The sequence below is a fragment of the Kitasatospora sp. NPDC004272 genome, from assembly GCF_053603035.1.
This window is the reverse complement of the sequence record NZ_JBSGET010000048.1, coordinates 1-50,875: the sequence shown is the minus strand read 5'-3', so window position 1 is coordinate 50,875 and position 50,875 is coordinate 1. Positions and strand designations below refer to the sequence as shown.

The 50,875-nt window shown below is 75.6% G+C and carries 46 protein-coding genes and 1 rRNA gene; 33 read left to right on the top strand and 14 right to left on the bottom strand.

Translation table 11 applies throughout. The annotated features are described in order from the left end of the window. The 3 genes from rrf to ACWEO5_RS17040 all read left to right on the top strand — a co-directional run. Positions 1-92 (top strand): 5S ribosomal RNA (rrf, locus tag ACWEO5_RS17050); the annotation flags it as partial. A gap of 347 nt (positions 93-439) precedes the next feature. Continuing rightward, positions 440-1,771 carry a hypothetical protein gene (locus ACWEO5_RS17045; protein ID WP_452163118.1) on the top strand — a complete coding sequence of 444 codons (1,332 nt, stop codon included), beginning with the start codon at positions 440-442 and terminating at the stop codon, positions 1,769-1,771. Continuing rightward, positions 1,768-2,658, top strand: coding sequence for a tetratricopeptide repeat protein (locus ACWEO5_RS17040; protein WP_344557978.1), 891 nt, complete (start codon positions 1,768-1,770; stop codon positions 2,656-2,658). The genes ACWEO5_RS17045 and ACWEO5_RS17040 overlap by 4 nt, the downstream gene beginning before the upstream one ends. Positions 2,659-2,745: 87 nt before the next feature. Here ACWEO5_RS17040 and ACWEO5_RS17035 read toward each other — a convergent pair whose 3' ends face one another. Next, complete coding sequence (locus ACWEO5_RS17035; RefSeq protein ID WP_452163117.1) at positions 2,746-3,159, bottom strand: (R)-mandelonitrile lyase; 414 nt, start codon at positions 3,157-3,159, stop codon at positions 2,746-2,748. A gap of 44 nt (positions 3,160-3,203) precedes the next feature. After that, complete coding sequence (locus ACWEO5_RS17030) at positions 3,204-4,220, bottom strand: zinc-dependent alcohol dehydrogenase family protein (protein ID WP_452163116.1); 1,017 nt, start codon at positions 4,218-4,220, stop codon at positions 3,204-3,206. Positions 4,221-4,386: 166 nt separating this feature from the next. On the opposite strand from ACWEO5_RS17030, the gene ACWEO5_RS17025 reads away from it, so the two are divergent. Next, a complete protein-coding gene (locus ACWEO5_RS17025) occupies positions 4,387-5,277 on the top strand; it encodes a helix-turn-helix transcriptional regulator (RefSeq protein ID WP_452163115.1) in 891 nt (296 codons plus the stop codon). A 28-nt stretch (positions 5,278-5,305) separates the two neighbouring features. Here ACWEO5_RS17025 and ACWEO5_RS17020 read toward each other — a convergent pair whose 3' ends face one another. Next, a complete protein-coding gene (locus tag ACWEO5_RS17020) occupies positions 5,306-6,661 on the bottom strand; it encodes a DUF1015 family protein (RefSeq protein WP_452163114.1) in 1,356 nt (451 codons plus the stop codon). A 106-nt stretch (positions 6,662-6,767) separates the two neighbouring features. Here ACWEO5_RS17020 and ACWEO5_RS17015 point away from each other — a divergent pair, with 106 nt between their 5' ends. From ACWEO5_RS17015 to ACWEO5_RS17000, 4 genes are all read left to right on the top strand, one after another. After that, positions 6,768-7,259 (top strand): tetratricopeptide repeat protein, encoded by a 492-nt coding sequence (locus tag ACWEO5_RS17015; protein ID WP_452163113.1) that lies wholly within the window; start codon positions 6,768-6,770, stop codon positions 7,257-7,259. Positions 7,260-7,306: 47 nt separating this feature from the next. Continuing rightward, the gene (locus ACWEO5_RS17010) at positions 7,307-8,350 is read left to right on the top strand and encodes an HAD-IIA family hydrolase (RefSeq protein WP_344557936.1); all 1,044 of its coding nucleotides are present in this window, start codon (positions 7,307-7,309) and stop codon (positions 8,348-8,350) included. A gap of 90 nt (positions 8,351-8,440) precedes the next feature. Continuing rightward, the gene (locus tag ACWEO5_RS17005; RefSeq protein ID WP_452163112.1) at positions 8,441-8,995 is read left to right on the top strand and encodes a hypothetical protein; all 555 of its coding nucleotides are present in this window, start codon (positions 8,441-8,443) and stop codon (positions 8,993-8,995) included. A 110-nt stretch (positions 8,996-9,105) separates the two neighbouring features. Continuing rightward, on the top strand, positions 9,106-9,759 hold the full coding sequence (locus tag ACWEO5_RS17000) for a hypothetical protein (RefSeq protein WP_452163111.1): 654 nt from the start codon (positions 9,106-9,108) through the stop codon (positions 9,757-9,759). Between the two features lie 14 nt (positions 9,760-9,773). On the opposite strand, the gene ACWEO5_RS16995 is transcribed toward ACWEO5_RS17000, so the two are convergent. After that, a complete protein-coding gene (locus ACWEO5_RS16995) occupies positions 9,774-10,121 on the bottom strand; it encodes an SCP2 sterol-binding domain-containing protein (protein ID WP_452163110.1) in 348 nt (115 codons plus the stop codon). Between the two features lie 130 nt (positions 10,122-10,251). On the opposite strand from ACWEO5_RS16995, the gene ACWEO5_RS16990 reads away from it, so the two are divergent. From ACWEO5_RS16990 to ACWEO5_RS16975, 4 genes are all read left to right on the top strand, one after another. Next, complete coding sequence (locus ACWEO5_RS16990) at positions 10,252-11,487, top strand: hypothetical protein (protein WP_452163109.1); 1,236 nt, start codon at positions 10,252-10,254, stop codon at positions 11,485-11,487. Beyond that, complete coding sequence (locus ACWEO5_RS16985; protein WP_452163108.1) at positions 11,480-11,638, top strand: hypothetical protein; 159 nt, start codon at positions 11,480-11,482, stop codon at positions 11,636-11,638. Before ACWEO5_RS16990 ends, ACWEO5_RS16985 begins: the two co-directional genes overlap by 8 nt. A 36-nt stretch (positions 11,639-11,674) precedes the next feature. Further along, positions 11,675-12,481, top strand: a complete 807-nt coding sequence (locus tag ACWEO5_RS16980; protein WP_452163107.1) for a TlyA family RNA methyltransferase — start codon at positions 11,675-11,677, stop codon at positions 12,479-12,481. Between the two features lie 91 nt (positions 12,482-12,572). Beyond that, the gene (locus tag ACWEO5_RS16975) at positions 12,573-13,475 is read left to right on the top strand and encodes an NAD kinase (protein WP_452163106.1); all 903 of its coding nucleotides are present in this window, start codon (positions 12,573-12,575) and stop codon (positions 13,473-13,475) included. A 57-nt stretch (positions 13,476-13,532) separates the two neighbouring features. Here ACWEO5_RS16975 and yczR read toward each other — a convergent pair whose 3' ends face one another. Further along, positions 13,533-15,005, bottom strand: a complete 1,473-nt coding sequence (gene yczR, locus ACWEO5_RS16970) for a MocR-like transcription factor YczR (protein WP_452163105.1) — start codon at positions 15,003-15,005, stop codon at positions 13,533-13,535. A gap of 114 nt (positions 15,006-15,119) precedes the next feature. On the opposite strand from yczR, the gene yczE reads away from it, so the two are divergent. From yczE to ACWEO5_RS16955, 3 genes are all read left to right on the top strand, one after another. Further along, entirely contained in the window at positions 15,120-15,740 is a 621-nt protein-coding gene (gene yczE, locus ACWEO5_RS16965) for a membrane protein YczE (RefSeq protein ID WP_452163104.1), read from the top strand. A 258-nt stretch (positions 15,741-15,998) separates the two neighbouring features. Further along, positions 15,999-17,732, top strand: coding sequence for a DNA repair protein RecN (gene recN, locus ACWEO5_RS16960; protein WP_452163121.1), 1,734 nt, complete (start codon positions 15,999-16,001; stop codon positions 17,730-17,732). 126 nt (positions 17,733-17,858) lie between these two features. Next, a complete protein-coding gene (locus tag ACWEO5_RS16955) occupies positions 17,859-19,019 on the top strand; it encodes a glycosyltransferase family 4 protein (RefSeq protein ID WP_452163103.1) in 1,161 nt (386 codons plus the stop codon). Between the two features lie 7 nt (positions 19,020-19,026). Here ACWEO5_RS16955 and ACWEO5_RS16950 read toward each other — a convergent pair whose 3' ends face one another. Beyond that, positions 19,027-20,967 carry a glycoside hydrolase family 15 protein gene (locus ACWEO5_RS16950; RefSeq protein WP_452163102.1) on the bottom strand — a complete coding sequence of 647 codons (1,941 nt, stop codon included), beginning with the start codon at positions 20,965-20,967 and terminating at the stop codon, positions 19,027-19,029. Positions 20,968-21,333: 366 nt separating this feature from the next. Between ACWEO5_RS16950 and ACWEO5_RS16945 the strand changes: the two genes are divergently transcribed. The 10 genes from ACWEO5_RS16945 to ACWEO5_RS16900 all read left to right on the top strand — a co-directional run bounded on the left by ACWEO5_RS16945 (position 21,334) and on the right by ACWEO5_RS16900 (position 33,342). After that, positions 21,334-23,004 (top strand): CTP synthase, encoded by a 1,671-nt coding sequence (locus ACWEO5_RS16945; RefSeq protein ID WP_452163101.1) that lies wholly within the window; start codon positions 21,334-21,336, stop codon positions 23,002-23,004. A 115-nt stretch (positions 23,005-23,119) separates the two neighbouring features. Then, complete coding sequence (locus ACWEO5_RS16940) at positions 23,120-23,737, top strand: NUDIX domain-containing protein (protein WP_452163100.1); 618 nt, start codon at positions 23,120-23,122, stop codon at positions 23,735-23,737. A gap of 197 nt (positions 23,738-23,934) precedes the next feature. Then, the gene (locus ACWEO5_RS16935; protein ID WP_452163099.1) at positions 23,935-25,830 is read left to right on the top strand and encodes a tetratricopeptide repeat protein; all 1,896 of its coding nucleotides are present in this window, start codon (positions 23,935-23,937) and stop codon (positions 25,828-25,830) included. A gap of 238 nt (positions 25,831-26,068) precedes the next feature. After that, a complete protein-coding gene (gene ald / locus ACWEO5_RS16930) occupies positions 26,069-27,184 on the top strand; it encodes an alanine dehydrogenase (RefSeq protein ID WP_452163098.1) in 1,116 nt (371 codons plus the stop codon). Positions 27,185-27,633: 449 nt separating this feature from the next. Next, positions 27,634-28,695 carry a ParA family protein gene (locus ACWEO5_RS16925; RefSeq protein WP_380276494.1) on the top strand — a complete coding sequence of 354 codons (1,062 nt, stop codon included), beginning with the start codon at positions 27,634-27,636 and terminating at the stop codon, positions 28,693-28,695. A gap of 41 nt (positions 28,696-28,736) precedes the next feature. Then, complete coding sequence (locus ACWEO5_RS16920) at positions 28,737-29,201, top strand: hypothetical protein (RefSeq protein ID WP_452163097.1); 465 nt, start codon at positions 28,737-28,739, stop codon at positions 29,199-29,201. A 26-nt stretch (positions 29,202-29,227) separates the two neighbouring features. Continuing rightward, positions 29,228-30,028, top strand: coding sequence for a segregation and condensation protein A (locus ACWEO5_RS16915; protein ID WP_452163096.1), 801 nt, complete (start codon positions 29,228-29,230; stop codon positions 30,026-30,028). 194 nt (positions 30,029-30,222) lie between these two features. After that, entirely contained in the window at positions 30,223-30,819 is a 597-nt protein-coding gene (gene scpB, locus ACWEO5_RS16910; protein ID WP_380276496.1) for an SMC-Scp complex subunit ScpB, read from the top strand. Then, positions 30,819-32,150, top strand: coding sequence for a pseudouridine synthase (locus ACWEO5_RS16905; protein ID WP_452163095.1), 1,332 nt, complete (start codon positions 30,819-30,821; stop codon positions 32,148-32,150). The genes scpB and ACWEO5_RS16905 overlap by 1 nt, the downstream gene beginning before the upstream one ends. A gap of 214 nt (positions 32,151-32,364) precedes the next feature. Next, positions 32,365-33,342, top strand: a complete 978-nt coding sequence (locus tag ACWEO5_RS16900) for a helix-turn-helix domain-containing protein (RefSeq protein WP_344557973.1) — start codon at positions 32,365-32,367, stop codon at positions 33,340-33,342. Between the two features lie 77 nt (positions 33,343-33,419). Here ACWEO5_RS16900 and ACWEO5_RS16895 read toward each other — a convergent pair whose 3' ends face one another. The 3 genes from ACWEO5_RS16895 to ACWEO5_RS16885 are packed head-to-tail and all read right to left on the bottom strand — an operon-like array spanning position 33,420 to position 37,505. Further along, a complete protein-coding gene (locus ACWEO5_RS16895) occupies positions 33,420-33,782 on the bottom strand; it encodes a DUF952 domain-containing protein (protein ID WP_452163094.1) in 363 nt (120 codons plus the stop codon). A 49-nt stretch (positions 33,783-33,831) separates the two neighbouring features. Next, the gene (locus ACWEO5_RS16890) at positions 33,832-35,409 is read right to left on the bottom strand and encodes a mucoidy inhibitor MuiA family protein (protein WP_452163120.1); all 1,578 of its coding nucleotides are present in this window, start codon (positions 35,407-35,409) and stop codon (positions 33,832-33,834) included. Beyond that, positions 35,406-37,505, bottom strand: coding sequence for a DUF4139 domain-containing protein (locus ACWEO5_RS16885; RefSeq protein WP_452163093.1), 2,100 nt, complete (start codon positions 37,503-37,505; stop codon positions 35,406-35,408). The genes ACWEO5_RS16890 and ACWEO5_RS16885 overlap by 4 nt, the downstream gene beginning before the upstream one ends. A gap of 214 nt (positions 37,506-37,719) precedes the next feature. Between ACWEO5_RS16885 and ACWEO5_RS16880 the strand changes: the two genes are divergently transcribed. From ACWEO5_RS16880 to der, 3 genes are all read left to right on the top strand, one after another. Beyond that, on the top strand, positions 37,720-38,805 hold the full coding sequence (locus tag ACWEO5_RS16880; protein ID WP_452163092.1) for a prephenate dehydrogenase: 1,086 nt from the start codon (positions 37,720-37,722) through the stop codon (positions 38,803-38,805). Positions 38,806-39,229: 424 nt separating this feature from the next. Then, a complete protein-coding gene (gene cmk / locus ACWEO5_RS16875) occupies positions 39,230-39,946 on the top strand; it encodes a (d)CMP kinase (protein ID WP_344558157.1) in 717 nt (238 codons plus the stop codon). A gap of 127 nt (positions 39,947-40,073) precedes the next feature. After that, positions 40,074-41,528 carry a ribosome biogenesis GTPase Der gene (der, locus tag ACWEO5_RS16870; protein ID WP_452163091.1) on the top strand — a complete coding sequence of 485 codons (1,455 nt, stop codon included), beginning with the start codon at positions 40,074-40,076 and terminating at the stop codon, positions 41,526-41,528. Positions 41,529-41,599: 71 nt separating this feature from the next. On the opposite strand, the gene ACWEO5_RS16865 is transcribed toward der, so the two are convergent. Both ACWEO5_RS16865 and ACWEO5_RS16860 read right to left on the bottom strand, forming a co-directional pair. Then, the gene (locus ACWEO5_RS16865) at positions 41,600-42,256 is read right to left on the bottom strand and encodes a hypothetical protein (RefSeq protein WP_452163090.1); all 657 of its coding nucleotides are present in this window, start codon (positions 42,254-42,256) and stop codon (positions 41,600-41,602) included. A 14-nt stretch (positions 42,257-42,270) separates the two neighbouring features. After that, positions 42,271-43,131, bottom strand: a complete 861-nt coding sequence (locus ACWEO5_RS16860; protein ID WP_452163119.1) for a hypothetical protein — start codon at positions 43,129-43,131, stop codon at positions 42,271-42,273. 646 nt (positions 43,132-43,777) lie between these two features. Between ACWEO5_RS16860 and ACWEO5_RS16855 the strand changes: the two genes are divergently transcribed. Then, complete coding sequence (locus ACWEO5_RS16855) at positions 43,778-44,554, top strand: transglycosylase family protein (RefSeq protein ID WP_452163089.1); 777 nt, start codon at positions 43,778-43,780, stop codon at positions 44,552-44,554. A gap of 205 nt (positions 44,555-44,759) precedes the next feature. After that, on the top strand, positions 44,760-45,119 hold the full coding sequence (locus ACWEO5_RS16850) for a transglycosylase family protein (RefSeq protein WP_452163088.1): 360 nt from the start codon (positions 44,760-44,762) through the stop codon (positions 45,117-45,119). 27 nt (positions 45,120-45,146) lie between these two features. Here the strand turns inward: ACWEO5_RS16850 and ACWEO5_RS16845 are convergent, their stop codons facing one another. The 3 genes from ACWEO5_RS16845 to ACWEO5_RS16835 all read right to left on the bottom strand — a co-directional run bounded on the left by ACWEO5_RS16845 (position 45,147) and on the right by ACWEO5_RS16835 (position 47,343). After that, entirely contained in the window at positions 45,147-45,788 is a 642-nt protein-coding gene (locus tag ACWEO5_RS16845; RefSeq protein ID WP_452163087.1) for a DUF4865 family protein, read from the bottom strand. 34 nt (positions 45,789-45,822) lie between these two features. Beyond that, positions 45,823-46,446, bottom strand: coding sequence for a TetR/AcrR family transcriptional regulator (locus tag ACWEO5_RS16840; RefSeq protein WP_452163086.1), 624 nt, complete (start codon positions 46,444-46,446; stop codon positions 45,823-45,825). 81 nt (positions 46,447-46,527) lie between these two features. Next, on the bottom strand, positions 46,528-47,343 hold the full coding sequence (locus tag ACWEO5_RS16835; protein WP_452163085.1) for an MBL fold metallo-hydrolase: 816 nt from the start codon (positions 47,341-47,343) through the stop codon (positions 46,528-46,530). A 453-nt stretch (positions 47,344-47,796) separates the two neighbouring features. Between ACWEO5_RS16835 and ACWEO5_RS16830 the strand changes: the two genes are divergently transcribed. The 3 genes from ACWEO5_RS16830 (at position 47,797) to ACWEO5_RS16820 (ending at position 50,710) form a co-directional block, all read left to right on the top strand. Beyond that, on the top strand, positions 47,797-48,657 hold the full coding sequence (locus ACWEO5_RS16830; protein WP_344558147.1) for an acyl-CoA thioesterase: 861 nt from the start codon (positions 47,797-47,799) through the stop codon (positions 48,655-48,657). 61 nt (positions 48,658-48,718) lie between these two features. Continuing rightward, a complete protein-coding gene (locus ACWEO5_RS16825; protein ID WP_344558145.1) occupies positions 48,719-49,516 on the top strand; it encodes a DUF1684 domain-containing protein in 798 nt (265 codons plus the stop codon). A 153-nt stretch (positions 49,517-49,669) separates the two neighbouring features. Beyond that, positions 49,670-50,710 (top strand): LacI family DNA-binding transcriptional regulator, encoded by a 1,041-nt coding sequence (locus tag ACWEO5_RS16820; protein WP_452163084.1) that lies wholly within the window; start codon positions 49,670-49,672, stop codon positions 50,708-50,710. Positions 50,711-50,875 lie beyond the last annotated feature (165 nt).

Here is a 50,875-nt window from a genome sequence, read left to right as displayed (position 1 = left end):
CGCCCGGTTACATTCCGAACCCGGAAGCTAAGCCTCACAGCGCCGATGGTACTGCAGGGGGGACCCTGTGGGAGAGTAGGACGCCGCCGAACAATTCTTCAATAGGCCGAGGCCCCAGCGATTCGCTGGGGCCTCGGCCTTTTTTGTTGGGCATCAACCGGACATCCGTACGGCCGGCGGACGGTGCGACGGGGTCACCCGGACGCGGTGTCCTGCCGGATGCCGGACAATGGACAAGGCGGACGTTCCGGACCCCGGTGGGGCTGGAGGTGTCCGGATCTCGCGCTGGTGTCGTGGAACGGCAGTGGCGCCTCTCGAACTCGCAGTGTGCAGACAGGAGTCACCAGCATGTCGAACCCGCCCCAGGACCGGCCCGAGCGCCGTAACGACGGCGGCCGGGGGTACGAGCCCAGGTCGAGCGGGGGCTGGTCGAACGACCGTGGCCCTCGTCGTGACGACCGTGGCGAAGGCGGCGGCTACCGGGGTCGTGACGACCGCGGTGACCGCGGCGGCGACCGCGGGGGCTTCCGCTCGCGTGACGACCGCCCGTCGTACGGCGGCGGTGGCGGCGGTGGGTACCGCGGCAACCGTGACGACCGTCCGCAGGGCGGCGGTGGCGGTGGCTACCGTCCGCGCGAGGACCGTCCGTCGTACGGCGGTGGCGGCGGCGGCGGTTACCGCTCGCGTGACGACCGCCCGCAGGGCGGGGACCGCGGTGGCTTCCGTCGGGACGACCGTCCGCAGGGCGGTGGTTACCGGGGCAACCGGGACGACCGTCCGCAGGGCGGTGGTTACCGGGGCAACCGGGATGACCGTCCGCAGGGTGGCGGGTTCCGGGGTCGGGACGACCGTCCGCAGGGTGGTGGCTACCGTCCGCGTGAGGAGCGTTCGTTCGACGACCGGCCGCAGCGCAGTGGTGGCTTCGAGCGCCGGGATGACCGTCCGCAGGGTGGTGGCTACCGGGGCAACCGGGACGACCGTCCGCAGGGTGGCGACCGTGGTGGGTTCCGTCCGCGCGAGGACCGTCCGTCGTACGGGCGTGACCGCGACGACCGTCCGCAGCGCAGTGGCGGCTTCGAGCGCCGCGACGACCGTCCGCAGGGTGGTGGCTACCGGGGCAACCGGGACGACCGTCCGCAGGGCGGCGACCGTGGTGGGTTCCGTCCGCGCGAGGACCGCCCGCAGGGTGGGTTCGAGCGTCGGGACGACCGGGGTGGTTACCGGGGCAACCGGGATGACCGTCCGCAGGGTGGCGGGTTCCGGGGCCGTGACGACCGTCCGCAGGGTGGTGGCTACCGTCCGCGTGAGGAGCGTTCGTTCGACGACCGGCCGCAGCGCAGTGGTGGCTTCGAGCGCCGTGACGACCGTCCGCAGGGTGGTGGCTACCGGGGCAACCGGGACGACCGTCCGCAGGGTGGCGACCGTGGTGGGTTCCGTCCGCGCGAGGACCGCCCGTCGTACGGGCGTGACCGCGACGACCGTCCGCAGCGCAGTGGCGGCTTCGAGCGCCGCGACGACCGTCCGCAGGGTGGTGGCTACCGGGGCAACCGGGACGACCGTCCGCAGGGCGGCGGGTTCCGGGGCCGGGACGACCGTCCGCAGCGCAGTGGCGGGTTCGAGCGCCGTGACGACCGGGGCGGCTACCGCGGTGGGCGGGACGACCGGGGCGACCGTGGTGGCTTCCGGGGCGGGCGGGACGACCGGCCGCGCGGGGGCGGGTACGACCGCGGTGACCGCGGCGGGTACGACGAGCGGCGTCAGGAGCCGGTGAAGCGGCTGCCGATCCCGGACGACGTGACCGGCTTCGAGATCGACGCGGACGTCAAGCAGGACCTGAAGAGCCTGCCGAAGACGCTGGCGGACGACGTGGCGCGCAACCTGGTGATGGTGGCGCGGCTGCTCGACAGCGAGCCGGAGGAGGCCTACAACTACTCGCGGGTCGCGCTGCGGCTGGCGTCGCGGGTGGCGAGCGTGCGCGAGGCGGCCGGGTTCGCCTCGTACATGACGCAGCGGTACTCCGAGGCGCTGACCGAGTTCCGGGCGGCGAAGCGGATGACCGGGCGGGTCGACCTGTGGCCGGTGATGGCGGACTGCGAGCGCGGTCTGGGCCGGCCGGAGCGGGCGCTGGCGATGGCCGGCGAGCCCGAGGTGAAGCAGCTGGACAAGGCCGGTCAGGTCGAGATGCGGCTGGTCGCGGCGGGTGCCCGGGCCGACCTGGAGCAGTTCGACGCCGCCGTGGTGACGCTGCAGAGCCCCGAGCTGGCGTCCTCGGCGATCCACCCCTGGACGGCGCGGCTGCGCTACGGGTACGCGGACGCGCTGATCGCGGCGGGTCGGGCGGACGAGGCCCGGGAGTGGTTCGTGAAGGCCGTGGAGGCGGACACGGACGGCTCGACCAACGCGGCCGAGCGGCTGGCGGAGATCGACGGCGTGGAGTTCACCGACGCGCTGGACGAGGACGCCGAGGTCGAGGACGAGGGCGCGGAGGCCGTGGAGCCGGTGCGCCGTCAGATCGACAAGGACGACGTCGGCGACGACCGGATGATCTTCGAGGACGAAGAGGACGTCGAGGAGTTCTACGACGAGGACGACCTGGAGATCGACGAGGACTACGACGAGGACTCGTTCAAGGAGCAGGAGCAGCCGAAGCAGGGCTGACGCGCGCCGGTAGGAAGTGACGCGGGAGGGCCCCTCCGCCAGTGCGGCGGAGGGGCCCTCCCGCGTTCCGGGTCGGGGTGCGGCGCGCTACGGGCGGCGGGTGCGCGGGCCGCCGTACTGCTCGTCGGTGACGGGCTCCGCCCAGGTGGTCTCGGGGGTGCCGTCGTCGGTGGTCTCCCACAGGGCGACGTGTTCCATGAAGCGGTCGGGGGCGGCGCCGTGCCAGTGCTCCTCCCCGGGCGGGCAGCTGACCGTCTCGCCGGGGCGGGCCTCGAAGAGGGTGCCGTCCCGGGTGCCGATCAGGGCGGTGCCGGAGACGACGTGGAGGGTCTGGCCGACGGCGTGGGCGTGCCAGTGGGTACGGGCGCCGGGGGCGAAGCGGACCAGGTTGGCGCGCAGGCGGGAGGGGGCCCGGCCGGCGGCGATGACGTCCCACCAGACGTCGCCGGTGAACCAGTCGCCGGGGGCCTTGTCGGTGGGCCGGGGCTGGACGAATTCCATGGGTGCGGTCTCCTTCGGGGGCTCCGGGGGCGGGTGCGCGGCGGTCAGGGGGTGAGGAGGGTCTTGATCGCGCGGCGTTCGTCCATCGCCCGGTAGCCCTCGGCGACCCGGTCGAGGGGCAGGGCGAGGTCGAAGACCCGGCCGGGGTCGATCCGGCCGGACAGGACGCGCTCGATCAGGTCGGGCAGGTAGCGGCGGACGGGGGCGGGGCCGCCGCGCAGGCCGACGTGGGAGAAGAACAGCTCCTGGCCGTCCACGGTGACGCCGTGCGGGACGCCGACGAAGCCGACGCTGCCGCCGGGGCGGGCGGAGTGCAGGGCCTGGGCCATGGACTGGGCGGTGCCGACGCACTCCAGGACGCTGTCGGCGCCGATGCCGCCGGTCAGCTCCTTGATCCGGGCGACGCCGTCCTCGCCGCGCTCGGCGACGACGTCGGTGGCGCCGAAGGCCCGGGCGAGCTCCTGCCGGGACGCGTGGCGGGACATCGCGATGATCCGCTCGGCGCCCAGCTCCTTGGCGGCGATCACCGCGCACAGGCCGACCGCGCCGTCCCCGACGACGACGGCGGTGGAGCCGGGGCGGACCCGGGCGGCGTCGGCGGCCCACCAGCCGGTGCCCATCACGTCCGAGTTCGCCAGCAGGCCCGGCCAGAGCGACTCGTCCGGCACCTCGTCGAGGGCGACCAGGGTGCCGGCGGCGTTGGGGACGCGCACGTACTCGGCCTGGCAGGTGGACATGAACTCGCGGTGCAGGCAGTTCGACTGGAAGCCGTTCAGGCAGTTCGGGCAGGTGTTGTCGGAGGTGGCGAACGAGCCGACCACGAACTGGCCCGGTCGCAGGCCGGTGACCGCGGAGCCGACCTCCTCGACGAAGCCGACGTACTCGTGGCCCATCGGGTGCGGGTCGCCGATCGGCTCCGCGCCCCGGTAGGGCCACAGGTCGGAGCCGCACACGCAGGTCACGGCGGTGCGGATGACCGCGTCGGTGGGGTGGAGGACCTTCGGGTCGTCCAGGGTCTCGAACCGGACGTCGCCGGGGGCGTGGATCACTGCGCCGCGCATCAGAGGGCTTCCTTCGCGTTCCGGGAGGGGAGGGGGTGGCGGACCGCGGGTCGCGGGGCGCCACGTGATCCAGGGAACCCGCTCCCGGACCCGGCAGCGAGTCACCGGTGAGGGGTGTACCGCGGGTGCACCCCTCCCGGGCCCGCCGACCCGTACCGTCGGAGGCGTGGACAACAGCCAGGAGGTCCGCGAGTTCCTCACCTCGCGGCGCGCGAAGATCACCCCCGAGCGGGCGGGCATGCCCGCCGGCCCCCGCCGCCGGGTGCCCGGCCTGCGCCGCAGCGAGGTCGCCGCGCTCGCGGACCTGAGCGTCGAGTACTACGCCAAGCTGGAGCGCGGCAACCTGGCCGGCGCCTCGCCCGCCGTCCTGGAGGCCCTCGCCCGGGCCCTGCAGCTCGACGACGCCGAACGCGCCCACCTGCTGAACCTCGCCCGGGCCGCCGACGGCTCCGACGCGCTCGCCCGCCCGCGCCGCCGGGCCGCCCGGCCGTGGACGGCGCACCCCGCCCTGCAGTGGACGCTGGACGCCGTCACCGGCGGGCCCGCGTTCGTCCGCAACGGCCGGATGGACCTGCTCGCCGCCAACCAGCTCGCCCGCGGCTTCTACGCCGGGGTGTACGACGACCCGGGCCACCGCGGCAACCTCGCCCGCTACCAGTTCCTCGACCCCGGATCCCGGAGCTTCTACCCGGACTGGGAGCGGGCCGCCGACATCACCGTCGCGATGCTGCGCACCGAGGCCGGCCGCGACCCGCACGACAAGGACCTGCACGACCTGGTCGGTGAACTCTCCACCCGCAGCGACGAGTTCCGCACCCGCTGGGGCGCCCACGACGTCCGCCACCACGGCACCGGCACCAAGCGCTTCCACCACCCGGTGGTGGGCGACCTCACCCTCGCCTACGAGGGCATGGAGCTGACCGCCGCGCCCGGCCTGGCCCTCACCGTCTACACCGCCGAACCCGGCTCCCCCTCCGAACAGGCCCTGCGCCTGCTCGCGAGCTGGGCCGCCACCCGGGAGGCCGCGGACCGCCCGCAGGAGCCCGCGGCGGGCTGACCGCGGCCCGCGCCCCCGGCGGGGCGGGTCAGCCGAGTTCGAGGGAGCGCAGGACCAGCCCGGTGGCCGGTTTGGGGCCGAAGGAGGTCGACTTGCGGGGCATGGTGACGCCCTGCTCGGCGAGCCGGCGCACCACGCGCTCCTCGACGGGGTGCAGCAGGACGGCGGTGCCGCCGGTGCGGGCGGCCTCGCGGACGGCGGCCTCGGCGGAGTGCAGGTAGCCGATGTGCTCGGGGCTGTCGGGGACGTGCCAGGTGCGGTCGAGCAGGACGGCGTGCAGGACGGTGGCGTCCAGGCGGCGCCACTCCTCGGGGCGGTCGGTGCGGACGGCGGCGGCGAGGGTGGCCTCGTCAGGGCCGGTGAGCAGGTGGAAACGGCCGTCGCCGGCGGTGAGGACGAAGGAGTTGCCGGGGGAGCGGTGCGCCTCGGCGAGGGCGTGCAGGGCGTCGGGGAGGGTGCCGGGCAGGGCGGTGAGCCGCCAGGCGGCGGGGTCGAGGGCGGTGAGCGCGGCGTCGAGCGGGAGGCGCTGCAGGACGCGGTGGATGGCGCGGACCCGCAGCGGGTAGCGGTCGGTGTCGACCAGCAGGACCAGGCCGCGGTCCCACGGGCTGCGGGGCAGGTGGCGGTGCTCGCGCTGCAGCCGCAGGTACATCTCCCAGCGGTGGTGGCCGTCGGCGATCAGGGCGCGGCAGGTGGCCAGGTCGCGGGTGACGGCGGCCAGGTCGGCGGGGTCGGTGACGGCCCACAGACGGTGGCGGGTGCCGTCGCTGGTGGTGGTGGCGAGCAGCGGTCCGGTGCCGGCGGTGCGCTCGACGACCTCGGCGGCGCGGCCGTGGCCGCGGTAGGTGAGCAGCAGCGGTTCGAGGTTGGCGCGGGTGGTGCGCATCAGGCCGACCCGGTCGGCGACCGGCTTGGGCATGACGTCCTCGTGCGGGAGGACGACGCCCGCCTCGGGGCCGCTGACGGCGAGGGCGCCGATCAGGCCGCGCTGGAGGGTGCCGGAGGGGGTGCGCTGCTCGTAGACGTACAGGGCGGGGTGCGGGTCGGCGGTCAGGACGCCCTGCCGGCGCCAGTCGCGGAGCAGCCGGGCGGCGTGCCGGTAGCGGGTGTCGCGGTCGGGGCGGTCGCCGGCGTCCTCGGGTTCGGGGCGGGGGAGGATCAGCCGGACGATGTTGTGCGGGTCGGCGGTCTCCAGGTCCAGGCGCCGTCCGGGGTCGACCACGTCGTACGGCGGGGAGGTGACCGCGGCCAGGTCGCCGACCCGGTGCGGGTCGTAGCGCAGGCCGCGGAACGGGGACAGGGACAGCCCTGCGGTGGCGACGTGCCCGGGGTCTCCGGGGCCGCCCGAGGGCTCGTTGCCGGTTTCGGCACGAGGGGCGCTCATTCTGGGCATGTTAGCCGGGTAGTCCTTGTTGGGAGATCGCGACGAAGGCGGACGTCCGGATCAAGGGCTGGGCGAGCGGGATGAGCGGGAAGCGGGGTAGGCGCGGATGGGACAGCTGGAGCACGGGGACGGCAACGGCAACGGCGGCGGGGTGCCCGGCGGCGGGGTGTACGACTGGTACCGGCGCGGGGTGCGGCTGCTGGAGGAGAAGCACCCGGCGGCGGCGGTGCAGCTGCTGGCGCGGGCGGCGGAGGCGGAGCCGGGCTCGGGGTCGATCCGGGAGGCGCTGGCCCGGGCGCAGTTCGACGCGGGGCAGTACGGGCAGGCGCTGGCGAGCTTCCGGGCGGTGGCGGAGGCCGACCCGTCGGACGACTACGCGCAGTTCGGGTGGGGGGTGTCGGCGGCCCGGCTGGGCGACTTCGAGACCTCGGCGGAGCACCTGGCGCTGGCGGTGGCGATGCAGCCCGGCAACCGGCACTACCAGGCGGCGCTGCGGCAGACCCGGGCGACGCTGGCGGCCCGGGCGGGGGCGTACGGCCCGCTGCTGCCGGGGGCGCCCGGGTACCTGGCTCCGCCGGAGGACCCGGCCGCGCCATAGGGTGGCGGGTGTTCGGTTCGGTTCGAGGTGACGAGGGTGGAGCAGCGATGACGGAGAACGCCGCGGCGGTGCGGAGCGTGCCGGGGGCCAGCGCGGAGGCGCTGACGGAGGCGTACGACACGGCGCTGCTGGACCTGGACGGCGTGGTGTACGCCGGGCCGCACGCGATCGGGCACGCGGTGGAGTCGCTGGACCGGGCCCGGGCGGCCGGGATGCGGCTGGCGTACGTCACCAACAACGCGTCGCGGCCGCCGCGGGTGGTGGCGGAGCACCTGACCGAGCTGGGCGTGCCGGCCGACCCGGCGGACGTGATCAACTCGGCGCAGGCGGCGGCGCGGCTGGTGTCGGAGAAGGTGCCGGCCGGGTCGCGGGTGCTGGTGATCGGCGGGGCGGGCCTGCTGGAGGCGCTGGAGGAGCGCGGGCTGGTGCCGGTGCGCTCGCTGGAGGACGACCCGGCGGCGGTGGTGCAGGGCTACGACCCGTCGGTGGGCTGGGCGGACCTGGCGGAGGCCTCGTACGCGGTGGGCCGCGGGCTGCCGTGGGTGGCCTCGAACACGGACCTGTCGATCCCGACCGCGCGCGGCATCGCCCCGGGCAACGGAACGCTGGTGGCGGCGGTGCGGGCGGCGACCGGCGTGGAGCCGGAGGTGGCGGGCAAGCCGCTGCCGCCGATGCACCGGGAGACGGTGCTGCGGACGGGCGCGAAGCGTCCGCTGGTGGTCGGCGACCGGCTGGACACCGACATCGAGGGCGCGTTCAACGGCGGGGTGGACTCGCTGCTGGTGTTCACCGGCATCGCCACCCCGGAGCAGGTGCTCGCCGCCCCGGTGCGGCACCGTCCGACGTACCTGGCGCAGGACCTGCGGGGCCTGCTGGAGCCGCAGCCCGAGGTGGCGGCGCTGGGCGGCGGCCGGTTCGGCTGCGGCGGCTGGACGGCGGGCGCGGACGGCGGCGTGCTGGTGCTGGACGGCGCGGGCGGCCGGATCGACGCGCTGCGGGCGCTGTGCGCGGCGGCCTGGACCTGGGCGGACGCGAACGGCGCGGCGCCGGAGTCGGCGAAGGCCCTGGCGGGCCTGCCCGCGGCGGCCTGACGGCCGGGGTGCCCCCCCCGGCAGGCGTACTGACGCACCGTCAGGCGCTCGGGGTACGGTGCGCCCGTCGGATTCCGGGGAGGGGGAGCCGTGCGCAGTGGGCGGGGCCGGGTGTCGGCGGCGGCCGGGGGTGCGGTGCTGCTGGTGCTGCTGGCGTGCGGATCGGACGGCCGTCCGGCGCCGGCGGGGGAGCGGTCGGCGGTGCCGGGGCCGCCGCTCCGGGTCGGTGAGCTGGACGGCGATCCGCTGTTCGCCTGGTGGTCGGCGGACGGCGAGCGCTGCCTGGGGTCGCGCGCCAAGGGGCCGAGCAGCTGCCGGGCCCCCGGCTCCGAGCCGCCGGTGGCGGGCCGGCTGGCGCGGGTCGCCGCCGGCTGGGTGGCCGGGGACCGCTGGGAGCTGCTGGTCGTCACGGACCGGGAGCGGGTGACGGGCGTGTCCGGCGGGCCGGAGCGGCCGCGCCTGTTCGCGATGGACGTCGACCTGCTGGCGGGCGGCGCGCGCCGGTACTACCTGCTGGCGGGCGGGCCCGTCCCGGCGGGCCCGCTGGTGGTCGAGGTGGTTCGGGACGACGGCACGGCGGGCACCGACGTGCTGCGGGGGCAGGAGGCGGTGCTGCCGCCGGGGCCGGGGGCCGCTCCCGGCTGACCGGGGCGTCGGATGCTCGGTGTACGGTGCGTCCGACTGGGCACGGGGGGTCGGGGGACGCGGTGCGGGGTTTTCGGGGGAGGGCCGCGGCGGTGGCCGCGGGGTGCGGCGTGCTGCTGGCTGGCGGGGTCGGCTGCACCTCGGACGGGCCGCCGGCGGCGGTGCGCCCGTCCGGGGCGGTGCACTCGTCCCCGGGGGGCGGCACGCCCGCGGCGGGTTCGGCGCCGGTGGCGGCGGTCGACGGCTCGTCGGTGTTCGGGAAGCCGGCCCGGGAGCACGCCGCGGCGATGCTGGCGCAGGTCGAGCAGGCGGTGGACACCCGTTCGGGCACCCTCTCGGTCGCCCACTACGGGGAGAAGACCGGCTACCTCACCTGGACGCGCACCGACGGGACGTGGTGCCTGGGCGTGGCGGAGCGGACCGGGCGGTCGACGGACTGCGTCGACACGGAGTACCACCCGCACCGGGAGCAGCCGTCGCTCGGGTACACCGTCAGCGACCCGAGCGGCGACGGCTGGCTGCTGCTGGTCGACGCGGACGGGGAGGACCTGGTCGGCGTCGAGTGCGGGGGCGCGGCGCTGGAGGTGGTGCGGGTCGCCGGGGTGCGGGTGGACGGCGAGCCGCGCACGTACTACCTGGTGCTCTCGGACGGGCAGTTGACCGGCGACCCGGTCGCCCGGGTGCGCCGGGGCGGGGAGGTGGCGGTCGAGCCGCTGCCGAAGGACGACGATCCGGTCGCGGGGCTGCCGACGCGGTCCTGCTGAGTGGCGCGGTGGGCTCAGAGCAGGGTGCGCAGGCGCAGCAGGTCGCGGAAGCCCGCGTCGAGCTTGAGGCGGCCGGTGGCCCAGGCGGTCGGGAAGGACAGCCGGCCGTCGACCAGGGCCACCAGGTCGTCGCCGGTGGTGGTGAGCCTGATGTCGGCCTTGGTGGCGGGCGGGCCGGGGGCGTCGGTGATGCCGGTCAGCCGCCCGTCGGCGAGCCGGCCGGTGAAGGTCAGGTCGAGGTCGGTGAGGTGGCAGCTCAGGGAGCGGTCGAGGGCGGCGGCCTTGCGGATGTCGCCGCCGGCGGCCGCCAGGTTGCGGCTGAGCTGCTCCAGGGCGGTGCGGCACTCCTCGGTGGTGGCCATCTGCGCTCGCTCCCTCGGTGGTCGTCCGGCGCTCCACGCTAGCGCAGCACCGCACGGCGGCGGCCGGGAACGGGTAGCGTCGGTGCGGGCGGTCCGGTGTGGGCAGTCGGTGCGCAGAGGAGGCGGACGGATGCTGCAGGACGCGGTGCGGGGTGTGCGGGGCGTGCTGGTGGTGGCGGGCGAGCTGGTCGAGGAGGCCGGCCGCCGGGTGCTGGACACGGCCGGCGGGCTGCTCCAGCAGGGCGGTGAACTCCCGCCCGGGGTCGAGCAGTTGCGGGTGCTCGCCGGGGAGGTGGTGACGGCCGGCCGGGCCGGGGTCGACCTGGTGGCCGGGGTGGCCCGGGGCGAGGTGGAGCGGGTCTTCGAGAAGGTCGGGGACCAGGTGGTGAGGGTCGGCGTGGTGCTGAGCTTCCTGGAGTCGAAGCTGCGGGAGGTGGAGGAGGAGCCGGAGGCCGGCGGGACGGCGGCGCAGGAGCCGGTGGACGAGGAGCCGGTGGTCCGTCCGGCGGCACGGGCCCAGGGCCTGTTCGACGCGGGCTGGGACGCGGAGCCGGAGGCCGCCCCGGTCGCCCCGGCGGAGGCGGCGGACGGGGAGGGCGCGGCGGTGGCCAGGGGCCGGAAGGCGACGGCGCGCAAGGCGGCCGCCCGCAAGCAGGCGGCCGGTTCGGCGTCGGGCGTGAAGAAGGCCGCGGCGCGCCGGGCTCCGGCGGACGCCCGCGCGGCGGACGGCGGCCCGGTGGACGGCGGCCCGGCGGACGGCGGCGCCCCGGCGGGCCCGCGGCGGGCTCCGGCCCGCAAGGCGGCGGCCCGGAAGGGCGCGGCGGCCAAGCAGGCGGCGGCGAAGCGCTCGGTGCCGCGCAAGGCGGCCGCCCCGGCGGGCGGGGAACCGGCCGTGACGCCGCGGACGGTGGCGAAGAAGGCGGCCGCGAAGAAGGCCCCGGCGAAGCGGGCGGCGGCGGAGGAGCCCGTCGTGCGGCCGCCCGCGGGGGAGGCGGCGGCCGGGGCGCTCGCGGACGCGGTGCCGGGCGCGCCGCTGCCCGCGAAGAAGGCCGGCGCGAAGAGGGCGCCCGCGAGGAAGCCGGCGACGGGGGAGTCGGGGCCGCTCTCGCCCGCCGAGGGCGCGGCGGTGGTGGCGTCCGCGAGCGGGCGGCCGCCCGCGAAGAAGGCCCCCGCGAAGAAGGCCCCGGCGAAGAAGACCCCGGCGAAGCAGGCGGCGACCGAGCAGGCTCCGGCGCAGCAGGCCCCCGCCGGGCGGGCTCCGGCCGGTGAGGCCCCCGCGGAGAAGGCCCCGGCCCGCAAGGCCGCCGCGAAGCGCGCGTCCGCCGAGCCCGGTGCCGCGCCGCGGGCGGGTGACGGCGGTGAGTGAGGACGTCGTCCGTACGGGCGTCCCCGAGGTGGACGGGGTGCTGGCCCGGCTGGGGGAGCCGGACGGGGCGGGGGCGGAGCAGTGGGTCGGGGTGTACGAAGATGTCCATGCGCGGCTCGCCGCGACCCTCGCGGCGCTGGACCGCGGGTAGGGACCGTCCGATGTGGGAGCTGACGTAGCAGTGGCAGTGGCACGACGCCGTCTGGACGCGGAGCTGGTGCGCCGCAAGCTGGCCCGTTCGCGGGAGCACGCGAGCGAGCTGATCGCGGCGGGCCGGGTGACGGTGGGCGGGACGGTGGCGACGAAGCCCGCGACGCAGGTGGAGACCGCGGCGGCGGTGGTGGTCGCCAAGGACGACGCGGACCCGGACTACGTCTCGCGCGGCGGCCACAAGCTGGCGGGCGCGTTCGCGGCGTTCGGGCCGCAGGGCCTGGTGGTCGAGGGCCGCCGGGCGCTGGACGCGGGCGCCTCCACCGGCGGGTTCACCGACGTGCTGCTGCGCGCGGGCGCCGCGCACGTGCTGGCGGTGGACGTCGGCTACGGGCAGCTGGCCTGGTCGCTGCAGAGCGACGCCCGGGTGACGGTGATGGACCGCACCAACGTGCGAGAGCTGACCCCGGAGCTGATCGGCGGCGAGCCGGTGGACCTGGTGGTGGGCGACCTGTCGTTCATCTCACTGGGCCTGGTGCTGCCCGCGCTGGCCCGCTGCGCCGCGCCGGAGGCGGACCTGGTGCTGATGGTGAAGCCGCAGTTCGAGATCGGCAAGGACCGCCTGGGCTCGGGCGGGGTGGTGCGTTCGCCGCAGCTGCGGGCCGAGACGATCCGGCAGGTCGCCGGGCAGGCGTGGGAGTCCGGGCTGGGCGTGCGGGCGGTGGCGGCGTCGCCGCTGCCGGGGCCGTCGGGCAACGTGGAGTACTTCCTGTGGCTGCGCCGCGACGCGGAGCCGCTGGATCCGGCGGCGGCGGACCGGGCCGTGGCCGAGGGGCCCCAGTAGGGTACTTGGCAGGCGTCCGGGCGTTGCGCAGACTGGCAGGTCGTGGCCGGGCCGTGGTGGCCCGGCGGGCGTAGGGAGAGGGCAGCGGGGAATGAGCGATCGTCGTACGGTCTTCCTGATCGCGCACACCGGCCGGGAGGCGGCCCTGCGCAGCGTGGAGGGCCTGGTGGACGGCCTGCTGCGGGCGGGGATCCGGATCCGGCTGCTGGAGGCGGAGGCGGTGGGCCTGGACCTGCCGGACGGGGTGGAGCTGGTGCCCGGCGGGCAGGGCGCGGCGGACGGCTGCGAGCTGATCCTGGTCGCGGGCGGGGACGGCACGCTGCTGCGCGGCGCCGAACTGGCCCGCGAGTCGGGGCTGCCGATGCTCGGGATCAACCTGGGCCGGGTCGGGTTCCTCGCCGAGGCGGAACGCGACGACCTGGCGACGGTGGTGGAGCGGGTGGTGGCCGCCGACTACGAGGTCGAGGAGCGGATGACCATCGACGTGCTGGTGCGCACCAACGGTGACGTGCTGCACGAGGACTGGGCGCTGAACGAGGCCTCGGTGGAGAAGGCGTCCCGGGAGCGACTGCTGGAGGTGGTCACCGAGGTGGACGGCCGCCCGGTGTCGAACTTCGGCTGCGACGGGGTGGTGCTGTCCACGCCGACCGGCTCCACCGCGTACGCGTTCTCCGGCGGCGGCCCGGTGGTGTGGCCGGAGGTGGAGGCGCTGCTGATGGTGCCGATCAGCGCGCACGCGCTGTTCGCCCGCCCGCTGGTGACCTCGCCGGACTCGGTGCTGGCGGTGGAGGTGCAGCCGAAGACCCAGCACGGGGTGCTGTGGTGCGACGGCCGCCGCTCGGCCGAACTCCCGGCCGGCGCCCGGGTGGAGGTCCGCCGGGGCAAGACCCCGGTGCGGCTGGCCCGGCTGCACCGGGCCCCGTTCACGGACCGGCTGGTGGCCAAGTTCGCGCTGCCGGTGACGGGGTGGCGCGGGCGCTCGGACAACTGCTGACGCCGGGGCGCGGCCGCCGGCCGGACGGGGCGGCCCCGGACGGGGGTTGACGTCCGCTCAGAGCGCGGCGGGCACCGGGTCCTCGCCCGCGAGGCGCTCGGTGCGGGACAGTTCGGCGGCCTCGGCGATCCGGCGCAGGGCCTCGGGGACGCGGGCGGCGGGCAGGGTCAGCGGCAGCCGCAGGTGCTCCTCGAAGGCGCCGTCGATGCCGAAGCGGGCGCCGGAGGCGATCCGGACCCCGGTCCGCTCGCCCGCCCGGGCCAGGGCGCCGGCCGGCAGGCCGGGGGTGGCGGCCCACAGGGCGAGGCCGCCGGAGGGCAGGGTGAAGCGCCAGCCGGGGAAGTGCCGGGGCAGCTCGCGGGCGAACGCCCCGGCGGTGGCCCGCAGCCGCGCGTGCCGGTCGGCCCGGACGGCGGGCAGGTGCTCGGCCAGCAGCCGGGCCGCGATCAGCTGCTCCAGGACGGGCGTGCCCAGGTCGTACAGCGCCCGGTCGGCGGCCAGCCGCCGGACCAGGGACGGCTGGGCGCGCAGCCAGCCGATCCGCAGGCCGGGCCAGAGGATCTTCCCGGCCGAGCCGACGGTGATCACCTGGGCGTCCCGGTCGAGCGCGGCCAGCGGCCGGGGCAGGTCGCGCTCCGCGACGCCCCAGCCGAGCTCGGCGCAGGTCTCGTCGGCGATCACGGTGGTGCCGGCCGCCCGGGCGTGGGCCAGCAGGGCGCGGCGCTGCTCCTCGTCGACCAGCGCACCGGTGGGGTTCTGGAAGTCGGGGATGACCGAGGCCAGCCGGGGGGCGGCGCCGCGCAGCACCCGCTGCCACTGCGCCAGGTCCCAGCCGGTGCGGCCGGCCGCGTCCTCGGCCAGCGGGACGGGCACCAGGCGGGCGCCGGCCTTCTCCAGGGCGCGCAGCGTGTTGGCGTAGCTGGGCGCCTCGACGGCGACCCGGTCGCCGCGCGACAGCAGCGCCTGGTGGGCCAGGTGCAGGGCGCTCATCGCCCCGGTGGTGACCAGCACCTGCTCGGGGCCGGTGGGCAGGCCGCGCTCGGTGTAGCGGCGGGCGACGGCCTCGCGCAGCACCGGCAGCCCGGTCGGGTAGTTGCCGTGCCCGCCGGCGTACGCGGGCAGCTGGGCGAGGGCGTGCGCGGCGGCCTCGGCCAGCTGCTCGGGGGCGGTGGGCGCGGCCAGGCCCAGGTCGAGGACGGCCCCCTGCTCGGGGGAGACCGGGTGCAGCGCGTCGCCGGGCGGGGCGGTGCCCGCCGGCAGGGCCGTCCAGGAGCCGGCGCCGCGCCGCGAGCGCAGGTAGCCGTCCGCGCGCAGCGCCTCGTACGCGGCGGCGACGGTGGTGCGGGAGAGGTTCAGCTCGGCGGCGAGTTCGCGCTCGGCGGGCAGCCGGGTGCCGACCGGGAGGCGGCCGTCGACGACCAGCCGGGAGACCTGGGCGGCCAGCGCCCGGTAGGCGGGGCGGCGGCCGTCCGGGGCGGGCAGCTGCCGGGCGAGGGCGTGCGGGGTGAGCGTGCTGTGCCACTCGGACATCGCGGATCGGTCCACCTGGTGCGGATTGGCCCTTTCGGGACGCGTTTTGGACTCCCCATAGTGGCCTGCAGTGCCGGAGAACGGCAAGCACCACACCGAGAAGAGGTCCACCCGATGGCGGCCACCCTGCCCCTGACCACCGCTCCGCTCCGCACCGGACTGCCCCGCCGCTTCGCCCAGCTCGCCGTCGGCCTGGTGCTGTACGGCGTCTCGATGGGCCTGGTGCTGCGCTCCTCGCTCGGCGGCAACCCGTGGGACGTCTTCCACCAGGGCCTGGCCCGGCACGTCCGCCTCAGCGTCGGCACCTGGGTGACGCTGGTCGGCGCGCTGGTCCTGCTGCTGTGGATCCCGCTGCGCCAGAAGCCCGGCATCGGCACCGTCGGCAACGTGCTGGTCCTCGGCGTCGCCATGGACGCCACCCTCTCCGCCGTCCCGCACCCGCACGCCCTCGCCGTCCGCGTCCCGCTGCTCGCCACCGGCATCCTCCTGAACGCCCTCGCCTCCGGCCTGTACATCGGCGCCCGCCTCGGCCCCGGCCCCCGCGACGGCCTGATGACCGGCCTGCACCGGCGCACCGGCCGTTCCGTCCGGCTGATCCGCACCTGCATCGAGTTGACCGTCCTGACCGCCGGCATCGCCCTCGGCGGCACCTTCGGCATCGGGACGATCGCCTACGCGCTGGCCATCGGCCCGCTGGTGCAGTTCTTCCTGCCGCGCCTGACCGTCCCCGCGTAGGGGAGCGGAATCAGGGGCCCGGGGAACGGCGGGTCCGTGCTGCTGACGGCCGGAGCCCATCGGGGGTTCGTGCTGCTGCGTGTGGTAACGGAACCGGAAGCCGGTGCGCGCTCCGGCAGTGAACCTCTCGCAGACCCGTGCCCGCCGTTCCCCGAGCCCCTGAACGCCCACCCCCGCACCGCCACTCAGGGGTGAAACGGGGGCGGTCGTCGCAAAGCGACGGTGGAACCTCGTAAGGTCGTCTCCGTGTTGGACGAGATGCGGATACGGGATCTGGGTGTCATCGACGATGCGGTGGTCGAGCTCGCCCCCGGCTTCACCGCCGTCACGGGCGAGACCGGTGCGGGCAAGACCATGGTGGTGACCAGCCTGGGCCTGCTGCTCGGCGGCCGGGCCGACCCGGCGCTGGTGCGCAACGGCTCCGAACGGGCCGTGGTGGAGGGGCGCTTGACGCTGGACCCGGCTTCGCCGGTGGTGGCGCGGGCGCTGGAGGCGGGCGCGGAGCTGGACGACGGCGAGCTGCTGGTCAGCCGCACCGTCTCGGCCGAGGGCCGCTCCCGGGCGCACGTCGGCGGCCGCTCGGTGCCGGTCGGCCTCCTCGCCGAGCTCGGCGAGGACCTGATCGCGGTGCACGGCCAGACCGACCAGCAGCGGCTGCTGCGCCCGTCCCGGCAGCGCGGCGCGCTGGACCGGTACGCGGGCGAGGCCGTCGCCGAGCCGCTGGCCCGCTACCGGGAGGTGTACCGGGAGCTGCGGCAGGTCTCGGCGACGCTGGAGGAGCTGACCACCCGGGCCCGGGAGCGGGCCCAGGAGGCGGACCTGCTGCGCTTCGGCCTGGAGGAGGTCGCCGCCGCCGAGCCGGTCGCCGGGGAGGACGCCGAGCTGGCCGTGGAGGCCGAGCGGCTCGGCCACGCCGACGCGCTGTCCTCCGCCGCGACGCTCGCGCACGCCGCCCTCGCGGGCGACCCGGCCGACCCGGAGGCGGTGGACGCGGGCACCCTGCTCGCCCAGGCCCGCCGGGCCGTCGACGCGGTGCGCCACCACGACGAGCGCCTGGCGGCCCTGGCCGACCGGCTCGGCGAGTGCGGCTACCTGCTGGCCGACGTGGCCGGCGACCTCGCCGGGTACGCCGACGACCTGGACGCCGACCCGGTCCGGCTGGCCGCCGTCGAGGAGCGCCGCAGCGTGCTGGCCCACCTGGTGCGCAAGTACGCGGGCGCGGAGGGCACCCTGGCCGAGGTGACCGCCTGGGCCGAGACCGGTTCGGTGCGGCTGCTGGAACTGGACGGCGACGACGAGCGGATCGACGAACTCGGCGCCCGGGAGACCGAGTTGCGGGCCCGGCTGGCCGACCTGGCGGCCGAGGTCTCGCAGGCCCGGCACGCCGCCGCCGACAAGTTCGCCGCCGCGGTCTCCGACGAGCTCGCCGAACTCGCCATGCCGCACGCCCGGGTGACGTTCGCGATCAGCCAGCTCGACGACCTGGCGGGCATCGAACTGGAGGGCCGCAGCGTCTCCTACGGCCCGCACGGCGTCGACGAGGTCGAGGTGCTGCTCGCCCCGCACCCCGGCGCGCAGCCCCGCCCGATCGCCAAGGGCGCCTCCGGCGGCGAGCTGTCGCGGGTGATGCTGGCCGTCGAGGTGGTGTTCGCGGGCGCCGACCCCGTCCCCACCTACCTGTTCGACGAGGTCGACGCGGGCGTCGGCGGCAAGGCGGCGGTCGAGATCGGCCGCCGGCTGGCCAAACTCGCCCGCAGCGCCCAGGTCGTGGTGGTCACCCACCTCCCGCAGGTCGCCGCGTTCGCGGACCGGCACCTGGTGGTGGAGAAGACCAACGACGGCACCGTCACCCGCAGCGGCGTGAAGACCCTCAACGACGAGGAGCGGGTGCGCGAACTGTCCCGGATGCTCGCCGGGTTGGAGGACTCCGAGCTCGGCCGGGCCCACGCGGAGGAGCTGCTGGAGGCCGCCCGCACCGCCCGGGCCCGCTGACCCGGGGAAGCGGCCGGCACCGCCGCGGGCGACGCGCCAGCGGCGGTGCCGACTGTCCAAGAGGCGGACCGACCTGGCATCGTGGCGAGCGGACACCAGCTGACAACGAGTCGGAGCGAGACAGACGTGGACCATTCCGCCGCCCGGGCCGCCGCGGCCCCCCAGTTGCACGCGGTGCTCGTCCTCTCCGCCGCGACCGGCGGCATCGGCGCCCACGTGCGGTCCCTGACCGGCGGGCTGGTCGCGCACGGCGTCTCGGTCACGGTCTGCGCCCCCGAGGGCACCGACCGGCTGTTCGGGTTCTCCGCGGCGGGCGCCCGGCTGCACGCCGTCGACATCACCCCGACCTCCGGCGCCCGCAGCGACGCCACCGCGATCGGCGAGCTGCGCCGCGCCTTCACCGGCGCCGACGTCGTGCACGCCCACGGCCTGCGGGCCGGCCTGCTCTCCGACCTGGCGCTGCGCACCGCCGGGCGCTTCCCCGGCATCCGCCCGGAGACCCCGCTGGTGGTCACCTCGCACCACGCGCTGCTCACCACCGGGCTCGACCGCCGCCTGCAGCGCCTGATGGAGCGCCGGGTGGTGCGGGCCGCCGACCTGGTCCTGGGCGCCTCCTCCGACCTGGTCGCCCGGGCCCGCGAACTGGGCGCCACCGACGCCCGGCTGGGCCCGGTCGCGGCCCCGCCGATGCCGCCCGGCACCCTCGACCGGGAGACCGCCCGCAAGGCGCTGCCCGGTGGGGACGACGGCCGCCCGGTGGTGCTGGCGATCGGCCGGCTCGTCCCGCAGAAGTGCTTCGGGCTGCTGCTCGACGCGGTGCCGCGGTTCGCGGCGCCGGGCGCCCCGGCGCCGCGGGTGCTGCTGGCCGGGGACGGCCCCGAGCGGCCGGGCCTGCGCGAGCGGGTCGCCGCGGAGCAGCTGCCCGTCGAACTGCTCGGCTACCGCACCGACATCCCCGACCTGCTGGCCGCCGCCGACCTGGTGGTGCTCTCCTCCCGCTGGGAGGCCCGTTCGCTGGTCGCCCAGGAGGCGATGCGGGCCGGCGTCCCGGTGGTGGCCACCGCGGTCGGCGGGGTGCCCGAACTGGTCGGCGACGCCGCCGTGCTGGTCCCGTTCGCCGACCCGCGGGCGCTCGGCTCGGCCGTCCGCGGGCTGCTCGCCGACCCGGAGCGCCGCGCCGCGCTGGCCGCCGCCGGCCGGGCCCAGGCCCGCACCTGGCCGGACGAGGCGGCGACCGTCGCCCAGGTGCTGTCCATCTACGACGAGCTGGTGCAGCGGGCGAACTGAGCCCGCCTCAGCCCGAGGACAGGTTGAGGCCGCCCGCCGCGGTCAGCCGCAGCGCGGTGTCGATCAGCGGGACGTGGCTGAACGCCTGCGGGAAGTTGCCCACCTGGCGGCGGGCCCGCGGGTCCCACTCCTCGGCCAGCAGGCCGACGTCGTTGCGCAGCGCCAGCAGCCGTTCGAACAGCTCGCGGGCCTCGCCGACCCGGCCGATCATCGCCAGGTCGTCGGCCAGCCAGAACGAGCAGGCCAGGAACGCCCCCTCGTGCCCGGAGAGCCCGTCCACGTTCACGGAGTTGCTGCCGTCCAAGTCGCCGTGGGTCGGGTAGCGCAGCACGAAGCCGTCCTCGGTGGACAGTTCGCGCTGGATCGCCTCGATGGTGCCGATGACCCGCTTGTCGTCCGGCGGCAGGAAGCCGACCTGCGGGATCAGCAGCAGCGAGGCGTCCAGCTCCTGGCCGCCGTAGTACTGGGTGAAGGTGTTGCGCTGCGGGTCGTAGCCGCGGGCGCACACGTCGGCGTGGATCTCGGCGCGCAGCGCCGTCCAGCGCTCGACCAGGTCGGCGGGCGGATCCTCGGCCTGCGCCAGCAGCTTGAGGGTGCGGTCGACGGCGACCCAGGCCATCACCTTGGAGTGCACGAAGTGCCGGCGCGGCCCGCGGACCTCCCAGATGCCCTCGTCCGGGTTGCGCCAGTGCTCCTCCAGGTACTCGATCAGGCGCAGTTGCAACTGGTGGGCGTGGTCGTGCCGGGACAGGCCGGACATGGTGGCCAGGTGCAGCGCCTCGACGACCTCGCCGTACACGTCGAGCTGGAGCTGCCCGGCGGCGCCGTTGCCGACCCGGACCGGGCGGGAGCCCTCGTAGCCGGGCAGCCAGTCGAGCTCGGACTCGGTGAGCTCGCGCTCCCCGGCGATGCCGTACATGATCTGCAGGTTCTCCGGGTCGCCGGCCACCGCGCGCAGCAGCCACTCGCGCCAGGCCCGGGCCTCCTCGCGGTAGCCGGTGCGCAGCAGCGAGGAGAGCGTGATCGCGGCGTCGCGCAGCCAGGTGTAGCGGTAGTCCCAGTTGCGCTCGCCGCCGAGGTCCTCGGGCAGCGAGGTGGTGGGGGCGGCGACGATGCCGCCGGTGGGGGCGTAGGTGAGCGCCTTGAGGGTGATCAGCGAGCGGACCACGGCCTCCCGGTAGGGGCCCTGGTAGGTGCACTGCGCGACCCAGTCGCGCCAGAACCGCTCGGTGGAGGCGAGCGCGCCCTCGGCGTCCGGCGGGGCCGGGGCCGGTTCGTGCGACGCCTTCCAGGTCAGGCCGAAGGCGATCCGCTCGCCCGCGGTGACGGTGAAGTCCGCGTACGTGGTCAGGTCGCGCCCGTAGGTCTCGGCCCGGCCGTCCAGCCACACCGAGTCCGGTCCGGCCACGGCGACGGTGCGCTGGCCGACCTCGGGGTGCTCGATCCGGTGCACCCAGGGGACGATCCGGCCGTAGCTGAAGCGCATCCGCACCGCCGAGCGCATCCGGACGGTGCCGGCCAGGCCCTCGACGATCCGGATCATCTGCGGCACGTCGGGCGTGCCGAGCAGGTGGCGCGGGGGCATGAAGTCGATCACCCGGACGGTGCCGTCCTGGGTGTCCCACTCCTGCTCCAGGACCAGCGAGTCGCCCCGGTAGCGGCGCCGGTCGCAGGGCAGTGCGGGCGCGGCGGCGGTGACCGGCGGGACGCGCAGCTCCCCGGTGTCGACCAGGGCCGAACGGGGTTCGGGGGCGGGGGACGGCGCTTCGACCGGGGTGGCCGGGCCGATCCGCCAGAATCCGTGCTCGTCGGTGCCCAGCAGCCCGGCGAACACCGCGGGGGAGTCGAAGCGGGGCAGGCACAGCCAGTCGACCGCGCCGTCCCGGCTGACCAGCGCGGCGGTCTGCATGTCCCCGATCAGCGCGTAGTCCTCGATGCGACCGGCCATGGTTCTCCGTTCCGTGCGGGCCCCGCGGCGGACGGGCGCGCACGGGTCGGGCGGGGCTGCCCCGGGCGGAGGCGCCTCGGGCGGGGTTGTCGACGTTTGAGCAGAATACGTGGGTTCGGGTGGTTCGGTCGTGCGCACGCGCCCCCGGCGCCTGCCCGCGCGCGCCGCGCGCCATGCCGGGAAACCCCCGTCCGAGCAGCCCCGACGCGCCGTCCGGCGGCCCCGGCCGGGGCCGGTCCACCCGGACGCGGGCGAGCAGTCGCCGGGGCACTGATACGCTGGTATCCCGTGGAACTGGTGGGAACGAGGGCCGGGAGCCCCTCCACCGGCGTCACCCTCCGACACGCGACCCACGGGAGCCCCCTCTTGGCACAGCCCCATTCCGGCAAGTCGGCCAACGGCCGTGCCGTGACGACCAAGCACCTCTTCGTCACCGGGGGTGTCGCCTCTTCGCTCGGCAAGGGGCTCACCGCCTCCAGCCTCGGCGCCCTGCTGAAGGCCCGCGGCCTGCGGGTGACGATGCAGAAGCTCGACCCGTACCTCAACGTGGACCCGGGCACCATGAACCCGTTCCAGCACGGTGAGGTCTTCGTCACCGACGACGGCGCCGAGACCGACCTCGACATCGGCCACTACGAGCGCTTCCTCGACACCAACCTGCACGGTTCGGCGAACGTCACCACCGGCCAGGTCTACTCCACCGTGATCGCCAAGGAGCGGCGCGGCGAGTACCTCGGCGACACCGTCCAGGTCATCCCGCACATCACCAACGAGATCAAGTCCCGGATCCGCCGGATGGCGACCGAGGACGTCGACGTGGTCATCACCGAGGTCGGCGGCACCGTCGGCGACATCGAGTCGCTGCCGTTCCTGGAGGCCGTCCGCCAGGTCCGCCACGAGGTCGGCCGGGACAACGTCTTCTTCGTGCACGTCTCGCTGCTGCCGTACATCGGCCCGTCCGGCGAGCTGAAGACCAAGCCCACCCAGCACTCGGTGGCCGCGCTGCGCAACATCGGCATCCAGCCCGACGCGATCGTGCTGCGCGCCGACCGCGAGGTGCCGCAGGCCATCAAGCGCAAGATCTCGCTGATGTGCGACGTCGACGAGGAGGCCGTGGTCGCCGCGATCGACGCCAAGTCGATCTACGACATCCCCAAGGTGCTGCACGGCGAGGGCCTGGACGCGTACGTGGTGCGCCGCCTGGACCTGCCGTTCCGCGACGTGGACTGGACGGTCTGGGACGACCTGCTGCGCCGCGTCCACGAGCCCCAGCACGAGGTCAAGGTCGCCCTGGTCGGCAAGTACATCGACCTGCCGGACGCCTACCTCTCGGTCACCGAGGCGCTGCGGGCGGGCGGCTTCGCCAACAACGCCCGGGTCCAGATCAAGTGGGTCGCCTCGGACGACTGCGTCACCCCCGAGGGCGCGCAGCAGCAGCTCGGCGACGTGGACGCGGTCTGCATCCCCGGCGGCTTCGGCGACCGCGGCGTGGACGGCAAGGTCGCCGCGATCACCTACGCCCGCGAGAACAAGGTGCCGCTGCTCGGCCTGTGCCTGGGCCTGCAGTGCGTGGTCATCGAGGCCGCCCGCAACCTGGCCGGCCTGCCCGAGGCGAACTCCACCGAGTTCGACGCCGCGGCGAAGTACCCGGTCATCTCCACGATGGCCGAGCAGCTGGCCATCGTCGACGGCAAGGGCGACCTGGGCGGCACCATGCGCCTGGGCCTGTACCCGGCGAAGCTCGCCGAGGGCTCCATCGTGCGCGAGGTGTACGGCGGCGAGCAGTACGTCGAGGAGCGCCACCGCCACCGCTACGAGGTCAACAACGCCTACCGCGCCGACCTGGAGAAGACCGGCCTGCAGTTCTCCGGCCTCTCCCCCAAGGGCGACCTGGTCGAGTACGTCGAGTACCCGCGCGAGGTCCACCCCTACCTGGTCGCCACCCAGGCCCACCCCGAGCTGAAGTCCCGCCCGACCCGCCCGCACCCGCTGTTCGCGGGCCTGGTCGCGGCGGCGATCGACCGCAAGGTCGGCTGAGCGGCCCGCTGAAGCGACCGAACGCCCGTCGGGATCCTCCCGGCGGGCGCTTCGGCGTGTCGCGGGGCGGGCGTCCGGTAGATTGTGTCTATCTGACGAGAAGGGGTGGTGCCCGGTGGCCGGGATTCACGACGTGGCCGAGGAGTGGGACGTCCGGGACGGGAGCACGCCCTTCCGGGGCAAGGTGACCGGCGTGCGCAGCGAGCAGGTCCTGATGCCGGACGGGAAGTGGGCCCAGCGCGACTACCAGCTGCACCCCGGCTCGGTCGCGGTGCTCGCCCTCGACGAGGACGGCCGGGTGCTGACCCTGCGCCAGTACCGCCACCCCGTCCGGCACCGGCTCTGGGAGCTGCCGGCGGGGCTGCTCGACGTGCCCGGCGAGAACCCGCTGCACGCGGCGCAGCGGGAGCTCTTCGAGGAGGCCCACTGCAAGGCCGAGCACTGGCGCGTCCTGGTCGACTTCTTCACCTCCCCCGGCGGCAGCGACGAGGCGGTGCGGATCTTCCTCGCGACCGGGCTGTCCGAGGCGGACGGCGAACGCTACGAGGCGCACGGCGAGGAGCTGGAGATCGAGGCGGCCTGGGTGCCCCGCGAGGAACTGGTCCGGCTGATCCTGGCCGGCGACCTCCACAACCCGACCCTGGTCACCGGCGTCCTCGCCCTGAGCGCGACCGGCGGGGACCTGGACGCGCTCCGGCCCGCGGACGCGCCGTGGCCGGCCCGGCCGTACTGAGCAACGGGCGGGACGCGCCCCTGTCGGTGCGCTCCCCGGTGGCACGCTTTCTCGCTCTGCCAGTTGCGCCAGCAAGGTGATTCGGCTGTTGGTCGTACCGGGGCGCATCGGCGGGGCGGGGTGGGCGAACTACGCTTCGCGGACAGGGCCCGGTGGGCGGGCCCGGGGTGCGGGGCGACGGGTCGGGAGTGGCGCGGGTGGCGAGGAAGACGGCGGCGGTGGCCGAGGCGGCCGGGATCTTCGACGTGCTGCCCGCGGGTGCCCGGCCGTTCGCCGGGCGGGGCGGGGAGCTGGCGGCGCTGACGGTGGCCGCGGGGCGGCCGGCGGAGGGGCGCGGGCGGCTGCTGGTGCTGGCGGGGCGGCCCGGCTCGGGCCGCACCGCGCTGGCGGTGCGGTGGGCCAGGTCGGTGGCCGGGGACTACCCGGACGGGCTGCTGTACGCGCGGCTGTCGGCGCCGGACGGCGGCCGGGTGGGGGCCGGGCGGGCGGCCCGGGTGCTGCTGGACCAGCTGGGGGAGAGCCCCGGCGCGGCGCTGCTGCCGGGCGCGGCGGAGGAGGACCCGGCCTGCGAGGCGCTGCGGGTCGCGCTCGGGCAGCGCCGGGTGCTGGTGCTGCTGGACGACGTCAAGGACGCCGGGCAGGTGTGGCCGCTGCTGGCGGAGAAGACCTCCGCGCTGCTGCTGGCGACCACCTCGGGGCCGCTGATGGGCATCGACGGGATCGACCCGGTGATCCTCGGCGGGATGGACCACCGGGCGGCGGTGGAGCTGCTGGGCGAGCTGGTCGGCGGCACGCGGATCTCCTGCGACCCGGTCGGCGCCGCCGACCTGGCCGAGGCGTGCGCCAACCGCCCGGCCGCGCTGCGGCTGGTCGCGGGCTGGCTGCGCACCGAGCCCCGGCTGGCGGTGACCGACGCGGCGGCCCGGCTGCACGCCGTCCCGCCGCCCGCGCCGGTGGCGGTGGAGGGGCCGGTGCGGCCGACCGATCCGGAGCGGGAGACGGTGCCGGTGGTGGAGGGCGACCCGCTGCGCGGGGCGTTCGAGCTGGCGTACCGGCGGCTGCCCGCGGCCCGGGCCCGGCTGCTGCGGCTGTGCACGCTGGCGCCGGGGCAGCAGGTGGACCTGCGCACCGCGTCGGCGCTGGTGGGCTGCCCGGCCCCGGAGGCGGGGGCCGCGCTGGCGGCGCTGGCCGAGCTGGAGCTGCTGGAGCGCGAGCCGGACGCCGCGGACGGCACCGAGCGCTACCGCGTCCCGGGCCGGCTGTACGGGCGGCTGGTGGAGCTGCGCGGGGAACTGGACCGGCCGTCCGAGGTGGAGCTGGCCCGGGCCCGGCTGCTGGAGCGGCTGGTGCGGCTGGTCGACTCGGCGCGGCTGCTGCTGGACCCGGCGGCCGGGCCCAACCCGGACCCGCTGCCGGGGCCGCTGCGGCTGCGCACCGCCGCGCACGCCGAGGGCTGGCTGCTGGGGGAGCGCGAACTGCTGCTGGCCGCGGTCGCCGACGCGGTCGGCCAGGGGGACCTGGACGGCTCGGCGGGCCGCCTGGTGACCGCCCTGCTGCGCGCCCTGCCGCTGACCGGCGAGGCCGCGCCCGCGGACCTGCACGCCCTGCACGAGTCGGTACTGAAGGTCGCCGAGCGGCAGGGCAACCCGCGCCGGGCCGCCGCCGCGCTGCTGAACCTGGGCGACCTGCAGGCCGCCGCGGGCCGCTGGGAGCAGGCGGGCGAGCGCTACCGCCGGGCGGTCGAGCTGGCCCGCGGGGCGGGCGACGAGGCGGGCTGCGCCCGGGCGCTGGAGGGCGTGGGGCACGGCCACCGGGCGCTCGGCGACCCGCTGCGCGCCGCCGACGCGTACGGGCGGGCGCTGGTGCTGCGGCAGGCGCTGGGCGACCAGGCCGCCCAGGCCCGGCTGCTGGTGCGCCTCGCGGAGGCGCACACCGGGCTGCGGCGCTTCGAGGAGGCGCTGCGCGAGTACCGCTCGGCGGCCGCGGTGCTGCGCCGGACCGGTGACGGGCGCGGCGAGCGGGAGGTCGCCGAGCTGGCGGCGCGGCTGACGCGGCACCTCGGCCGGGAGGGCTCGCGTCCGCTTTCGGAGTAGTGTCGTATGTGCGGAGTTCGCCCTGCAATGTGGCCTCGAAGCGCTTGCAAGCCTACGAACCTGCCAATGTGTCTGACTGATTTGGTCACTTTGGAAGGCTGACACGCCGACTTGGCTTCATTACACTCGAACTCAGTCGCGCATAGATCTATGCACCGGCCTGTCCGTTGTGCCTCCGTGTGCGTCGCCGCCGGTCTTCCCCGGTAGGTATTTCCCATGGCAAGAGGACGTGTTAGCCGTGAAGGTCGGCATCCCCCGCGAGGTCAAGAACCACGAGTACCGCGTGGCCATCACGCCCGCCGGCGTGCATGAGCTGGTCCGCAACGGACACGAGGTCGTCATCGAGGACAACGCCGGTCTCGGCTCCTCGATCCCCAACGAGGAGTACGTGGCCGCCGGTGCGACCATCCTCCCCACCGCCGACGAGGTGTGGGCCGCGGCCGACATGATCCTCAAGGTCAAGGAGCCCATCGCCTCCGAGTACCACCGGCTGCGCAAGGGCCAGACCCTCTTCACCTACCTGCACCTGGCGGCCGACCGGGCCGGCACCGACGCGCTGGTCGCCTCCGGCACCACCGCGATCGCCTACGAGACGGTGCAGCTGCCGAACGGCGCGCTGCCGCTGCTCGCCCCGATGTCCGAGGTCGCGGGCCGGCTGGCCCCGCAGGTCGGCTCCTACCACCTGATGCGCCCGACCGGCGGCCGCGGCGTGCTGCCCGGCGGCGTGCCCGGCACCCACCCGGCCAAGGCGGTCGTCATCGGCGGCGGCGTCTCCGGCTGGCACGCGGCCACCATCGCCATCGGCATGGGCTACGACGTGACCCTGCTCGACCGCGACATCAACAAGCTGCGCGAGGCCGACAAGGTCTTCGGCACCAAGGTCAAGGCGATCGTCTCCAACGCCTTCGAGCTGGAGAAGGCCGTCGTCGAGGCCGACCTGGTGATCGGCGCCGTGCTGATCCCGGGCGCCAAGGCCCCCAAGCTGGTCACCAACGAGCTGGTCGCCAAGATGAAGCCGGGCTCGGTGCTCGTCGACATCGCCATCGACCAGGGCGGCTGCTTCGAGGACTCGCACCCCACCACGCACGCCGAGCCGACCTTCCAGGTCCACAACTCGGTCTTCTACTGCGTGGCCAACATGCCGGGCGCCGTCCCGAACACCTCCACCTACGCGCTCACCAACGCGACCCTGCCGTACGTGGTCGAGCTGGCGAACCGGGGCTGGAAGGAGGCGCTGCGCCGCGACGCCGCGCTCGCCAAGGGCCTGAACGTGCACGAGGGCCAGATCACCTTCCCGGCCGTCGCCGAGGCGTTCGGCCTGGAGTCGGTGCCGCTGGAGAGCGTCCTCGCCTGACGTCCCCTCATCCGCTGTCGCCCCCGGCCGTCCTTCCCCTTCGCGCCGGGGGCTTCGGCATGCCCGCGGGGACGGCGGGTGGCCCCCGGGTGACCGTCGGCGGTCAATTCCGGTGCGCTCTGTCACCCGCTCTGTCGACAAGGACACCTGACGGGCCCTCACGGCCCGGCGCCCGCGCGGAAACGTTAGGGTCATCTCTTGACACGGGGTGGGTGAACGGCCGACACAAGCGGCCCACTACCGTGGATTGTGTTGCTGCCGATGCCCGAAACGGCCTAGAGTCGCAAACCGTTGGCATGCTGCCACGCTGACGAATCGACATAGAGTCCTGGATGTCCAAGGAGGTAAGACGACTTGTGAATGAGTCGACATTTGCTCCCGGGGGTGGTCAGCCAGGACTGGCGGAGCTCTCCGCCGGGCAGCCGAACGAGGAAGCCCGGCAGGCCACGGTGGGCGCGCAGGAGGTCGGCTCGGTCGCGGTCCGCACCTTCGAGGCCCGCCAGAGCGCGGCGGCAGCCGCCACCGACTACGACGCCGACTTCGCGGCGTACGGGCTGGCCTACAACGAGCTCGGCTACGGGCCCTACGACGACCCGGACGCCGAGTACGAGCCCGATCCCGAGTACGCCGCCACCCTGGCCCCCGACGCGGCCCGCCAGCGCCGCGAGCGGGTCGGCCCGACCGGCCGCCCGCTGCCGTACTTCCCGATCCCCGCGCCGCTCGCCGAGCACGGCCCCGCGCAGATCATCGCGATGTGCAACCAGAAGGGCGGCGTCGGCAAGACCACCTCCACCATCAACCTGGGCGCGGCGCTCGCCGAGTACGGCCGCCGGGTCCTGCTGGTGGACTTCGACCCGCAGGGCGCGCTCTCGGTCGGCCTCGGCGTCAACCCGATGGAGCTGGACGTCACCGTCTACAACCTGCTCATGGAGCGGGGCCTGACGGCCGACGAGGTGCTGCTGAAGACCGCCATCCCCGGCATGGACCTGCTGCCGTCCAACATCGACCTGTCGGCCGCCGAGGTGCAGCTGGTCAGCGAGGTCGCCCGCGAGTCGGCGCTGGCCCGCGCGCTCAAGCCGCTGCTGCCCGACTACGACTACGTCATCATCGACTGCCAGCCCTCGCTGGGCCTGCTGACGGTCAACGCGCTCACCGCCGCGCACAGCGTCATCGTCCCGCTGGAGTGCGAGTTCTTCGCGCTGCGCGGCGTCGCGCTGCTCACCGAGACCATCGAGAAGGTCTGCGAGCGGCTCAACCCCGACCTGCGGCTGGACGGCATCCTGGCCACCATGTACGACTCCCGCACCGTGCACTCGCGCGAGGTGCTGGCCCGGGTCGTCGAGGCGTTCGGCGAGCACGTCTTCCACACCGTCATCGGCCGGACCGTCCGGTTCCCGGAGACCACCGTGGCCGGCGAGCCGATCACCACCTACGCCACCAACTCGGTCGGCGCCGCCGCCTACCGCCAGCTCGCCAGGGAGGTGCTCGACCGGTGCCGCCCCGCCGAGTGAGCCTTCCGGGGGCCGACGAACTGTTCCGGGCAACCGGCGGAATGGCCCTGTCGCCCTCGCTCGCGCGCAACGGCAACGGCAACGCCCCCGGCCCCGCGAACGGCCCCGCCGCCGCGGGGCAGGAACCCCCCGGCGACGGCCGGGCGGCCCCTCCCGCGCCGCGCGCCCCGGACGTGCCGGCCGCCAGACCGGAAGCCGCCCCGGCGGCCCCCGCGGGGCGCGCGGAGGACCCCGCGGAGGCCCGCAGGACGGCCCCGGCCACGGTGCGCGGGCGCGGCCGGACCCGGCGGCCCTCCGGCCGCGAGCGGCACGACGAGAAGATCACCGTGTACGTGTCCGCCGAGGAACTGATGGACCTGGAGCACGCCCGCCTGGTGCTGCGCGGCGAGCACGGCCTGGCCGTCGACCGCGGCCGGGTCGTCCGGGAGGCCGTCGCGGTGGTCCTGGCGGACCTGGAACAGCGCGGCGAGGCGTCGATCCTCGTGCGGAGGCTGCGCGGCCGCTGAGCCGCGGTCTGCCAGAATGACCCGTTATGGCGTTCCAGGTCCGGTTGGAGAACTTCGAGGGGCCGTTCGACCTGCTGCTCGGGCTGATCGCCAAGCACAAGCTGGACGTCACCGAGGTGGCGCTGTCGAAGGTCACCGACGAGTTCGTCGCGCACATCAGGGCGATGGGCCCGGAGTGGGACCTGGACGCGGCCACCGAGTTCCTGGTGGTCGCCGCGACGCTGCTGGACCTCAAGGCGGCCCGGCTGCTGCCGGTCGCCGAGGTCGAGGACGAGGAGGACCTGGCGCTGCTGGAGGCGCGCGACCTGCTGTTCGCCCGGCTGCTGCAGTACCGGGCCTACAAGCGGGTCGCGGCGCTGTTCGCCGAGCGCTGGGAGGACGAGGCGCTGCGCCGGCCGCGGACGGTCGCGCTGGAGCCGCAGCACGCGCGGCTGCTGCCCGAGGTGGTGCTGGCGGTCGGGCCGGAGCGGTTCGCGCGGCTCGCCGCGAAGGCGTTCGCGCCCAAGCCGAAGCCGGTGGTGTACGTGGACCACATCCACGTGCCGCCGGTGAGCGTGCGCGAACAGGCCGAACTGGTCGCCGAGCGCCTGGGCGCGCTCGGCACGGCCACCTTCGGGCAGCTGGTCGCGGACGCCGGGAGCACCCTTGTGGTGGTGGCCCGCTTCCTGGCGCTGCTGGAGCTGTACCGGGAGCGGGCGCTGGACTTCGAACAGCCGCTGGCCCTGGAGGAGCTGCTGGTGCGCTGGACGGCCGGCGCCGGGCAGCGGGTCGAGGTGACCGACGAGTTCGACCGCCCGGCGGGCGGCGGGGAAGGCGGAACGGCATGACGGAGCGGCCCGCCCGGCGGTCCCTGGGCCTGCCGGGCGCCCCCCGGCCCGGGGAGTGGCAGGAGTCGGCGTACCCGGACGGGGTGCGCGTCGAACCGGTGGAACGCGTCCTGGCGCTGCCCGACGGCCCGCTCCCCGGCGGGGCGCCCGCCGCGGGGGAGCTGCCGCTGCGGGCGGCGCTGGAGGCGGTGCTGATGGTCGCCGACGAGCCGGTCGCGGAGCCCAGGCTGGCCGCCGTGCTGGACGCGCCCGTGGACGAAGTGGCCGCCGTGCTGCGGGAGTTGGCGGGCGAGTACACCGCGCAGGGGCGCGGCTTCGAACTGCGGCAGGTGGCCGGCGGGTGGCGCTTCTACAGCCGCGCCGCCTGCTCGGCCGCGGTCGAACGGTTCGTCCTGGACGGGCAGCAGGCCCGGCTGACCCAGGCCGCGCTGGAGACGCTGGCGGTGGTCGCCTACCGGCAGCCGGTGTCGCGCGGGAGGGTTTCCGCGGTCCGTGGTGTGAACTGCGACGGCGTGATGCGTACCCTGGTACAGCGAGGACTGGTCGAAGAAGCCGGCACCGAGCCCGAGACCGGAGCGATCCTGTATCGGACGACGAACTACTTCCTGGAACGGATGGGGCTGCGCGGCCTGGACGAGCTGCCGGAGCTCGCGCCCTTCCTGCCCGAGGTCGACGACGTGGAAGCGGAGTCCCTGGAGGGCACGATGATCGCGCAGGCGGTCGCCGCCGCACAGGAAGGGCCGAGGCCGAACCAGGCCGACCAGACGGATATCGACGTACGGACATTTTGATGCGTAGCAGTGGCAACGGTGGCAACGGCAGGAACAGCGGCGGCGGGCAGGGCCGGGGCGGGCAGGGCGGCCGAGGCGGCCAGCAGGGTGGGGGCCGGGGCGGATCGTCGTCCTACGGCAGCGGCGGCGGCCAGGGCGGCCGCGGCGGCTCGGGCTCCTCGCGCGGCGGCGGCTCGTACGGCGGCGGCTCCGGCTCCTCGTACGGCGGCGGTTCGTACGGCGGGGGCTCCGGCTCCTCGTACGGCGGCGGCCAGGGCCGCGGCGGGTCGGGCTCCGGCTCGGGCTCGTACGGCGGCGGGCGCGGCGGGTCGGGCTCCGGGTCCGGCTCGGGCTCGTACGGGCGCGGCGGCGAGCGGCGCGAGGAGCGCCGGCAGCCGCGTCCGGAGGAGCGCAGGTACGACCGCCCCGAGTACGGCGGCGGGCCGAACGCGACGCCCGGCCGCGGGGCGTACGACTCCCGCAAGCCCGGGGCGGCCCCCCGGCCGCGCCGGGAGGGGCAGGGTGCGCCCGGCGACCCGCGGCGCCAGCCGCAGCGCTCCCGGGAGCTCCAGGGTCGGATCGAGGAGCGGGTGCTGGCCCGGCACGAGGGCCCCGGCAAGGAGGTCGGCGAGGACGGCGAGCGCCTGCAGAAGGTGCTCGCCCGGGCCGGCATGGGCAGCCGCCGGGCCTGCGAGGAGCTGATCGCGCAGGGCCGCGTCGACGTCAACGGCGAGACCGTGCTGGAGCAGGGCCGCCGGGTCGACCCGGTGAACGACGAGATCAAGGTGGACGGCCTGACCGTCGCCACCCAGTCCTACCTGTTCTTCGCGCTCAACAAGCCGGCCGGCGTGGTCTCCACCATGGAGGACCCCGAGGGCCGGCAGTGCCTCGGCGACTACGTGACCAACCGGGAGACCCGGCTGTTCCACGTCGGCCGCCTGGACACCGAGACCGAGGGCCTCATCCTGCTCACCAACCACGGCGAGCTGGCCCACCGCCTCACCCACCCCAAGTACGGCGTCACCAAGACCTACCTCGCCGCGATCCAGGGCCCGCTGCCGCGCGACCTCGGCAAGACCCTCGCCAAGGGCGTCGAGCTGGAGGACGGCTGGGCCCGCGCCGACAGCTTCAAGGTGATCTCCAACCTCGGCAAGAACTACCTGGTCGAGGTGACCCTGCACGAGGGCCGCAAGCACATCGTGCGCCGCCTGCTGGCCGAGGTCGGCTTCCCGGTCGAGAAGCTGGTGCGCACCGCGTTCGGCCCGATCTCGCTGGGCGACCAGAAGTCCGGCTGGCTGCGCCGCCTGACCAACCCCGAGGTCGGCACCCTGATGCGCGAGGTCGGGCTCTAACAGCCCGCCCGCCGGAGCCCGTCCCCCACCCGGGGACGGGCTCCGGCGCGTGTGCGGACCGGCCCGCGACGGCACTTGACATGTGAGGCACACCGCACGCCCTTGCCATCGTTCCGCCCGGTGGCAGAAGATTGCCACCGAAGTCCGCCCCGGCGCGTGGCGGAAGTGCGCCACCGCGTCAGGCCGCCGGGCGGCGGGGGAAGGAACCACCACCATGCTGGACGCATTCACCGTGCTGGGCCTCGGGCTGACCGACGGCCAGGTGTACGCCGCGCTGGTCGTCGCGCCGCAGTCCAGCGCCGAGGAACTGGCCGAGTACTGCGGCCTGACCCTGGAGCAGTGCCGCGAGGCCCTGGACCGGCTCGCCGAGCAGGGCATGGCCACCCGGGCCCCGGTCGACCGCGAGCGCTACCTCTCGGTCGCCCCCGACGTCGCCATCGGCACCCTGATCGGCCACCGCGAGGCCGAACTGCGCTCCGCCCGCGCCGAGATGCACCGGCTGATGGACGCCTTCCGCGAAGCCTCCCGGTACACCGACCCGGCGCACTCGGTGGAGGTGCTCACCGGCGGCGAGGCGATAGCCCAGCGCCTGGAGCACCTGATCGAGACCAGCCAGTACCAGATCCGCGGCTTCGACTGCCCGCCCTACGTGCAGGACCCGACCGTGGAGCAGCCCCGGCAGCGGGCCAAGCTCAAGTCCGGGGTGCGGATCCGCACCGTCTTCGACAAGGAGGCGATCGCCTGGCCCGGACGGCTGGAGCAGGAGATCCTCACCGGCGTCGAGGACGGCGAGGAGGCCCGGGTCCGCCCGGTGCTGCCGATGAAGATGATGATGGCCGACGACAAGATGGCGATCATCCCGATCAGCGTCGGCGACAGCGTGCTGGACGCCGCCTACGTGATCCACCCCTCCGCGCTGCTGCAGGCCCTGGACGCCCTGTTCGAGGCCGAGTGGGAGCGCGCCGTGCCGCTGCAGACCGTGCTCGGCGACGGCGAGGGCCCCGGCCCGGACGCCGACCACCTCAAGCTGCTCGGCCTGCTCGCGGCCGGGCTCACCGACGAGTCGATCGCCCGCTCGCTGGGCTGGAGCGCCCGCACCACCCAGCGCCGCCTGCAGGGCCTGATGCGCGAACTCGGCGCCACCACCCGTTTCCAGGCCGGCATGGCGGCCCGCGAGCGCGGCTGGCTCTGACCCCGCGCCGGGAGGGCCGCCGACGGCCCGTCCCGGGCCCGTACGCCCCCTGCGGCCCGTGCGGGCGGCCCGCCCGGTCAGCTCCAGGGGCGCAGCCCCGCCCAGCGGCCGTCCGGGCCGCGCTCCACCTTCTCCAGGCCGAGCACCGCCGTCCGGTTGAGCCGGCCGTAGATGTGCGGGAACAGCGCCCCCGCGGTGGCGCCCGGGGGCGGCCCGCCGGTGGCCGCCTCCCACTTCACCATCGGCTCGACCAGCCGCTCCTCGATCAGCAGCGCCATCAGCGGCTCCGGCGCGTCCCGAAAGAACGCGTTGGCCACCGCCAGCGCCGTCGGCTCGTCCGGCGAGCAGTGCAGGAAGCCCTCGGTCAGCAGCGACGCGGCGGTGTACGGCCGGCCCGGGTCGCGCAGCCAGTCGTCCAGCGGGGCGAGGTGGTAGATCATGAGTCTTTTGTACCCTTCGCGGGGCGCCCCGGACGGGGACCGGCGCCGCTCACAGGCCCGCCACCTTCGCCGTCGCCGCGATCTCGTACACCAGCGTCACCGTCCGCCGGCCGCCCGGCGGCAGCGGCACCTCCCAGCGGGCGATGCCCTCCGCGTCCAGCTCGTCCGGCGGCGGCGAGCAGTGCTCCTTGCGCAGCCGGACCTGGACCTCGGCCACCTCGGAGACCGGGATCCGCTCGCGCAGCACCACCGTCCGCTCGGCGTGCTCGTCCGGGCCGGAGAACCGCGACAGGTGCAGCCGCACCGTGCGGGTCACCAGGGTGCGCTGACCGCCCAGGCCCGCGCCCTCGCGGCGCTCGTCCGCCTCCCGGACCACCCGCAGGCCGTCCGAGGAGCCGAACGCCAGCCGCACCGGCGCGCCCGGCGCCGCGAACTCCAGCGCGCCCCGGCCGGTGTAGCCCGAGCCGCGCACCAGGTCCACCGGGCCGGCCAGCAGCGCGTGCCCCGACGCGTTGCGGAACGACACCACCTCCGTCACCGCCTCCGACAGCTCCGGCGCCGCCGCGAACTCGCTGCGCGCCGCCGTCTCGAACGCGCTCACCGGCACCCGGTGCGCCCGCCCGTCCGCGGGCACCGACACCGGGTCCGGCGCCCGCAGCACCCGCACCTCGCCGCCGTCGTCCACCCCCGGCAGGCCCGGCTCCAGCGGCCCGGCGTCGGAGACCGCCTGCTCGCGCAGCTCCACCTCTACCGTCCGCTTCTCCTGCGCCGAACGCTCCCGCAGCACCAGCCGGTCCTCCACCAGCCCCGGTGGCTCGCCCGCCAGCGCCGAACGCGCCGTCGACAGCGTCAACCGCACCCCCGACCAGTCCTCGCCGGTGCGCTGCCACACCACCGCGTCGCTCTCCAGCCGCAGCGTGCCGCCCACCAGCTCGGCCCGGTACGCCGGACGCCACAGCGCGCACGCCACCAGGTGACCCACCCGGGCCAGGAACCGGCCCGGCTCGGCGCACTCCACCGACAGCTCCACGAACGCCAGCAGCTCGGCCGGCTCCCGCTCCGCCAGGTCCAGCGCCTCCTCGGCCCGGGCCAGCTCCGCGGCCAGCTCCACCGAACGCAGCCGGGAGGCCCGCAGCCGCTCGCCGTACGACTCGCGCTGCCCGTCCACCCGGTCCAGCTCGCGCGACCACCGGGCCTGCTCCAGCTCGCCGCGACCCGCACCCTCGCCGATCTCCCGCAGCAGGTCCGCCGCGAGCTGCCCGAGCAGCGCCAGCCGGGCCTGCAGCCGCTCCTGGCGGTGCGACTCGGCCAACTGCTCGCGCTCCAGGTCGTGCACCCGGCGGCGCAGCGCCGAGTCGTCCGGCCCCGGCGGCAGCGGCGCCGGCGGCTGCCACGACCGCACCAGCCGCACGTCCAGTACCTTCGCCGCGCCGGTCGGCGCGCCCAGCCCGTCCAGCACCGCCGCGTGCAGCGAACGGTCCACCGCCAGCGCCGTCACCGGGCCCAGCCGCAGCCGGTGCACGCCCGGCGACAGCTCCAGCTCCGCCGTCCGCTCCAGCTGCGCCCGGTCCTCCAGGCAGGTCACCGCGGTCACCGGAAGGGGAAAGGTCTCCTCGTACACGTTCAGCTCCTCCGGTTCCCGCCGACCACGGCCCTACCGGCCGGGATACGGATCACATAACCGCCCGTCAGCTCCACCGAACCTCCCGGCGGCACCACCACCCGGCGGATCCGGGCCGAGGACGGCACCCCGTCGGACGGCTCGGCCGGCGCCGACCAGCCCGGGCGCTCCTCGATCCGCACCTCGGCGTCACCCGGCACCGGCACTCGCTCGCGGACCTCCACCGACGCCTCGTGCGGCAGCCGGTTCACCAGCTCGATCCGCACCGAGTGCTCCAGCACCGTCGTCGAGTTCAGCACCCCCGACGTCGACTCCCGCACCTCGCCGTGCCGGGCCACCCGGACCTCCTCCGCCCGGCCCAGGCCCAACTCCCGCACCCCGCCCGGCGCCAGCGTCGGCAGCCCCGCCGTCAGCAGGAACTCGCCGTCCACCGTCACCTCCACCGGGCCGGCCAGCAGCGCGTGCGCCGTCGCGTTCGACAGCTCCAGCACCCCGTACACCGCCTCCTCCACCGACGGCACGCACACGTAACCGGTGCGCACCCCCACCGGCAGCTCCGCCACCGCCACCGTGTGCCACACCCCGTCCGAGGGGACGGTCGCCGGGGCCTGCGCGTCGAAGCGGTGGTCGAACGAACCCGCCGACACCCGCGGCCACGACCCGTACCGGGGCAGCGGCAGCCGGCCCACCTCCTCCGCCGCGGCGGGCTGGGCGCCGCCCGGCCGGGACGGCTCCGGCTCCGGGAACAGCCGGCCCCGGCGCTGCGGCGCCCGGTCCGGCCCCGCCAGCACCAGCGCCGCGTAGTCCAACTGGTCGGCGGACGGGCGCGGGTCCGCCGGCGCGGCCTCCGGGGCCGGGACGGACGACGACAGCGGGGCGGCCGGCGGGGCCCCCGCGAAGCCGTACACCGCACCGGGCGGCACCGGGCCCGGCGGCGGGGGCGGCGGGGCGGCCGCCGCCATCGGCATCGGCACCGGTGGCGGCACCGACGCCGACGCCTGCCGGGCCGTCCCCTCGAAGGGCGAACCCGACCCCGGCGGGCCGCCCACCGGCCGCGGACCGCCCGCCGGACGGGCACCGCCCGGACGGGCGGCCCGCCGTGCGGACGGCTGCGGCGGCGCCGCGGCCTCCGCCGCCGCGCCCCCCGCACCGGCCACCAGCACCGGCAGCCGCGGCGGCTCCGGTTTCGAACGCTGCGCCTCCTGCCAGTCGTCGAACAACCCCGCCAGGCCCGCCGGCTGCGCCCGCCACCCCGACGGCGCGGGCGCCGGCTGCCGGCGCCCGATCCGCAGCGAGGCCAGCTCCGGCAGCGCGCCCGGACCCGCCAGGCTCGCCGTCGACAGCGCCAGCCGCACCCCCGACCAGTCCTCACCCGTCCGCTGCGCCACCGACGCCCGCAGCACCAGCCGCGCCGAACGCTCGCCCCGGCGGTGCGCCAACTGGTACGTCGGCACCCACACCGCGCCCGGCACCGCGTACTCCACCTCCAGCTCCACCGGACCCGCGCCGAGCACCGTCAGGTCCGCGCACGCCCCCGACTCCACCCCGCCCGGACGCTCGGCGGTGGAACGGCCGTGCGCCGCCACCGCCGCCACCCGGAAGGCGTGCTCGGCCAGCCGCAGCTCCTCCGCCAGCTCCACCGAGCGCTCCTGCAGCACCTCCAGCCTGGTGTCCACGAAATCCGCCAGCGCCAGCACCGCGTCCGCCGGGGCCCGCCGGTGCTCGCCGCCCTCGGGACCGCGCTGCGGCGGCACCGCGCGCAGCGCCGCGACCTCGGCGATCCGCTCCGCCAGCCGGTCCCGGCGCTCCAGCAGCAACTCGAAGCGGGCCCGGAGCTCATCCAACTCGCGCTCCCAGGAAGGGAGTTCCTCCTCGTCACGGACCCGCGCCGGATAGCCCAACCGGGCCTCGACCACCCGGCCGCCACCCGACAGCACCCGCACCCGCAGCGACCCCGGCACCGCCGGCCGCGGCAGCCCCGCCACCCGCACCCGGCCGTCCGCCGGCAGCACGCCCGACGCCCGGCGCCGGCACACCGCCCCCACCGCGTGCACCACCACCGAGTCCAACCCCGACTCCCACACCGCCCGCTGCCCCGTCACCTGGCCCCCTTCGCCGCCTGGCCCGCACCCCGGACCCGGGCGCCCAGTCTGCACCCAACCCCCGTCACCGCACCCGGATTTCCGCTGCGCGTCGGGCCGCCGGGCCGGAACGAGGCGGTGTGCGGGGGCGCGCGGGCGTACGAGAGGATGGGGGGTGGCTGCCATCCACAGCCGTGTAGAGCCGCACATCGCACCCGGGAGACGAGAAGCCGTCATGCGCACAGCCGCCGTCATCGGCACCGGACTGATCGGCACCTCCGCCGCGCTCGCCCTCACCCGCCGGGGAATCAGCGTCCACCTGGAGGACGCCGACCAGGACGCCGCCCGCACGGCCGCCTCGCTCGGCGCCGGCACCACCGAACCCGCCGACGGCCCCGTCGACCTGGCCGTCATCGCCGTCCCCCCGGCCCTGGTCGGCAAGGTCCTCGCGGACTGCCAGCGGCGCGGCCTCGCCCGCTGCTACACCGACGTCGCCAGCGTGAAGGCCGGACCGCGCGGCGAGATCAGCGCCCTCGGCCTGGACACCGTCCGCTACATCGGCTCGCACCCGATGGCCGGACGCGAACGCTCCGGCCCGCTCGCCGCCACCGCCGACCTGTTCGAGGGCCGCCCCTGGGTGCTCACCCCCACCGCCGACACCGACACCGAGACGCTCAACGCCGCGCTCGAACTCGTCGCCCTCTGCGGGGCCATGCCGATCGTCATGGACGCCGCCGACCACGACCGCGCCGTCGCCCTGGTCTCGCACGCCCCGCAACTGCTCTCCTCGCTGGTCGCCGCCAGGCTGGAGCACGCCGAGGAGACCGCCGTCCGGCTCTCCGGGCAGGGCGTGCGCGACGTCACCCGGATCGCCGCCTCCAACCCCGCGATGTGGATCGACATCCTCTCCGCCAACGCGGGCGTCGTCGCCGACGTCCTCGACGACCTCGCCGCGGACCTCGCCGAGACCGTCACCGCGCTGCGGGCCCTGCAGGCCGCCGACGAGAACACCCGGCGCGAGGGCGCCGCCGGCATCGAGGCCGTGATGCGCCGCGGCAACACCGGCCAGGCCCGCATCCCCGGCAAGCACGGCGCACCGCCCACCCGCTACGAGACGGTCACCGTCGTCCTCGGCGACCAGCCCGGCGAGCTCGGCCGCCTCTTCGGCGAGGTCGGTGCGCTCGGGGTCAACATCGAGGACGTGACGATCGAGCACTCGACCGGCCAGCAGGTCGGCCACGTGCAGCTCGCTGTCGCCCCGGCGATGGCGCGGGCGCTGGCGGCGGGGCTGCGGGAGCGCGGGTGGGTGGTCCGGGCGTAGGGGAGGGGACCGCTGCGCGGGGCTTCGGGGCGGGGGAGAGGGGCGGTGGGGCGGCCGGGTGCCGTTCGCTGCCGCTCCGGCGCGGGCGGCGGGGCTGCGGGAGTACGGGTGGGTGGTCCGGGGGTAGGGGAGGGACCGCTGCGCGGGGCTTCGGGGTGGGGGAGAGGGGTGGCGGGGGGCCGTTCGCTGCCGCTCCGGCGCGGGCGGCGGGAGTGGGTCAGGGGTTCGCTGCGCGGGGCTTCGGGGCGGGGGAGAGGGGTGGCGGGGGGCGGCCGGGTGCCGTTCGCTGCCGCTCCGGCGCGGGTGGCGGGGCTGCGGGGGACGGGGGCGGCTCGGGGTGGGGACGAAGGGCCGGGCCGGGGGGTGGTGGGTGTCCATTAACCTTGAGGGTGAGTTCTTGTGTCGTGAGAGAGAGGTTCGCCCCGTGGACAGTGTCGACCGAGCGTCGAGCGGCCCGGTCGTCGTCGCCATCGACGGACCTTCGGGGTCCGGGAAGTCGACCGTGTCGCGGGCGGTGGCCGCGCGGCTGGGCCTGAGCTTCCTGGACACCGGTGCGATGTACCGGGCGATGACCTGGTGGATGCTCGCCAACGAGGTGGACGTCGAGGACGCGGAGGCGGTGGCGATCGCCTGCGGGAAGCCGGTGATCGTGTCCGGGACGGACGCGGCGGGGCCGACCATAACGGTGGACGGGCAGGACGTGTCCGGGCCGATCCGCGGGCCCGAGGTGACCGGCAAGGTGAGCGCCGTGGCGGCCGTTCCGGCGGTGCGGGCGCGGCTGGTGGAGCTGCAGCGCGGCTGCGCCTCGCACGCCGAGCGCGGGATCGTCGCCGAGGGCCGGGACATGGGCTCGGTGGTGTTCCCGGACGCCACCGTGAAGGTGTTCCTGACCGCGTCCGGGCGGGCCCGGGCCGAGCGCCGGGCCGCGGAGCTGCGGGCGAAGGGCGTCGACGAGGCGACCATCACCGCGATGGCCGCCGACCTGGCCCGCCGGGACGCCGCGGACTCCTCGCGGGAGACCGCCCCGCTGACCCAGGCCGCCGACGCGGTGCTGGTGGACACCAGCGAACTCACCCTCGACCAGGTGATCGACGCGATCACCGCGCTGGTCGAGGAGAAGGCCGGACTGACCGCCGCCTGAGCGGCAGGACGTACGGCCGGAACTGATTCATCCGACCGCGCGAGATCCGCGCGGTTCGCGCTGCCCCCGGGCAGGTACGCACGGCACGCCCCTGGGAAGGGCCGCGTCGGGAAACGGAAAACGGAACATGAGCAACGACACCACCGCCCACCACGGCGAGCTGGGCGACGCCGAGTACGCCGAGTTCATGGCGCTGGCCGCTGAGGAGGGCTTCGACAGCGACGAGATCGCCGCCGACCTGGACGGCCACGGCCCGCTGCCGGTGCTGGCCATCGTCGGCCGCCCGAACGTCGGCAAGTCGACCCTGGTCAACCGCATCATCGGCCGCCGCGAGGCGGTCGTCGAGGACCGCCCCGGCGTGACCCGCGACCGGGTCAGCTACGAGGCGATGTGGGCCGGGCGCCGGTTCAAGGTGCTGGACACCGGCGGCTGGGAGATCGACGTCCTCGGTCTGGACGCGATGGTCGCCGCCCAGGCCGAGCTGGGCATCGAGCAGGCCGACGCGGTGCTGTTCGTGGTGGACGCCAAGATCGGCGCCACCGACACCGACGACGCGCTGGTCCGGCTGATCCGCCGCTCCGGCAAGCCCGTGGTGCTGTGCGCCAACAAGGTCGACGGCCCGTCCACCGAGGCCGAGGCCGCGTACCTGTGGTCGCTCGGCCTGGGCGAGCCGTACCCCGTCTCCGCGCTGCACGGCCGCGGCTCCGGCGACCTGCTGGACGCCGTCCTGAAGGTGCTGCCGGAGGCCCCGCCGCAGCTGTTCGGCGACGGCCTGGCCCCCGGCGGTCCGCGCCGGGTCGCGCTGATCGGGCGGCCGAACGTCGGCAAGTCCAGCCTGCTGAACAAGGTCGCGGGCGAGGACCGGGTGGTGGTCAACGAGCTGGCCGGCACCACCCGCGACCCGGTCGACGAGCTGATCGAACTCGGCGGCAAGACCTGGAAGTTCATCGACACCGCCGGCATCCGCCGCCGGGTCCACCTGACCTCCGGCGCGGACTTCTACGCCTCGCTGCGCACCTCCGCGGCGCTGGACAAGGCCGAGGTCGCGGTCGTCCTGGTCGACGCCAGCGAGACGCTCGCCGAGCAGGACACCCGGATCATCTCGATGGCCGTCGAGGCCGGGCGCGCCGTGGTCATCGCCTACAACAAGTGGGACCAGCTGGACGAGGAGCGCCGCTTCTACCTGGAGCGCGAGATCGAGCGCGACCTGGTGCAGGTGCAGTGGGCGCCCCGGGTGAACGTCTCGGCGAAGACCGGGCGGCACATGGAGAAGCTCGTCCCGGCGATCGAGACCGCGCTGGCCGGCTGGGAGACCCGGATCCCGACCGCCCGGCTGAACGCCTTCCTGGGCGAGCTGGTGGCCGCGCACCCGCACCCGATCCGCGGCGGCAAGCAGCCGCGCATCCTGTTCGGCACCCAGGCGGGCACCCGCCCGCCGCGGTTCGTGCTGTTCGCCTCCGGCTTCCTGGAGGCCGGCTACCGCCGGTTCGTCGAGCGCCGGCTGCGCGAGGAGTTCGGCTTCGTCGGCACCCCGATCTCGATCTCGGTGCGCGTCCGGGAGAAGCGCAACAAGAAGAAGTAGGCGGAGTAGGTAGGGGAGAGGGGGAGGGGCCGGGCGGCCCCTCCCCCTCTCGCGTGCCGCGCGGGCGGCGGTCAGGCGTCCCGGCCCGGGGGCAGCGACAGCACCGAGCGGTGCCGCCCGCCCGAGGTGCCGCCGCCGCCCGGGGCGCCCAGGTAGCCGGTGGCCACCCAGCCCTGGCCGTTGGCCTGGGCGGCGGTGGTCTGCGCGGGCATGAACTGCGGGGCGCCCTGGGGCTGCCCGGCGTACGTCTCGAACGACTGGTGCTGCTGCGGGTAGGCCAGTGCTCCGGTGCGGTCGGCGCCCTCGCGCGCGGTCGGCCCGGACGGCTGCGGTTCGCGGACCGCGAAGCCGGTGAACTTCATTCCCTCCTCACCGGAGCGGTCGCCGGGCAGCGCCCGGAACATCCGCCGGTACTCGGAGTACAGCGTGTCGTAGATCGGCGTGGCCGACACCGGGTGCTCGGCGTCGTACGACGGGCGCATGTTCGGGATCGACCGGCCGGCACCCCCGGGGCCGGACTGGGCGGAGGGACGGCCGGTGGACGCGAGGTCGTAGCTGTACACGTAGGAGCCAACGAGCGAGACCGGCTTGGGATGCGGGGGCGCGGCCCCCAGTCCTATCCCCGCCGGGCCGCTCGCGCCCTGGTCAACGGCGGTGCGGGCGGCCGGGACCGCCGGGGCGGCGGGTCCGTCCTCGGTGGCGGCCGGGTCGTTCACGGGGTCGGTCATCGCCGCGCCCCCGCTCAGGTGCCGGCCAGCGGGAGCATCCCGGCGGCGAGCAGGCCGCGGGCGGCGGCCCGGTCCATCGCGATCCGCAGCAGGTCCTCGCGGGGCTGGCGGCCGATGGTGCCGGCCGGCACCGCGTACATGATCACCTCGGACTTGCGGGCCGCCGCGGCCCGCCAGCCCGGGGTGACCTGGAGCGGCTGGTGGGCCTGCCACCAGGCGGCCGAACCGCCGGTCGCCGAGGGCTGCAGGATCGCGTGCAGCTGGCCCATCGCCATCAGCACCGACCAGCCGGCCCGCGGCCGCACCGGGGCCTGGTTGACGTCCTGGACGATCTGGAAGCCGTGCTCGGTCAGCAGTGAGAGGAACTCGTCCTCGCCGAGGGCGCTGCCCGGGCGGCCGACCGGCCCGGTCGGCTCGACCACCAGCGCGGCGTGCTGGGTGTCGCCGCACAGCACGATGCCGCAGGTCACACCGAGCACCGCGGGCTGCGGCTGGCCGGCCGGGGCGGTCGGCGGGGCGGTGATCGGCTCCGGGATGTGCACCTCGACCACCGGTTCCGGCTCGACCTGCGCGGGCACCGCGGCCTGCGCCGGCACCGCGGCGTCCGCCCCCTGGCTGATCGACTCGACGGCGCCGCGCAGCTGCTGCTCGTCCACCGGCACCACCTGGGAGGGCACGCAGCGGGCGTGCGCGAAGGCCAGCACCGCGGTCTCGTCGCCGACGAACAGGACGGTGCTGGTGGGCTCGCGCAGCGAGTCGCCCGGTTGTCGGCAGGAGGTGCAGTCGTACGCGTCGGGTGCGTGGGCACCCGCGAGCAGGCTCTCGGCCTCGTCGTCGCCGATCTCGGCGCGTACGTCCTCGCTCACCTCAAGCATGCGCGGCACTGATGACTCCTCGTTGCCCTGACGTTCCAGGTGCTCGTTCCGGTGCCCCCGGGCGGGACGTCCCGGGCGCGCGGCGCGGGGAGCGCCGACCGCCTTTACCAACGGGAGGTTGTGGCTGGAGTCACGGGTGGGCGGCCGGGCGACGGGATTTGCGCGGCTCCTGATCACTATGTGTGCACAGAGTGTCGCATTCTGTCGATACTGTGCCCGACCTCACACGGGTCAAACTGTGACCGGGGCCATATTCGCATATGGTTTGATCTTGGTAAAAGCGGATGAATGGGACATTTGGTTTCGATTGGCATGATCGATACCGTCGGTAACGCCGCTTTGACCTGGGATGACCGGAAAGTGTTTGGCACTGGGGAGTCCGAATCGTAGGTTTTTGCCCGGTGCATCGAGCACCTCCCGGGTTCACCCCCGACGCACGGCCCACCTCCGGCTCACCCCGGAACGCGGGCCCTGCGCCCACCGGCGCGACGGCAGCCAGCCGCCGCCGGGGATGCGGACAGGTGGCCGGGGCGGCAAGCGGCACGTCCGACACGTGCACGGCCCGCCCACCGGACTTGGCGAGCGAACACGGCCCAGCTGGGGCCTGGTTCCGCCTGCCCCTCCCGGGAATGTCGAGAGGAATCTCATGACCTTCCGTAACGAGACCGCCGCTGCCACCACCGCCCCCAAGCGCAACCGCGTCCGCGCGGCAGTCGTCGGCGGCGCCCTGCTCGCCGCCCCGGTGGCCGGCCTCGTCACGGCCAACACGGCCTCCGCCGCGGACGTCTCCACCTGGGACAAGGTCGCGATGTGCGAGTCGACCGGCAACTGGTCGATCAACACCGGCAACGGCTTCTACGGCGGCCTGCAGTTCACCTCCTCCACCTGGGCCGCCTTCGGCGGCACCGCCTACGCCCCGCAGGCCAACCTGGCCACCAAGGCGCAGCAGATCGCCGTCGCCGAGAAGGTGCTGGCCTCCCAGGGCCCCGGCGCCTGGCCCGTCTGCTCGGTCCAGGCCGGTCTGACCAAGGGCGGCGCGCCGGCCCAGGTCGACACCTCCTCCTCCTCGACCTCCTCCTCGTCGAGCTCCTCCTCGAAGTCGACCTCGTCCTCGAAGTCGACCTCCTCGAAGTCGAACAGCACCGCCTCGAACGACTCCGCCAAGGCCTCCCGCTCCGAGTCCCGCGCCCAGGCCCCCAAGGCCGCCGCGCAGGAGACCCCGAAGCAGACCTGGAAGAACAAGTCCGCCGCGGCGACCACCACCAACACCTCCGGTGGCAGCTACACCGTGAAGTCCGGCGACACCCTGTCCAAGATCGCGGACAGCCTGGGCGTCGACTGGCACACCCTGTACGGCAACAACTCCGGTGTCGTCGGCGGCAACCCGGACATGATCTACCCGGGCCAGGTCCTGTCGGTCTGACCCACCCCCGGAAGCACCGCTTCCACGGGACCGTCCGCCGGTCCCACCCTGTCGGCGTGAAGCCGCCACCCCGGTCACGGGGCGGCGGCTTCCGCCGTTCCCGGGCGCGGTGGGTGCTGTTCGGGCGGTGGGTGCTGTTCGGGGCGCCACCCGCCCGGCGGCGTCCGGAGGGTGGCGGGGCGGGCGACGTGCGTAGCGTCGGGGGATGCGGATACCTCGCTCGTACGGCCGGGCGCTGCTCGCGCTCGGCCTGCTGCTCCCCGCTGCCGCGGTCGTCGCGGCCGGTACCCCGGCCGCTGCCGGACCGGCTACGCCGGACCTGGTCTGGGACCGGCTCGCCGACTGCGAGAGCGACGGCGACTGGCAGGCCGACACCGGCAACGGCTACTACGGCGGCCTGCAGATCTGGCCGCCCACCTGGCGGGAGGCGGGCGGCCTGCGCTACGCCGACCGGCCCGACCGCGCGAGCCGGCGGCAGCAGATCACCGTCGGGGAGGAGATCCTGCGCCGCCAGGGCTGGAACGCCTGGGGCTGGTGCGCGCGGGAGATCGGGGTGCTGGAGTAGGCCCGCTCCCGGGGCGGCGGTCGCGGGTCACCAGGCGCGGCCCTCGGGGAGCGCGGACAGCTCCGGGGCGGACAGGTGCGGGACGGTGAAGAGCTCCGCCGCCGGGCCGTCCGCCGAAGCGTCCTGCTGGGTGTGCTCCGGGACGTCCTCCGGGGCGGTCCCCCACAGGGTGAAGTGCAGCAGTTCCCAGCGGCCCGGGTCCAGGGCCAGCACGGCGGTGTGCACGCCCGGGCGGCGGGCCGCCTCGCGCAGCCGCTCCACCTCCTGCTCCACGTGGGCGGCCGGCGTCGCCGGGTCCGGCCCGACCGGGACGGGGGTCAGTCGGCGGGTCGCGGCGGACGGGAGGGGGACGGCGGTGCGGGCCGGGCCGGAGAAGTGCGCCAGGACGGTCCAGTGCTGGACGGTCGGGCGCCCGAAGTCCCGGACGATGTTCTCGAACCCGCCGCCGCCGACCAGGAACCGGGCCGCCTCGCCGTCCGAGCGCCACACGTACAGCGGCGCGTACTGGTTGACCGGCGAGCCGCCGACCCCGCGCTCGCGCAGCAGCCACGCCTTGAAGCCGAGCCCCGGGCGGTCGTCCAGGAGCGGGGCGCCGGCCTTGATCCGGCGGCGGATGACGTCGAGGTCGTAGTCGGCGGGCAGGGTGATCTCGTACTGCTTGGCGAGCACGGGCGGGTCCTGTCTGGTGGGCGCGGGTGGGCGGTCAGGGCCGCTGGGGCGGGGCGAGCAGGGTGAGCAGGCCGGTGATCGCCTGGTCGAACGGGGCGGTGTCGCCGGCCGCGCGGGCCAGTACGTAGCCGCCCTGGAGCACCGCGACCACGGTGGCGGCGGTGCCGGACGGGTCCACGGACGGCGGGAGCTCCCCGGTCGCCCGGCCCTCCGCCAGCACCTCGGCGAGGCGGCCGCGCAACCAGCCCAGGGTCTCCTCGACCGGGGCCCGCAGCACCGGATCGGCCATCACGTCCGGGTCCTGGGTGAGCCGGCCGATCGGGCAGCCGCGCAGCACGTCGCGCTCGCGGCGCAGGTACGCGGTGACCCGCTCGACGGCGGTGCCCGGCCCGGACAGCAGCTCCTCGGCGAGGCCGCGCAGCTCCCCGGCGGTGCGGGTGATCGCGGCGAGGGCCAGCTCGGGCTTGCCGGCGAAGTGGTGGTACATGCTGCCCTGCCCGGCGCCCGCGCGCTGCTGGATGGCCTTCGGGCTGGTGCCGGTGTAGCCGCGCTCCCAGAGCAGGTCGCGGGTGGCCTCGACGAGGCGGTCGGCGGTGGGGTTGGGGGCGGGGACGGTGGTGGTGGCGGCGGGGGCGGGGGTGTCGGGGCTCGGGGTCACGGCACGTACTGTACATACTAGTAGGTACAGAGGGAAGGGCGGAGGTGAGTCCCCGTCAGCCCGCCCCGGCCGGGCGGGGGTTCAGGCGGCGGCGCGCTGCTCGCGGGCGGCCAGGACGGACGCGGTGGCGTGGGCGGGCAGCGCGGCGGACGGGTAGCGGTGCAGCAGGGCCAGCGCGACCGCCTCCGGGCCGACCGGCTTGCCCAGCTCGGTGGCGAACGCGCGCAGGTACTCCCCGGTCCAGGCGATCGGGTCGGCGGGGACGTCCGCGGGCACCGGCGTGGTCAGGTGGCGGTGGCCCGGGACGGTGCGCAGCGGCTCCAGCGCCGCCATCTCGTCCAGCAGGTCGATCCACGCCTCGCGCTGCGCCGTCCACGGGGTGTCGGCCAGCCACGGGTGCGCGTTCAGCCAGAGCAGCGGGCCGCCGAGCAGCGTCCGGCTGCGGTGCTCCCACAGGTAGTGGTGGTCGGGCAGCCCCAGGGACGCCCCGCGCAGCTCCAGCCGGTGGTCCTCCAGCTCCACGGCGTCGCCCTCCAGCGGCTCCAACGCGACCAGCCGGGACGGGAGTTCGTCCCCCAGGTCGGTCCGGGCGGCCCGCACGGCCGGGTAGTCGTGCTCGATCCGGGCCCGGACCGGGTCGGGGGCGAGGAAGCGCGCCTCGGGGAAGGCGTCGCGCAGCACCTCCGCCGCGAGCCAGCAGTCCGGCGCGTGGTGGGCCACCAGGACGGTGCCGAGCCGGCGCCCCGAACGCTCGACCTCCCGGACCAGCCGCCGCCCGTCCGAGAGCCGCAACCCCGTGCCGATCAGCGCCGCCCGGTGCTGACCGAGCACCAGCACCGCGCACTTGTGCAGCGAGGACTCGGGAAGGTCCACCACGCGGAACTCCAGCGGATGCATCGTGCAACCTCCTCCGGCCGGGTAAAGCCCTCCCACCAGGGTCCGACGGGAGGGCGGCGGGCGCATGTGGGGCGGGTGGTGGAGGCGCCTGCGGGGCGGGTGGTGGAGGCGCCTGCGGCGGGCTGGGGAGGCGGGGAGAAGGGTGGGGGCGAGGCAGAGGCGCCTGCGGCGGGCTGGTGGGGGTGGGGGACGGGATTCTCTGACGGGAGGGCGGGGGCGCATGTGGGGCGGGTGGTGGGGGCGCCTGCGGGAGGGGGGTGTCGGTGGGGGAGGGGTCGAGGGTCGGCTGGGGGCGGGCTGGTGGGGGCGCCGGCGGTGGGTCGGGGGAGGTGGGGGTGGGTGTCCGCGTGCCGGAGGGTGGGAATTCCCGGTGGGCGCGGAGACTTGTGCTGGACGGACGAGACGTTCGGCGGCACTCCCCTGCCCGTCGGCCGTCCGGAGAGGGAGCGATACATGGGAACCCCCGTCGACCAGCTCGTCGACCTGCTCGACCTGGAGCGGATCGAGCTGAACATCTTCCGCGGCCGGAGCCCGGAGGAGTCGCTGCAGCGCACCTTCGGCGGGCAGGTGGCCGGGCAGGCGCTGGTCGCCGCGGGCCGGACGGTGGACGAGGACCGGCCGGTGCACTCGCTGCACGCGTACTTCCTGCGTCCGGGCGTCCCCGGCGTGCCGATCGTCTACCAGGTCGAACGGACCAGGGACGGGCGCTCGTTCACCACCCGCCGGGTGCTCGCCATCCAGGGTGGGCGGACGATCTTCGCGCTGACCGCCGACTTCCACAAGCCCGAGCCCGGCGGCATCGAGCACCAGTTCCCGATGCCGGACGTGCCCGACCCGGAGAGCCTGCCGAGCGCGCTGGACGAGGTCGGTGCCCGGCTCGGCGAGCTGCCCCCGTTCATCAGCCGCCGCCAGCCCTTCGACATCCGGTACGTGGACCGGCTGAAGTGGACGCGGGAGGAGCTGGACGGGGTGGAGGCCCGCAGCGGCGTGTGGCTGCGCACCAACGGCGCGTTGCCCGACGACCCGCTGATCCACGTCTGCGCGCTCACCTACGCCAGCGACATGACGCTGCTGGACGCCGTCCGCGCCCCCGTCGAGCCGCTGTGGGGCGAGCGGAACTTCGACATGGCCTCGCTGGACCACGCGATGTGGTTCCACCGTCCGTTCCGGGCCGACGAGTGGCTGCTGTACCGGCAGGAGTCGCCGATCGCGCACGGCGCGCGCGGTCTGGCCCGCGGCGAGATCTACGACCGCGAGGGGCGGCTGGTGGTCTCGGTGATGCAGGAGGGGCTGTTCCGTCCGCTGAACCGGTGACGCGGCGCGGAGCCGTCCGTTCGAAGTGACTTGAGAGCAGAGCGACTTGGGAGGCAGACCGATGACCGACACCGCAGCCGAAGCCTGGCAGCGCTGGACGGAGTCCCGGAGCGCGGCGGCGGGGGCGCCGCACGGGCCGCTGGCGCTGACCGGCACCCACTGGCTGGAACCCGGCCCGGCGGAGATCCCCGGACTGCCCGGCCGCTGGTGGGCAGAGGACGGCGCGGTCTGCGCCGAACTGCGCGCCGGGGACGGCGTCCGGATCGAGGGCGAGGAGAAGGAGTCCACCGGCCGGGTCGCCCTGCGGCCGGACACCGACCGGCACCCGCAGATCGCCGTCCGCGACCTGCTGCGACTGGTCCCGATCGAGCGGGAGGGCGAACTCGCCCTGCGGGTCTTCGACCCCGACGCCCCGGCCCGGGCCGCGTTCGCCGGGATCTCGGTCTACCCGTACGCCCCCGACTGGGCGGTGCCCGCCGTCTTCACGCCGTTCGAGGACGGCGGGCGGGCCGTGCTGGTGGAGAACGCGGACGGCCGGGCCCGGCCGCTCGCCGTCGCCGGGCAGGTCGCGTTCACGCTGGCCGGGCGGGAGCACACGCTGACCGTCAGCGGCTCCGAGGGCCCGGGCGGCCCGCTCAGCGGCGTCATCGCGGACGGCACCAGCGGCCGGGAGACGTACCGGTTCCGGTTCGTCACGCTGCCCGCGCCCGACGCCGAGGGGCGCACCGTGCTGGACTTCAACCGGGCGTTCCTGCCGCCGTGCGCCTTCGCCGACCACTTCATCTGCCCGTTCCCGCCGCCCGGCAACCGGCTGGAGATCGCCGTCGAGGCGGGCGAGCGGCAGGTGGTCACGGTCTGAGCCGGGAGGAACGGGGGACCGGCCGGCGGCCGGGAGGGCGCCCCGCTTTCTGAGAGCGCTCTCTCGGCGGGGTGGTGGGCGCTAGGCTGCTCGCAGCAGCAACACGATCACGTGCGTGCGGACGTGCGCGCGGACGGTGGAGAGGAGCCCACAGTGACCGAGTCCGAAGCGGGAACGGGCGGGCGCCCCACCCTGGAATCGGTGGCCGAGCGGGCCGGCGTGTCCCGGGCCACCGCCTCCCGGGTGGTCAACGGCGGCGCGGGCGTCCGGGCGGCGCTGCGCGAGAAGGTCGAGCGGGCCGTCGCGGAACTCGGCTACGTCCCCAACCTGGCCGCCCGCACCCTGGTCACCCGGCGCAACCGGGCGATCGCCGTGGTCATCGCCGAACCCGAGGCCCGGTTCTTCTCCGATCCGTTCTTCGCCCAGCACCTGCGCGGCATCAGCCGCGAACTGGCCGCCGCCGACAACCAGATGGTGCTACTGCTGGCCGAGGACGAGCGCGACCACGAACGGATCGGCCGCTACCTCTCCGGCGGGCACGTCGACGGCGTCCTGCTGTTCTCGCTGCACCGCTCCGACCCCACCCCGGAGACCGTCCACCGCCTCGGACTGCCCTTCGTCATCGGCGGACGGCCCGGCTGGCCCGGCGCCGAGTCCGACCGCGACCTGCTCTACGTCGACAACGACAACCGCGGCGGCGCCCGGCTCGCCGTCCAGCACCTGCGCTCCATCGGCCGCAAGCGGATCGCCACCATCACCGGCCCGCTCGACCAGACCTCCTCCATCGACCGCCTCGACGGCTACCGCGACCTGCTGCCCGACGGCGACGACGACCTGATCGCGACCGGCGACTTCACCGCCGACGGCGGGATCCGCGCGATGACCGAACTCCTCTCCCGCCGACCGGACTTGGACGGGGTGTTCGTGGCCTCCGACGTGATGGCCTCCGGCGCGATCCGGGTCCTGCGGGCGGCCGGGCGCCGCGTCCCGGAGGACGTCGCGGTGGTCGGTTTCGACGACGTCGAGTCCATCGCGGCCTGGACCGAACCCCGGCTCACCACGGTCCGCCAGGAGATCGAGGAGATGGGGCGGCTGATGACGCGGCTGCTGCTGCGGCGGCTCAGCGACCCGGAGGCGTCGGCGCCGTCGTCGGTGATCATTCCGACCTTGCTGGTGGTGCGGGAGTCGGCTTGAGGGAGGGGTGGGGCGCCTGCGGCGGGCTTGGGGTGGGGTGGGGATGGTGGTGCGGGAGTTGGCTTGAGGGAGGGGTGGGGCGCCTGCGGCGGGCTTGGGGTGGGGTGGGGATGGTGGTGCGGGGGGCGGCTTGGGGGAGGGGTGGGGGCGCCTGCGGCGGGCTTG

Excerpts from the sequence above, each read along its gene's own strand:
- ACWEO5_RS17030 (WP_452163116.1), bottom strand. The coding sequence starts at position 4,220 with ATGCGCGGCGCAGTGATCCACGCCCCCGGCGACGTCCGGTTCGAGACC.
- scpB (WP_380276496.1), top strand. The coding sequence starts at position 30,223 with ATGGTCGCCGACGAGCCGGTCGCGGAGCCCAGGCTGGCCGCCGTGCTG.
- ACWEO5_RS16825 (WP_344558145.1), top strand. The coding sequence starts at position 48,719 with ATGACCGACACCGCAGCCGAAGCCTGGCAGCGCTGGACGGAGTCCCGG.
- ACWEO5_RS17020 (WP_452163114.1), bottom strand. The coding sequence starts at position 6,661 with ATGAGCGCCCCTCGTGCCGAAACCGGCAACGAGCCCTCGGGCGGCCCC.
- ACWEO5_RS17035 (WP_452163117.1), bottom strand. The coding sequence starts at position 3,159 with ATGGAATTCGTCCAGCCCCGGCCCACCGACAAGGCCCCCGGCGACTGG.
- recN (WP_452163121.1), top strand. The coding sequence starts at position 15,999 with ATGCGGATACGGGATCTGGGTGTCATCGACGATGCGGTGGTCGAGCTC.
- ACWEO5_RS16920 (WP_452163097.1), top strand. The coding sequence starts at position 28,737 with ATGGCCCTGTCGCCCTCGCTCGCGCGCAACGGCAACGGCAACGCCCCC.
- ACWEO5_RS16975 (WP_452163106.1), top strand. The coding sequence starts at position 12,573 with ATGAGCGATCGTCGTACGGTCTTCCTGATCGCGCACACCGGCCGGGAG.
- yczE (WP_452163104.1), top strand. The coding sequence starts at position 15,120 with ATGGCGGCCACCCTGCCCCTGACCACCGCTCCGCTCCGCACCGGACTG.
- der (WP_452163091.1), top strand. The coding sequence starts at position 40,074 with ATGAGCAACGACACCACCGCCCACCACGGCGAGCTGGGCGACGCCGAG.
- ACWEO5_RS16995 (WP_452163110.1), bottom strand. The coding sequence starts at position 10,121 with ATGGCCACCACCGAGGAGTGCCGCACCGCCCTGGAGCAGCTCAGCCGC.
- ACWEO5_RS16880 (WP_452163092.1), top strand. The coding sequence starts at position 37,720 with ATGCGCACAGCCGCCGTCATCGGCACCGGACTGATCGGCACCTCCGCC.
- ACWEO5_RS16900 (WP_344557973.1), top strand. The coding sequence starts at position 32,365 with ATGCTGGACGCATTCACCGTGCTGGGCCTCGGGCTGACCGACGGCCAG.
- ACWEO5_RS16850 (WP_452163088.1), top strand. The coding sequence starts at position 44,760 with ATGCGGATACCTCGCTCGTACGGCCGGGCGCTGCTCGCGCTCGGCCTG.
- ACWEO5_RS16860 (WP_452163119.1), bottom strand. The coding sequence starts at position 43,131 with ATGCTTGAGGTGAGCGAGGACGTACGCGCCGAGATCGGCGACGACGAG.
- ACWEO5_RS16835 (WP_452163085.1), bottom strand. The coding sequence starts at position 47,343 with ATGCATCCGCTGGAGTTCCGCGTGGTGGACCTTCCCGAGTCCTCGCTG.
- ACWEO5_RS16905 (WP_452163095.1), top strand. The coding sequence starts at position 30,819 with ATGCGTAGCAGTGGCAACGGTGGCAACGGCAGGAACAGCGGCGGCGGG.
- ACWEO5_RS16915 (WP_452163096.1), top strand. The coding sequence starts at position 29,228 with ATGGCGTTCCAGGTCCGGTTGGAGAACTTCGAGGGGCCGTTCGACCTG.
- ACWEO5_RS16950 (WP_452163102.1), bottom strand. The coding sequence starts at position 20,967 with ATGGCCGGTCGCATCGAGGACTACGCGCTGATCGGGGACATGCAGACC.
- yczR (WP_452163105.1), bottom strand. The coding sequence starts at position 15,005 with ATGTCCGAGTGGCACAGCACGCTCACCCCGCACGCCCTCGCCCGGCAG.
- ACWEO5_RS16895 (WP_452163094.1), bottom strand. The coding sequence starts at position 33,782 with ATGATCTACCACCTCGCCCCGCTGGACGACTGGCTGCGCGACCCGGGC.
- ACWEO5_RS16990 (WP_452163109.1), top strand. The coding sequence starts at position 10,252 with ATGCTGCAGGACGCGGTGCGGGGTGTGCGGGGCGTGCTGGTGGTGGCG.
- ACWEO5_RS16855 (WP_452163089.1), top strand. The coding sequence starts at position 43,778 with ATGACCTTCCGTAACGAGACCGCCGCTGCCACCACCGCCCCCAAGCGC.
- ACWEO5_RS16830 (WP_344558147.1), top strand. The coding sequence starts at position 47,797 with ATGGGAACCCCCGTCGACCAGCTCGTCGACCTGCTCGACCTGGAGCGG.
- ACWEO5_RS17010 (WP_344557936.1), top strand. The coding sequence starts at position 7,307 with ATGACGGAGAACGCCGCGGCGGTGCGGAGCGTGCCGGGGGCCAGCGCG.
- ACWEO5_RS16865 (WP_452163090.1), bottom strand. The coding sequence starts at position 42,256 with ATGACCGACCCCGTGAACGACCCGGCCGCCACCGAGGACGGACCCGCC.
- ACWEO5_RS17015 (WP_452163113.1), top strand. The coding sequence starts at position 6,768 with ATGGGACAGCTGGAGCACGGGGACGGCAACGGCAACGGCGGCGGGGTG.